Origin of the sequence: Arthrobacter silvisoli (genome assembly GCF_003369445.1) — a bacterium.
Classification (GTDB): Bacteria; Actinomycetota; Actinomycetes; order Actinomycetales; family Micrococcaceae; genus Arthrobacter; species Arthrobacter silvisoli.
In genome coordinates this window covers 57,672-114,322 of the sequence record NZ_QRCU01000076.1, presented here as the reverse complement: position 1 = coordinate 114,322, position 56,651 = coordinate 57,672, and the positions used below count along the sequence as shown (strand labels likewise).

General features: G+C 67.2%; 51 protein-coding genes (2 of these 51 cut by a window edge). 22 read left to right on the top strand and 29 right to left on the bottom strand.

Annotated elements, in window-relative coordinates; genetic code table 11:
• Positions 1-33: the 3' end of an FUSC family protein gene (locus DWV11_RS17455; protein ID WP_245953753.1), read on the top strand. The gene continues 1,014 nt to the left of window position 1, outside the view; 33 of the gene's 1,047 nt are visible here — the last part of the coding sequence; its start codon lies off the left edge, out of view; it ends in the stop codon at positions 31-33.
• Here DWV11_RS17455 and DWV11_RS17450 read toward each other — a convergent pair.
• The 6 genes from DWV11_RS17450 to DWV11_RS17425 all read right to left on the bottom strand — a co-directional run bounded on the left by DWV11_RS17450 (position 5) and on the right by DWV11_RS17425 (position 7,688).
• Complete coding sequence (locus DWV11_RS17450) at positions 5-826, bottom strand: SDR family NAD(P)-dependent oxidoreductase (RefSeq protein ID WP_115790188.1); 822 nt, start codon at positions 824-826, stop codon at positions 5-7. The genes DWV11_RS17455 and DWV11_RS17450 overlap by 29 nt on opposite strands.
• Positions 823-2,343 (bottom strand): APC family permease, encoded by a 1,521-nt coding sequence (locus tag DWV11_RS17445; RefSeq protein ID WP_115790187.1) that lies wholly within the window; start codon positions 2,341-2,343, stop codon positions 823-825. Before DWV11_RS17445 ends, DWV11_RS17450 begins: the two co-directional genes overlap by 4 nt.
• A 28-nt stretch (positions 2,344-2,371) precedes the next feature.
• Positions 2,372-4,081 (bottom strand): amidohydrolase, encoded by a 1,710-nt coding sequence (locus DWV11_RS17440; RefSeq protein WP_115790186.1) that lies wholly within the window; start codon positions 4,079-4,081, stop codon positions 2,372-2,374.
• Positions 4,078-5,505 (bottom strand): purine-cytosine permease family protein, encoded by a 1,428-nt coding sequence (locus DWV11_RS17435; protein WP_115790185.1) that lies wholly within the window; start codon positions 5,503-5,505, stop codon positions 4,078-4,080. The genes DWV11_RS17440 and DWV11_RS17435 overlap by 4 nt, the downstream gene beginning before the upstream one ends.
• Before the next feature lie 172 nt (positions 5,506-5,677).
• Positions 5,678-7,162, bottom strand: a complete 1,485-nt coding sequence (locus tag DWV11_RS17430) for an aldehyde dehydrogenase family protein (RefSeq protein ID WP_115790184.1) — start codon at positions 7,160-7,162, stop codon at positions 5,678-5,680.
• A 34-nt stretch (positions 7,163-7,196) separates the two neighbouring features.
• A complete protein-coding gene (locus DWV11_RS17425) occupies positions 7,197-7,688 on the bottom strand; it encodes a hypothetical protein (RefSeq protein ID WP_245953751.1) in 492 nt (163 codons plus the stop codon).
• A gap of 120 nt (positions 7,689-7,808) precedes the next feature.
• Between DWV11_RS17425 and DWV11_RS17420 the strand changes: the two genes are divergently transcribed.
• The 3 genes from DWV11_RS17420 to DWV11_RS17410 all read left to right on the top strand — a co-directional run bounded on the left by DWV11_RS17420 (position 7,809) and on the right by DWV11_RS17410 (position 11,305).
• Positions 7,809-9,797 (top strand): primary-amine oxidase, encoded by a 1,989-nt coding sequence (locus DWV11_RS17420; protein WP_115790183.1) that lies wholly within the window; start codon positions 7,809-7,811, stop codon positions 9,795-9,797.
• A gap of 88 nt (positions 9,798-9,885) precedes the next feature.
• Positions 9,886-10,500 (top strand): TetR/AcrR family transcriptional regulator, encoded by a 615-nt coding sequence (locus DWV11_RS17415; RefSeq protein ID WP_115790182.1) that lies wholly within the window; start codon positions 9,886-9,888, stop codon positions 10,498-10,500.
• A 49-nt stretch (positions 10,501-10,549) separates the two neighbouring features.
• Entirely contained in the window at positions 10,550-11,305 is a 756-nt protein-coding gene (locus DWV11_RS17410) for a VOC family protein (RefSeq protein ID WP_115790181.1), read from the top strand.
• 13 nt (positions 11,306-11,318) lie between these two features.
• Here DWV11_RS17410 and DWV11_RS17405 read toward each other — a convergent pair whose 3' ends face one another.
• Positions 11,319-12,233, bottom strand: a complete 915-nt coding sequence (locus DWV11_RS17405; RefSeq protein ID WP_115790180.1) for a LysR substrate-binding domain-containing protein — start codon at positions 12,231-12,233, stop codon at positions 11,319-11,321.
• A 131-nt stretch (positions 12,234-12,364) separates the two neighbouring features.
• On the opposite strand from DWV11_RS17405, the gene DWV11_RS17400 reads away from it, so the two are divergent.
• From DWV11_RS17400 to DWV11_RS17385, 4 genes are all read left to right on the top strand, one after another.
• Positions 12,365-12,811 carry a RidA family protein gene (locus tag DWV11_RS17400; protein ID WP_115790179.1) on the top strand — a complete coding sequence of 149 codons (447 nt, stop codon included), beginning with the start codon at positions 12,365-12,367 and terminating at the stop codon, positions 12,809-12,811.
• Positions 12,808-13,479, top strand: coding sequence for a DUF1028 domain-containing protein (locus tag DWV11_RS17395; RefSeq protein WP_115790178.1), 672 nt, complete (start codon positions 12,808-12,810; stop codon positions 13,477-13,479). The genes DWV11_RS17400 and DWV11_RS17395 overlap by 4 nt, the downstream gene beginning before the upstream one ends.
• Positions 13,469-14,620 (top strand): M20 family metallopeptidase, encoded by a 1,152-nt coding sequence (locus DWV11_RS17390; RefSeq protein ID WP_115790177.1) that lies wholly within the window; start codon positions 13,469-13,471, stop codon positions 14,618-14,620. Before DWV11_RS17395 ends, DWV11_RS17390 begins: the two co-directional genes overlap by 11 nt.
• Positions 14,621-14,691: 71 nt before the next feature.
• Complete coding sequence (locus DWV11_RS17385; protein WP_115790176.1) at positions 14,692-16,110, top strand: aspartate ammonia-lyase; 1,419 nt, start codon at positions 14,692-14,694, stop codon at positions 16,108-16,110.
• 21 nt (positions 16,111-16,131) lie between these two features.
• Here the strand turns inward: DWV11_RS17385 and DWV11_RS17380 are convergent, their stop codons facing one another.
• On the bottom strand, positions 16,132-17,070 hold the full coding sequence (locus tag DWV11_RS17380) for a LysR family transcriptional regulator (protein WP_115790175.1): 939 nt from the start codon (positions 17,068-17,070) through the stop codon (positions 16,132-16,134).
• Positions 17,071-17,308: 238 nt separating this feature from the next.
• Between DWV11_RS17380 and DWV11_RS17375 the strand changes: the two genes are divergently transcribed.
• Entirely contained in the window at positions 17,309-18,427 is a 1,119-nt protein-coding gene (locus tag DWV11_RS17375; RefSeq protein WP_115790174.1) for a PrpF domain-containing protein, read from the top strand.
• A 46-nt stretch (positions 18,428-18,473) separates the two neighbouring features.
• Positions 18,474-19,913: an SLC13 family permease gene (locus DWV11_RS17370; RefSeq protein WP_115790173.1), complete on the top strand. Its 1,440-nt coding sequence runs from the start codon at positions 18,474-18,476 to the stop codon at positions 19,911-19,913.
• 150 nt (positions 19,914-20,063) lie between these two features.
• Here the strand turns inward: DWV11_RS17370 and DWV11_RS17365 are convergent, their stop codons facing one another.
• Positions 20,064-21,377, bottom strand: coding sequence for a flavin-containing monooxygenase (locus DWV11_RS17365; RefSeq protein WP_115790172.1), 1,314 nt, complete (start codon positions 21,375-21,377; stop codon positions 20,064-20,066).
• Between the two features lie 216 nt (positions 21,378-21,593).
• Between DWV11_RS17365 and DWV11_RS17360 the strand changes: the two genes are divergently transcribed.
• Positions 21,594-22,103, top strand: a complete 510-nt coding sequence (locus DWV11_RS17360) for a tetratricopeptide repeat protein (protein ID WP_115790171.1) — start codon at positions 21,594-21,596, stop codon at positions 22,101-22,103.
• Between the two features lie 7 nt (positions 22,104-22,110).
• Here the strand turns inward: DWV11_RS17360 and DWV11_RS17355 are convergent, their stop codons facing one another.
• The 5 genes from DWV11_RS17355 to DWV11_RS17335 all read right to left on the bottom strand — a co-directional run bounded on the left by DWV11_RS17355 (position 22,111) and on the right by DWV11_RS17335 (position 27,870).
• A complete protein-coding gene (locus DWV11_RS17355) occupies positions 22,111-22,386 on the bottom strand; it encodes a hypothetical protein (RefSeq protein ID WP_115790170.1) in 276 nt (91 codons plus the stop codon).
• 111 nt (positions 22,387-22,497) lie between these two features.
• A complete protein-coding gene (locus DWV11_RS17350) occupies positions 22,498-24,360 on the bottom strand; it encodes an IucA/IucC family protein (protein WP_115790169.1) in 1,863 nt (620 codons plus the stop codon).
• Complete coding sequence (locus DWV11_RS17345; RefSeq protein ID WP_115790168.1) at positions 24,357-24,968, bottom strand: GNAT family N-acetyltransferase; 612 nt, start codon at positions 24,966-24,968, stop codon at positions 24,357-24,359. Before DWV11_RS17345 ends, DWV11_RS17350 begins: the two co-directional genes overlap by 4 nt.
• Positions 24,965-26,353: a lysine N(6)-hydroxylase/L-ornithine N(5)-oxygenase family protein gene (locus DWV11_RS17340; RefSeq protein WP_115790167.1), complete on the bottom strand. Its 1,389-nt coding sequence runs from the start codon at positions 26,351-26,353 to the stop codon at positions 24,965-24,967. Before DWV11_RS17340 ends, DWV11_RS17345 begins: the two co-directional genes overlap by 4 nt.
• Positions 26,350-27,870: a pyridoxal phosphate-dependent decarboxylase family protein gene (locus DWV11_RS17335; RefSeq protein WP_210725786.1), complete on the bottom strand. Its 1,521-nt coding sequence runs from the start codon at positions 27,868-27,870 to the stop codon at positions 26,350-26,352. Before DWV11_RS17335 ends, DWV11_RS17340 begins: the two co-directional genes overlap by 4 nt.
• Before the next feature lie 575 nt (positions 27,871-28,445).
• On the opposite strand from DWV11_RS17335, the gene DWV11_RS17330 reads away from it, so the two are divergent.
• Positions 28,446-28,796, top strand: a complete 351-nt coding sequence (locus DWV11_RS17330) for a hypothetical protein (RefSeq protein ID WP_115790166.1) — start codon at positions 28,446-28,448, stop codon at positions 28,794-28,796.
• 6 nt (positions 28,797-28,802) lie between these two features.
• Here DWV11_RS17330 and DWV11_RS17325 read toward each other — a convergent pair whose 3' ends face one another.
• Positions 28,803-29,159: a GNAT family N-acetyltransferase gene (locus tag DWV11_RS17325; protein WP_115790165.1), complete on the bottom strand. Its 357-nt coding sequence runs from the start codon at positions 29,157-29,159 to the stop codon at positions 28,803-28,805.
• Complete coding sequence (locus DWV11_RS17320) at positions 29,156-30,520, bottom strand: acyltransferase family protein (protein ID WP_115790164.1); 1,365 nt, start codon at positions 30,518-30,520, stop codon at positions 29,156-29,158. The genes DWV11_RS17325 and DWV11_RS17320 overlap by 4 nt, the downstream gene beginning before the upstream one ends.
• A gap of 715 nt (positions 30,521-31,235) precedes the next feature.
• Between DWV11_RS17320 and DWV11_RS17310 the strand changes: the two genes are divergently transcribed.
• Together DWV11_RS17310 and DWV11_RS17305 are read left to right on the top strand one after the other, a co-directional pair.
• Complete coding sequence (locus tag DWV11_RS17310; RefSeq protein WP_115790162.1) at positions 31,236-31,745, top strand: DUF2247 family protein; 510 nt, start codon at positions 31,236-31,238, stop codon at positions 31,743-31,745.
• Between the two features lie 150 nt (positions 31,746-31,895).
• Positions 31,896-32,771: a leucine-rich repeat domain-containing protein gene (locus DWV11_RS17305; RefSeq protein ID WP_115790161.1), complete on the top strand. Its 876-nt coding sequence runs from the start codon at positions 31,896-31,898 to the stop codon at positions 32,769-32,771.
• A 152-nt stretch (positions 32,772-32,923) separates the two neighbouring features.
• On the opposite strand, the gene DWV11_RS17300 is transcribed toward DWV11_RS17305, so the two are convergent.
• Positions 32,924-33,934 carry an NAD(P)-dependent alcohol dehydrogenase gene (locus tag DWV11_RS17300; protein ID WP_245953749.1) on the bottom strand — a complete coding sequence of 337 codons (1,011 nt, stop codon included), beginning with the start codon at positions 33,932-33,934 and terminating at the stop codon, positions 32,924-32,926.
• Positions 33,935-34,028: 94 nt separating this feature from the next.
• On the opposite strand from DWV11_RS17300, the gene DWV11_RS17295 reads away from it, so the two are divergent.
• Positions 34,029-34,691, top strand: a complete 663-nt coding sequence (locus DWV11_RS17295; RefSeq protein ID WP_115790159.1) for a TetR/AcrR family transcriptional regulator — start codon at positions 34,029-34,031, stop codon at positions 34,689-34,691.
• 45 nt (positions 34,692-34,736) lie between these two features.
• On the opposite strand, the gene DWV11_RS17290 is transcribed toward DWV11_RS17295, so the two are convergent.
• The 3 genes from DWV11_RS17290 to DWV11_RS17280 all read right to left on the bottom strand — a co-directional run bounded on the left by DWV11_RS17290 (position 34,737) and on the right by DWV11_RS17280 (position 37,805).
• Positions 34,737-35,129 (bottom strand): DUF1304 domain-containing protein, encoded by a 393-nt coding sequence (locus tag DWV11_RS17290; RefSeq protein WP_115790158.1) that lies wholly within the window; start codon positions 35,127-35,129, stop codon positions 34,737-34,739.
• A 97-nt stretch (positions 35,130-35,226) separates the two neighbouring features.
• Complete coding sequence (locus tag DWV11_RS17285) at positions 35,227-36,393, bottom strand: amidohydrolase (RefSeq protein WP_210725784.1); 1,167 nt, start codon at positions 36,391-36,393, stop codon at positions 35,227-35,229.
• On the bottom strand, positions 36,390-37,805 hold the full coding sequence (locus DWV11_RS17280) for an MFS transporter (RefSeq protein ID WP_115790157.1): 1,416 nt from the start codon (positions 37,803-37,805) through the stop codon (positions 36,390-36,392). The genes DWV11_RS17285 and DWV11_RS17280 overlap by 4 nt, the downstream gene beginning before the upstream one ends.
• Before the next feature lie 122 nt (positions 37,806-37,927).
• Here DWV11_RS17280 and DWV11_RS17275 point away from each other — a divergent pair, with 122 nt between their 5' ends.
• Together DWV11_RS17275 and DWV11_RS17270 are read left to right on the top strand one after the other, a co-directional pair.
• Positions 37,928-38,932, top strand: a complete 1,005-nt coding sequence (locus tag DWV11_RS17275) for an Lrp/AsnC family transcriptional regulator (protein ID WP_115790156.1) — start codon at positions 37,928-37,930, stop codon at positions 38,930-38,932.
• A gap of 130 nt (positions 38,933-39,062) precedes the next feature.
• Positions 39,063-41,939, top strand: a complete 2,877-nt coding sequence (locus tag DWV11_RS17270; RefSeq protein WP_115790155.1) for an aminotransferase class I/II-fold pyridoxal phosphate-dependent enzyme — start codon at positions 39,063-39,065, stop codon at positions 41,937-41,939.
• Positions 41,940-41,942: 3 nt separating this feature from the next.
• On the opposite strand, the gene DWV11_RS17265 is transcribed toward DWV11_RS17270, so the two are convergent.
• The 4 genes from DWV11_RS17265 to DWV11_RS17250 all read right to left on the bottom strand — a co-directional run bounded on the left by DWV11_RS17265 (position 41,943) and on the right by DWV11_RS17250 (position 46,872).
• Positions 41,943-42,839, bottom strand: coding sequence for a class II fructose-bisphosphate aldolase (locus DWV11_RS17265; protein WP_115790154.1), 897 nt, complete (start codon positions 42,837-42,839; stop codon positions 41,943-41,945).
• The gene (locus DWV11_RS17260; RefSeq protein WP_115790153.1) at positions 42,839-44,344 is read right to left on the bottom strand and encodes a GntP family transporter; all 1,506 of its coding nucleotides are present in this window, start codon (positions 44,342-44,344) and stop codon (positions 42,839-42,841) included. Before DWV11_RS17260 ends, DWV11_RS17265 begins: the two co-directional genes overlap by 1 nt.
• A gap of 121 nt (positions 44,345-44,465) precedes the next feature.
• Positions 44,466-45,365, bottom strand: a complete 900-nt coding sequence (locus DWV11_RS17255) for an NAD(P)-dependent oxidoreductase (RefSeq protein ID WP_115790224.1) — start codon at positions 45,363-45,365, stop codon at positions 44,466-44,468.
• 19 nt (positions 45,366-45,384) lie between these two features.
• Positions 45,385-46,872 carry a four-carbon acid sugar kinase family protein gene (locus DWV11_RS17250; protein ID WP_115790152.1) on the bottom strand — a complete coding sequence of 496 codons (1,488 nt, stop codon included), beginning with the start codon at positions 46,870-46,872 and terminating at the stop codon, positions 45,385-45,387.
• Positions 46,873-47,521: 649 nt separating this feature from the next.
• Between DWV11_RS17250 and DWV11_RS17245 the strand changes: the two genes are divergently transcribed.
• From DWV11_RS17245 to DWV11_RS17235, 3 genes are all read left to right on the top strand, one after another.
• A complete protein-coding gene (locus DWV11_RS17245; RefSeq protein ID WP_115790151.1) occupies positions 47,522-50,323 on the top strand; it encodes an alpha-amylase family glycosyl hydrolase in 2,802 nt (933 codons plus the stop codon).
• Between the two features lie 188 nt (positions 50,324-50,511).
• Positions 50,512-51,213, top strand: coding sequence for a FadR/GntR family transcriptional regulator (locus DWV11_RS17240; protein WP_115790150.1), 702 nt, complete (start codon positions 50,512-50,514; stop codon positions 51,211-51,213).
• A gap of 198 nt (positions 51,214-51,411) precedes the next feature.
• Positions 51,412-51,621 (top strand): dodecin, encoded by a 210-nt coding sequence (locus DWV11_RS17235; RefSeq protein ID WP_115790149.1) that lies wholly within the window; start codon positions 51,412-51,414, stop codon positions 51,619-51,621.
• Between the two features lie 155 nt (positions 51,622-51,776).
• On the opposite strand, the gene pdxR is transcribed toward DWV11_RS17235, so the two are convergent.
• On the bottom strand, positions 51,777-53,189 hold the full coding sequence (pdxR, locus tag DWV11_RS17230; RefSeq protein ID WP_115790148.1) for a MocR-like pyridoxine biosynthesis transcription factor PdxR: 1,413 nt from the start codon (positions 53,187-53,189) through the stop codon (positions 51,777-51,779).
• 137 nt (positions 53,190-53,326) lie between these two features.
• Here pdxR and DWV11_RS17225 point away from each other — a divergent pair, with 137 nt between their 5' ends.
• Entirely contained in the window at positions 53,327-54,235 is a 909-nt protein-coding gene (locus tag DWV11_RS17225) for a dihydrodipicolinate synthase family protein (RefSeq protein WP_115790147.1), read from the top strand.
• A gap of 8 nt (positions 54,236-54,243) precedes the next feature.
• Positions 54,244-55,476 carry an MFS transporter gene (locus tag DWV11_RS17220; RefSeq protein WP_210725783.1) on the top strand — a complete coding sequence of 411 codons (1,233 nt, stop codon included), beginning with the start codon at positions 54,244-54,246 and terminating at the stop codon, positions 55,474-55,476.
• 16 nt (positions 55,477-55,492) lie between these two features.
• On the opposite strand, the gene DWV11_RS17215 is transcribed toward DWV11_RS17220, so the two are convergent.
• From DWV11_RS17215 to DWV11_RS17200, 4 genes are all read right to left on the bottom strand, one after another.
• On the bottom strand, positions 55,493-55,729 hold the full coding sequence (locus tag DWV11_RS17215) for a hypothetical protein (protein ID WP_115790146.1): 237 nt from the start codon (positions 55,727-55,729) through the stop codon (positions 55,493-55,495).
• Entirely contained in the window at positions 55,726-55,923 is a 198-nt protein-coding gene (locus DWV11_RS17210) for a hypothetical protein (protein WP_115790145.1), read from the bottom strand. The genes DWV11_RS17215 and DWV11_RS17210 overlap by 4 nt, the downstream gene beginning before the upstream one ends.
• A 138-nt stretch (positions 55,924-56,061) precedes the next feature.
• On the bottom strand, positions 56,062-56,355 hold the full coding sequence (locus DWV11_RS17205; RefSeq protein ID WP_115790144.1) for a putative quinol monooxygenase: 294 nt from the start codon (positions 56,353-56,355) through the stop codon (positions 56,062-56,064).
• 41 nt (positions 56,356-56,396) lie between these two features.
• Positions 56,397-56,651, bottom strand: partial view of a LacI family DNA-binding transcriptional regulator gene (locus DWV11_RS17200; protein ID WP_115790143.1) — the end only. The gene runs 744 nt beyond the window's last position; 255 of the gene's 999 nt are visible here — the last part of the coding sequence; the start codon falls outside the window, past its right edge; it ends in the stop codon at positions 56,397-56,399.

Genomic DNA, 56,651 nt, shown 5'->3' with positions numbered 1-56,651 from the left:
GTGCTTATCCGTTCGAGGAAGCGCCGTCTGTAGAGGCGCTTTCCGGCGAAGCCGGCAGCGGCCTCTTCGGCGGGCCTGCCGTAAGCCGTGCAGGCAGGACGCGGGCGACGGCGGTCACCACCTTGTAGCGCTTCGTGGGAATCGAGATGGCCTTGCCGGCCTCGTTGTCCGCCAGTGCCTCGCTGACCACCCGCTCTGCCTTCAGCCACATCCAGCGCGGCGCCACGGACTTGTCCATGCCCATCCGGTCGTGGAATTCGGTGTGGACGAATCCGGGGCAGAGGGCCGTCACCTTGACCCCACGGGCGGCGTAGGCGAGGTTCGCCCAGCGGCTGAAACTCACCTGCCAGGCCTTGGCTGCCGAGTAGCTGCCCCGGTTGGCGAACGCCGCCACGCTGGCCACGTTGATGATCCGGCCCGAGCCGCGCTGCAGCATCCCCTGCAGCGCAGCGTGGCAGAGCTCCATGGGGGTCTGGACGTGGAGGCGCAGGTGGCGCTTTTCGTCGTCGGCGCTGTTCTTCTCAAAGGAGTGCAACAGGCCGATCCCGGCGCTGTTGACCAGCACGTCCACCGGCCGCGCGGCGTCCAGCAGGCGTTCGACGACGGCGGCCACCCCGGCGTCGTCGGCCAGGTCCGCGGGAAGCACCTCCGCCGTGATGCTGTAATCCCGTTCCAGGACCTCCGCCTCGGCCCGGAGCCGGCCGGCGTCGCGCGCCACGAGCACGAGGTGGTGGCCCTCCTCGGCGAGCTGCCGGGCGAACTCAGCGCCCAGCCCGGCGGTGGCCCCGGTGACGAGTGCGGTGAGGGCATTCGCAATGGCGGTCATACGCCAAGCGTAGTCCTGCCTTCGGCAGGAGCGACGGCGGCTTGCCCTGCGGCGTCGCGGACCTTCCTGCCGCGGATGTAGCCCACGATTCCCAGGGCGAGGATGCTGCCGAGCGTGCCCAGGGCGAAGGCTTCGAAGGTCAGCTGGGAGACGCCCCAGACCCCTTCGAAGTCGTAGCCCAGTCCGAAGAGGACCTCCAAGGTTCCCGGGAAGACCGCCACCCACGAGCCGACAAGGATCCAGGCGAAGCAGATGACGCCCAGGATCCGGAACCCGGTGTCGGAAACAGGAACCTTGAAGGGCCGCACGGCGTCCGGGTACTTCCTCCGCAGCCTGACGGCGGCCGGAATGGCCAGGAGGTAGCTGAGCAGGAAGGTGGAAATGGCGATGGTCAGCACCACACCGAACAACGCGCTGCTGGTCCCGCTGAGCTGCATGGCGGCGAGCATGAACAGGGTGGCCACGAGGCCGGAAAGGGTGTTGACGCGGATCGGGGTGCCCAGCTTGGGGTGGAAGCGGCCGAAGAAGCCGCCGAAGAAGGAACCGTCCGCGGCGGCCATGGCCTGCATGCGGTCGCTGATGATCATCCACGCCGCGCCCTGCGAGACCAGGACGAAGCAGAAGACGATGGCCGAGACAGCGAGCATGGCCTCCGCCGCGGGGCCGAACACGGTGTAGACCGTGGCCACGGCGCCGAACAGCCCGCCGATGCCGGTGATCTGGTCCAACGGCACCACCAGCAGGATGGCGAGGATCGGCAGGAGGTAGCTCGCCGCGGCGATCATTGAGGAGCGTGCCACGGAGATCGGAACGTCCTTGGCCGGGTTCTTCATTTCGCCGGCGGCGCTGTTGCCGGATTCGAAACCGAGGAAGGAGAACAGCAGCAACGGGGTGACGCCAAGGAAACCGGCGAGGGTGGGCGAGAAGAAGCCAAGGTCCAGGCCGTTGAAGCCGTGCTGCAGTCCGTAGACCAGGGTGACGATGATGAAGAAGGTCAGGAACACCACCTTCAGGATTGCGCCGAGGGAGGGCAGCCATTTGCCGTGCTTCAGGCTGATGATGGCCGAGCTCACGGTGATCCAGATGAACGCCAGCTTGAAGAGGTAGTCCCCCACACTGCCGGCCTCCACGTGGCCCACGTACTCGGACCAGGTTTCCACCGCCACGAACGACATGGCGCCGCCCACCCACACCGGCTGGGTGACCCAGGTGAAAAGGGAGGTGATGGCGGCGACCACGCGGCCGTAAGCCATTTTGGTCCAGACGTACACGCCGCCTTCTTCGGTGAATGCGCCGCCGGTCTCCGCGAAGATCAGCCCGTACGGGACCATGAAGGTGATGGCCAGGATGAGGGTCCAGGTGAAGGTTTCGCCGCCGAAGCCCGAGACCTGGCCCAGGACTTCCACGGAGATGACCGCCGCGACCACCAGCAACAGGATGTCGAAGCGGCCCAGGGATTTCTGCAGATGCTTGCTTTGCTCTTGGGCAAGGCTGGTTGAGGAGATTGGCTGATCCATGATCGGTCCTTTGCTCTGCTTAAGTTTGCTACTGCGCGGGGTTAGTGGACAGCGCAGGGTGGGTGGACAGTGCGGCATGGGTGGACAGTGCGGCATCGTTCGCGCGGCTGTAGACGGCGGTGCCGCCGGCGAGCGTGAGTTCGACGCCGATCCCGCCCAGGGCGGCGGCCTCGGCGGCGTAGGGATCGGCGTCGAGCACCACCAAGTCGGCCGCCATGCCCTCACGGATGGCTCCGCGTTCGGTCTCGAGCCTGTTGGCGCGCGCCGCGCCGGTGGTCTGGGCGGCGAGCGCTGCAGCCAGGGTGATGGCCTCCCCCGGCAGGAGTGGCTCGTTCTGCGACCGCGCGTCCCGGGCGTGCGGGTCTGCCGGCGGCGCCGTGCGGTTCACCGCGGTGTGGATGCCCCACAGCGGGTCCGGGCTGGAGACCGGCCAATCGCTGCCGATGGCCAGTTCGACGCCGGCGCGGCGCAGGGTCTCGAAGGCGAAATGGACCTGCTGGTGTGCCTCGTCCAGGTAAGGCAGCTTGGTCTCCACAAGCACGGGGTCCCGCCGGGCCCAGAGCGGCTGGATGTTCGCGATGGCGCCGCTCGCCGCGAAGCGGGCAACGTCGGAGGGGTCCACGAGGTCCAGGTGGGCGATCTGGTGCCGCGGATCCCACCCCGGACGGCCGGGCAGGTCGAGGGCGGTGACGCAGTCCCGCACGGCCTGGTCCCCCACGGCGTGCAGGTGCAGGTCGAATCCTTCTGCATCCACCGCCCGGGCGATGCGCACCAATTCGTCCGGCTGGATCAGGCTCATGCCCAGCTCATGCGGGTGTCCCTTGTAAGGCCGGGTCATGGCCGCCGTGAGGTTTTCGCAGACGCCGTCCACCATGATCTTCACGGCGGTGGCCCGGAAGCGTCCCCGCGCGGCCTCCCGGCGGGTCTTGAACATTTCGATCTGTTCGAGGCCGCGGTCCCGCTCCCACCAGAGGGCACCGGTCACGGTGGCGGTCAGGAGCCCGTCCGCCTCCAGTGCCAGGTAGTGCCTGTACGAGTCGGGCATTCCCAGGGCCTGCCCGACGGCGGCATCCTGCCAGGCGGTCACGCCCAGTGAGTGCAGATAGGACTGCGCGGTAAGCAGTGCGCGGCGGATGTGCTGTTCGTCCGGTTCCGGGATGAGGGCGGAGACGAGGCCTGCGGCGTGCTCGATGAGCATGCCGGTGGCCGCGCCGGTCCCGTCCCGGGCGATGATGCCGCCGTCCGGGTTGGGGGTACCGTCCGTGATTCCGGCCAGTTCCAGTGCCCTCGAATTCACCCAGGCACCGTGTCCGTCATGGCTGATGAGGAACACCGGCCTGTCCGGGACGAGCTCGTCCAGCACCGTGCGGTGCGGGAAGCCGCCGTCGAACACGTCGCCGTACCAGCCCGCGCCCTGGATCCATCCATCACGCGGATGCGTGCGGGCGAAGTCCGCGATCAGGGAGCGGTACTCCGCCAACGAATGGACGCCGGAGAGATCGCAGCCGAGCATCTGCATCCCGCCGGCCAGCGGGTGGACGTGGGCGTCCTGGAAGCCCGGGAGCAACGCCTTGCCCGCAAGGTCGAGGTATTCGGTCGCCGGCCCGCGCCACGCGGCGGCGTCCTCGCCGAGGGCGACGATCCTGCCGCCGGCCACGGCGACGGCGTCGGTCAGGGGACGACTCGGGTCCATGGTGTGGACGGGGCCGCCGTGGAAAATCCAGTCTGCATGGGTCATGGTGCCACTTTCGCGTGGGTGGTGATGGAGCCGGGGTTGAGCCGCACCAGGGCGGGGGCGGTGCGGGCGATCGCGATGTAGGCGAGGGCGCTCACGGAGAGTCCCACCAGCCAGGCGATGTCGATCCCGCCCATGGCCTCGGCCACGGCTCCGGTGTAGAAGGGTGTTGCCATGAACGGGACCTGGGCGAGGACGCCGATGGCGAAGACGATCAGGGATCCTGCGTTCCACCGCCCGTAACGGCCGCCGTCGGGGGCGTAGAACTCATCCACCGCGTATGAGCCGTGCCGGATTACGTAGTAGTCCACCAGGTTGACGGCGGACCACGGGATCAGGACGTAGAGCAGCACGCTGAGGAAGCTGAAGTAGGACGAGGCGAAGCTCGTGGCTGCGGCGAGCGCCAGGCCTACGCCCAGCACGTGGAGCACCAGGGACGTGACCAGACGGGCCCTGGCTCCCGGGCGCCACCCGCTGAAGAAAGTCTCCACGAACGTCAAGGCACACAGCGCGCTGCAGTAGGCGTTCACGGAGTTTCCGGCGGCGGCCACGAACGCGAAGCCCACCAGCACGACGGCGCCGAGCACCGGGCCGAGGATGCCGTTGAGCCCGGTCATGGTGTCAGCACCCGCTACTGCGATCCCGACCCCGGAACCGAGGATCATCAGCAGGGCGCTGGAGAGGACGCAGCCCAAGTACGTACCCCAGAAAGCGCCCGTGGTGCCTGTTTTGGCGGGCATGTAGCGGGAATAGTCCGACACATAGGGCGCGTACGTCAGCTGCCAGACGATGCCGATCGCCAGCATGGCCAGGAAGCCCGTCCAGGTGAATTCGCCGTGGTTCATCTGTGCCCAGAAGTCGCCGCCGGCGAAAAGTGCGACGAAGGAAACCAGCACGAGGGCCCCGACCATGTACGCCCCCAGTTCCGTGACCTTGCGGACCAGGTTGTAGCCGAAGGCCGCAATGACGAAGCTCAGCACGGCGCAGCCGATGATCATGCCGGTACCGTTGGCTTCGGGCAGCAGAGCCGTGATGGAGTCCGAGGACACGATGAGGTTCGAGGAGAAATACCCGACGAACATCAGGATCGCCACCAGGACAATGAGGCTTGCACCGCGGGAGCCGAACTGGCCGCGGGCCTGGAGCATCTGCGGCACTCCCAGCTGCGGTCCCTGGGCGGCGTGCAGGGCCATCCCGATGCCGCCCAAGGCGTGGCCCAACAGGATGGCGAGCAGCGCGCCCGCCATGGGGAGGCCCAACAGCGTGGTGGCGGTCGCGCCGGTCACCACGGTCAGGGGCGTCATGTTCATGCCGAACCAGATGGTGAAGAGTTCCCGGGAACGGCCGTGCCGCGCTTCCTCGGGGATGGGGGCAATGGATTCCTGTTCGATGTCGAAAAGCCGTGAACGGAGGAGCATCGTTTTCATGGAAGGCAGTCCTTAGGAAAAAGGGGGAGGATGCTTTGCAGATTGCCGGCCGGCCCCTCCCCTGGGTTCCCCGCGGGGCCGGCCTCGTCTGCTGTCAGACCAGCGTAGAAGCGTGAGCTGCATCACGTAAACAAGGTAAAGTCGATGCGGATCATCGCTAATTCCGATGTACTCAGCCGAATTGGATCCACGTCGTCTTGGGCGCCGTGTAGTTGTCGAAGGCGTGCAGGGACAGGTCGCGCCCGAAGCCGGACTGCTTGAAGCCACCAAACGGCGTGGTGTTGCCCAGGGCGTCCACGGTGTTCACCGAGACCGTGCCGGCGAGCAGCTCCCCCGCCACCCGGTGCGCGCGCGAGAGGCTCGAGGTCCATACGGAGGCGGCCAGGCCGTAGTCGGTGGCATTGGCCAGCCGCACCGCCTCTTCTTCCGTGTCGAAGGCCTGCAGCACGGCCACCGGCCCGAAGATCTCTTCCCGGTGGACGTCGTGGTCCGCCGGCAGCCCGCCCAGCAGGGTGGGCTCCAGGTACGCGTCGGAACCGCGGATCTCCCGGCGCTCGCCGCCGAAAAGCACCTCACCCTCGGTGCGCCCGCGCACGATCCAGCGTTCGACGTCGTCGGCGTGCATGCTGCTGATCAACGCACCGTTGCCGTCCAGTCCCGCGAGCGGGTCCGCCGGCGCGTAGCCGGCCGCGGCCGCGGTGAGCAGGGCCGCGAACTCGTCGCGGACCTCCCGCTGGACCAGGATCCGGGAGTTCGCCGAGCACACCTGCCCCTGGTTGTAATACGCCCCGAAGGCAGCCTTGGCGGCAGCGGCGGCGAGATCTTCGGTGTCCGCGAAGATGATGTTGGAGCTCTTGCCGCCGGCTTCGAGGCTCAGCCGCTTGAGGTTGCTGCGCCCGGACGCTTCGAGCAGGGTCCGGGAGACGGCGGTGGAACCTGTGAATGCGAGTGCGGCGACGTCCATGTGATGCGCCAGCGCGGCGCCCACCTCGCGGCCGGAACCGGTGACGACGTTCAGCACGCCGTCCGGGAGACCGGCCTCGGCGGCCAGCTCGGCCAGCCGCAGCACACTCAGGGAGGTCTGCTCGGCAGGCTTGAGGACGAGGGTGTTGCCGGCCGCCAGCGCGGGGGCGAGTTTCCAGACGGCGATTTCCAGCGGGAAATTCCACGGCACGATGGCAGCGACCACGCCCAGCGGTTCGCGCGTGACGAGCGCCGTGGCTCCCGGGGGCACCGCCGGCATGTCCCCGGCCTGCTTGTCGGCGGCTTCCGCGTACCAGCGCAGGGTGGAAATGGCTCCCGGGACGTCCACCGTTGTGGTCTGCAGGATCGGCTTGCCGCTGTCCAGGGTTTCCAGCAGCGCGAGCTCGTTGGCGTGTCGTTCCATGAGCGCGGCGAGTTCCAGCAGCACGCCCTTCCGGGCTTCGGCCCCTACCCGCGACCAGGCCGGGAAGGAGTGCCGTGCGGCGGCAACAGCACGGTCGACGTCGGCGGCGGTGCACGCGGTGAGCTCAGCCAGGACCCGGCCGTCTACCGGGCTGACCGTGGTGCGCGGCGGCTGTCCGCCGGTGACGCGGCGCCCGTCCACGAAGGCGCGGCCGTCGATCGCGAGGGAGTCCGCCCGGTCCTGCCAGTCGAGGGAAAGCGTGGTGTTCATGGTTGCTCCTTGGTTGTCAGGGTTGCTTCTGCGTTCAGGGTTGCTTCTTGGAGTGTCGTTCGGGACGGCGGTGCAGGCGGAGCGCCACGGAGGCGCCCATCAGGCAGGCCAGTTCGACGCCGATGAGGACAAGCATGGATCCCGCATGGCCCGGCAGTGCGGCTCCAGCCGCGCCGTGGTGGCCACCCGCGCCGGGTGAAAGCAGCAGGACCAGGTGGATGAGGATCATCGCGGCGCTCATGGCGAGCAGATGTTTGGCAACCCGCCCGGCGCAGACCGGCCGGGCGGCCATCGGCGAAGCACAGGCGAGGCAGGCCGCACCCATCGCCGCCATCAGCCAGGCCATGGCTCCGGCGGGCGCGGACAGCGCGGCCGCCACGTGCGCTGCGCTCCCGGCACCCACGGATACCCCCACGATGCCCGCCGGAATCCGGGCGCGGATCCCCTCACTCCTCCAGCCGCGCAGGCGGGCGCGGATCCGGGCGGGCCCGGTGCGCGCTGCGGGAGGTACTGCAGTGTGGTTCATGGATTTCCTGCCTGCCCGGCGCCGATCAGTCGGGGGACTTTACGCCGGGGCTGTGAGGTGGCTAACATCAAAGCGTTGGTTGAACAGTTGTACCATCAAAACCAGACTTCAGGAAGTGCCATGACCCTTCAGACGACCCCCCTGCTCGCGGTGGCCCAGCCCGCTGTGGCCCAGCACCCGTTGGAGCAGCTCTCGGCCCGGGAAATCCATGAGGCCCGCCGGATCCTGGCGGACGCCGGCCTGGTGGCCGACACCACCCGCTTTGCGTACCTCGGCCTGGTGGAGCCGCCGAAATCCGCCCTGTACGCAGACGTGGACGCCCGGTTCCCGGACACAGCCGCCCCGGACCGCACGGTCCGGGCAATGCTCTGGGACGCCGCATTGTCCCGCTCACTCGATGTCCGGCTGTCCCTGGCCGCCGGAGAAGTCCTGGAACAGCGTGAGCTGGATCCCGCCGTCGACGGCCAACTGCCCGTGCTGATCGAAGAATTCGGCATCATCGAAGACATCCTCGCCGCGGACCCGCAATGGAAGGCCGCCCTGGCGGACCGCGGCCTGACCCCGGAACAGGTACGCGTCGCGCCGCTCTCGGCGGGCGTCTTCGAGTACGACAACGAGGAGGGCAAACGCCTGCTCCGCGGCCTGGGCTTCCGGCAGGACCACCCGGGAGACCATGCCTGGGCGCACCCGATCGACGGCCTCGTGGCGTTCGTCGACGTGGAGAACCGCCGCGTGGACCGCCTGATCGACGACGGCCCCGTGCCGGTCCCGGAGGTCAGCGGAAACTACACCGAGCCTGCCATCCGCGGCGAACTCCGCACCGACCTGAAGCCGATCGAGATCACCCAACCCGAGGGCCCGAGCTTCACCTTGGACGGCAACCACCTTTCCTGGGCGGGCTGGGACCTTCGGGTCGGCTTCGACGCCCGGGAAGGCCTGGTGCTGCACCAGCTCCACCACACGCACGCCGGCCGCCGCCGCCCGCTGGTGCACCGCGCGTCGATCTCCGAAATGGTGGTCCCGTACGGCGACCCGTCCCCCTACCGGAGCTGGCAGAACTACTTCGACTCTGGCGAATACCTGGTGGGCCGGGACGCGAACCAGCTCAAGCTCGGCTGCGACTGCCTGGGCGAGATCACCTACCTGTCCCCCGTGGTGGCCGACGACTTCGGCAACCCGCGCACCATCGAGAACGGCATCTGCATCCACGAAGAGGACGCCGGCATCCTGTGGAAGCACACGGACGAATGGGCCGGCTCCAACGAGGTGCGCCGCAATCGCCGCCTGGTGGTGTCCTTCTTCACCACGGTGGGCAACTACGACTACGGCTTCTACTGGTACCTCTACCTGGACGGCACCATCGAATTCGAGGCCAAGGCCACCGGCATCGTGTTCACCGCGGCCCTGCCGGACAACGCGTACGCCTACGCCTCGGAGATCGCCCCCGGCCTGGGCGCGCCGTACCACCAGCACCTTTTCAGCGCCCGCCTGGACATGATGCTCGACGGCGACACGAACCGGGTGGAGGAACTTGACCTCGTGCGCCTCCCGAAGGGACCCGGGAACCCGCACGGCAACGCCTTCACCCAGAAGCGGACCCTGCTGGCCCGCGAATCCGAGGCCGTGCGCGACGCCGACGGCAGCAAGGGCCGCACCTGGCACATCAGCAATCCGGAGTCGCTGAACCAGCTCGGGCACCCCGTGGGCTACACCCTCTACCCCGAAGGGCAGCCCACACTGGCCATGGCCGATGATTCCTCGATCGCCTCCCGTGCAGCGTTTGCCCGGCACCATCTCTGGGTCACCCGGCATGCCGGGGACGAGCTCTACGCAGCGGGCGACTTCGTCAACCAGCACCCGGGCGGCGCCGGCCTGCCGGCCTACGTGGCGCAGGACCGCGACATCGACGGCCAGGACCTGGTGGTGTGGCACTCCTTCGGCCTGACCCACTTCCCCCGCCCGGAGGACTGGCCCATCATGCCAGTGGACACCACTGGCTTCACACTGAAGCCGCACGGCTTCTTCGACGCGAACCCCACGCTCAACGTGCCGCCGTCGTCCGTTGGACACTGCGCCACCACAACGGACGCCCCGAAGCACTGCCACTGATAAGGTGACGACGGCCGGGCACCTCCCGGCCGCCGTCGCCCGTCCACGTCCCGGAATCGTAGGGCTCCGGAGTCCCGAAAGGAGCAGCATGCCCCGCTTGGTCGACCACCAGGAACGCCGCCGCTCGATCATCGAGACCACGTGGCGGCTGATTGCCGGGCAGGGCATCGAAAACGCCAGCATGCGCGACATCGCCCGGGAATGCGGATACGCCGCGCCCGGCGTGCTGGCCCACTATTTCCCCAACAAGGACGCGCTGCTCCTGGCGTCCTATGAACTGATCTGCGAACGCACCAACGAGCGGATCGCCGCGGGCACTGCCGGCCGCCGCGGCCTCGCCGCCTTGCGGAGCATGTGCCTGGAGATCATCCCGGCGGACCCGCTGACGGTCGTCGAAGCACGCGTTGCCGTGTCTTTCTGGCAGCGGGCCCAGACGGAGGACGCCCTGCGCGCCGTCGGCCGGGAGGCGCTGCTGCACTGGCGCGGCCTGGTGATGGACTTCCTCGCGCAGGCCGAGCACGACGGCGAATGCGCGCCTTTGGCCGATCCGGACGCGGTTGCCGATGAGCTGCTGAACATCATGATGGGCCTGCACGTGACCTCGATGCTGGACCCGGACACCGTCACGGGCTCCCGGCAGCGGCACCTCATGGAGCGTGCGCTGGCACGGCTTTCCCTGCAGACGGAGCGGGAGTCAGACTAGGCGCGCGCCTCCTGTACCGGCCAATGCGCGGGTTGTAGGCTCGGGCACTATGGCTCTGCGACTTGTTCAGGTGAATTTCAAGGCCCGGGATGACGAGGCTCTTGGCCGCTTCTGGGCCGACGCGCTTGGCTGGGGTGTTTCCAGCGAAGGACCCGGGGTGACCAACGTTGAACCCCTGGGCTTCAACTGGCCGGACCCCACCGCCGTCTGCATCGATGTGGTGGCCGTGCCGGATCCCGAAACGGTGAAGTACCGCGCCCACCTCGATCTCGCCACCACCTCCGCGGCCCACAAGGACGAGTTGGTGGCGCGCCTCCTGGAACTCGGCGCCACGCACGCCGACATCGGCCAGGGCGACGTCCCGTGGACGGTCCTCGCCGATCCCGAAGGCAATGTGTTCTGCGTCCTGGAGCCCCGGGAGATCTACCGGGACACCGGGCCGATCGCCACGGTGGTGGTGAACTGTTCCGACCCGCGGGCCATGGCCCGGTTCTGGAGCGAGGCCACGGACTGGACGCTGCACGAGGTGGACGACGATCACGCGCGGCTGCGTTCGGCCAGCGGCGTGGGGCCGTACCTGGAGCTGCTCCGTACCGACGGCCCGGAGACCGTGTGGAACCGCGTCCATCTCGACGTGAAGCCCTACGCAGGCGACGATCTGGACGCCGAGGTGGAGCGGCTGCGGAACCTGGGAGCCAGCAACGCCGATGTCGGCCAGGGTGACGACGTGTCCTGGCGGGTCCTCGCCGACGTCGAGGGCAATGAGTTCTGCATCCTCGCCCCGGACAGGGCGGAGTCCGTCTGAGCAGTCCGGGGACCTAAGAGCGAGCCGCCTTCGCCGCGGCGATCTGGTGCCGCACCGCCTGCGCCACCGCACGCACCCGCGCCGTGGGGCGCTGCGTCCGCAGGTAGGCGAGCACGGTCTTCAGCTCCGGCACGTCGTCCTGGATTTCCACTGTGGCCAGTTTTCCGCCGTCGTAGGTCAAGCCGTGCTGCGGGCGCTGGTGCAGGATCGAATAGCCCAGCCCCCGCGCCACGAAGGTGCGGACCGTTTCGTAGCTCGCCGAGCGGAACCTGATGTCCGGCTCGCGGCCGCCCAGTCTGGCGATGGACAGCATGAGGTCGCGGCTGTGCGGCAGGTCCAGGAGCACGAAGGGCTCGTTCTTCAGCGCCGAGAGCTTCACGCTGCCTGCTCCGGCGAGCTTGTGGTCCGGCGGCACCGCCAGGTAGGGCCGGGCGGTGTCGACCACGGAGGTGGCGATCGCCTCGGGGAGGTCCAGGTCATAGCAGAGGGCGAGGTCGGCCTGTCCGCTGAGCAGCGCGGCCACGCACCCCGAGGTGTCGGATTCGATGACGTCCACTTCGAGGGCCGGGTGGTCTTCACGCAGCTTGCTCAGGATGCCCGGGAGCAGGAACGGCGCCAGGGTGCTGAAGCAAGCCAGGCGGACGCGCCCGGCAACGCTTTGCGTTTCGCCGCGGGCATGGTCGAGGCTTTCCTCGACGTGGGCCAGGATGGACTGCGCATCGCGCAGGAACAGCTCGCCCGCGGGGGTGAGGACCAGTCCCTTGGACCGCTGCCGGATGAAGAACTGAGTGCCTACGTGGCGTTCCAGCTGCGCGATCGCAGCCGAGACGGCGGACTGGGCGACGTTCAGCCGGACCGAAGCCCCGGTCATCGACAGCTGGGCGGCAGCCTCGACGAAGTACCGCAGTTGGGTGAGCGTGACATCCATTCCACGAGCATAGCCGCTTCATCTAATTTTTCGATACAACCGTTCTAAAAGGACTGTTGGACAGATTCCGAGGGCGGGCGGGAAGCTGATTCACAAGCATCCACCAGCGAGACGAAGAGGCAGCGGCCAAAGTGAAGCACCAGCGCATCCGCACGTTCAACACGAAGGACACCTACCCGGAACAGAACCTCGACAACGACCTTTGCCAGGCCGTGGTGGCCAACGGCGTGGTCTACCTCCGGGGCCAGATCGGACAAGACCTGGAAACGCGGGAGTCCGTGGGCATCGGCGACGTCGAGGCCCAGGCGGAAAAGGCCATGGCCAACATCGACATGCTGCTCAAGGAAGCCGGCAGCAGCCTCGAGGACATCGTCAAGGTGACCGTCTACATCATCGATCCGCGCTACCGCGAACCCGTGTACCGCACCATGGGCCGCTGGCTGAAGGGCGTGTTCCCGGTGTCCACCGGTATCGTCGTCTCGGCGCTGGCCCGGCCCGAGTGGCTCGTGGAGATCGACGCCACCGCCGTGCTGTCCACCACCTCGGCGGAGGCCGTTTCCACGGAGGGCGCAGCGTGACCTTCAGCATCGCCGCCACCGACGGCAACGGCCGCTTCGGCCTCGCGGTTTCCTCCTCCTCCCCCGCAGTCGCGGCCCGCTGCGCACACCTGCGCGACGGCGTCGGGGCGGTCAGCTCGCAGAACATCACCGATCCGCGGCTCGGCACGGCCCTGCTGGACCGCCTGCAGGCGGGATACTCCGCGCAAGAGGCGGTGGACGCCGTCGTCCACGAATCCCCGGCGGCCGGTTACCGGCAGTTGGTGGTCCTCGACGCGCGCGGCGGTTCCGCGGTGTTCAGCGGCGAGCACTCGCTCGGCGTGATCGGCGAGGGCCGGGGCGCCCACAGCGTGGCGGCGGGCAACATGCTCGCCGGACCCGGCGTCGTCCAAGCCCTCTGCGATGAGTTCGAGGCCACCTCCGGCGAGCTCGAAGTGCGGCTGATGGCCGCCCTGCGGGCTGCCGAGGCGGCCGGCGGCGAGGCGGGGCCCGTGCGCTCGGCCGGCATGTCGGTGGTTTCCGGCCACGGTTGGCGGGACACGGACCTGCGGGTCGACTGGCACGAGGATCCGATCGGGGAGCTCGCCCGGCTGCTGGAGGTCTGGCTTCCGCAGCGCAACGACTACGTGGTGCGCGGCCTGGACCCCGCGGCTTCCGTGGGCTACGGGGTGCCGGGCGATGAGCGCTGAGGCGTTGACTGCCCACACGAGCACCCGCACGCGGGTGCTCGAATCGGTCGCGGTGCAGCACCCGGCGCTGATCGGGCTTTCGGAGACGCTGCACGCCAACCCCGAACTCGGCTGGCAGGAGCACAAAGCCGCCGGCTGGACGGCCGCCTACCTGGCCAACCACGGCTTCGCCGTCGAAGAAGGCTACCTGGGCTTCCCGACGGCGATGCGTGCCGTCGTCGGGAACGGCTCCCGGCGGGTGGGGCTGATGGCCGAGTACGACGCCCTTCCCGGCCTGGGACACGCCTGCGGCCACAACATCATCACCGCGATTTCCTGCGGGGCCGCCGTCGCCCTGGCCGGGTTCGCCGCCGAGCGGGACCTGACCGTGGAGCTTTACGGCACCCCGGCGGAGGAAGGCGGCGGCGGGAAGATCGAACTGCTGAAGAAGGGCGCCTTCCGTGGCCTGGACCTGGCCATGATGGCCCACCCCAGCCCGGTGGATTCCGCCGAGGCCCGGCCCTACGCCGTAGCCCACAACCATGTGGAATACCGCGGCAAGTCGGCCCACGCCGCTGCCTATCCGGAGCACGGCATCAACGCCAACGATGCCTTCGTGGTGGCCCAGGTTGCCCTGGGCCTGCTCCGGCAGCAACTGCCGTCCGGGACCCGCGTCCACGGCATCCAGACCCGCGGCGGCGAGGCACCCAACGCCATCCCCGAAAAGACCGAGGGCCGCTGGTACGTCCGTGCCGAATCCCTTGCCGAGCTGGGAGAACTGGAGCAGCGGGTGCACCGCTGCTTCGAAGCCGGGGCCGTGGCGTCCGGCTGCGAACTCTCGGTCACCCCGGAGTCCGAGCCCTACTCGGAATTCCGCACGGAGCAGCGGGCACTGGAGCTGTACATCCGGCACGCCGAATCCTTGGGCAGGAACTTCAATGCTCCACCCGAACAGGCCACCATGAACCGGGCATCCACCGACATGGGCAATGTGTCCCAGGTGGTCCCGGCCATCCACCCATACATCGGGCTGGGCTGCTTCCCCGCGGCCAACCACCAGCCCGAGTTCGCCGTCCACTGCGTCGGCGACGCCGCCAACCAAGCCATTCACGACGGCGCCGCCGCCCTTGCGCTGACGGCGTTGGACTTCCTGGCGGGCTAGCCAGGCGGACCCGCCGGGTGGACGGACCCACCCATCACGCCGGGCTTCCCGGCCATTCCCAGGACAGGACCATGACAGATCGAACTTCTTCCCGGGAACCCGGAACCCGTCTGGAGCGCGACAGCCTCGGGGACCGCACGGTCCCCGAGGGTGCATATTGGGGCATCAGCACCCTGCGGGCCGTCGAAAACTTCCCCGTCAGCGGGCGGACCGTTGGCACCATGCGGTGCCTCGTGTGGGGTCTGGGCGCGGTGAAATACGCGGCGGCACGCGCCAATGAAGGCCTCGGCCTCCTCGAGCCAGGCAAGTCCGCGGCCATCCAACAGGCATCCTTGGAGGTGATGGACGGGATCCTGGACGGCCAGTTCGTGGTGGACGCCATCCAGGGCGGCGCTGGAACCAGCACCAACATGAACGCCAACGAGGTCATCGCCAACCGGGCGCTGGAACTGATGGGCCGTGCCAAGGGCGACTACGCCGCGCTGCATCCGATTGACGACGTGAACCGCAGCCAGTCCACCAACGACGTCTACCCGACGGCCATCAAGATCGCCCTGCAACGGGAAATCAGCGGTCTCTGCGCCGAACACGCCCGGCTGATCGAGGCCTTCGCGGCGAAGGCCACGGAGTTCTCCGGAATCCTCAAGGTGGGGCGCACCCAGCTGCAGGACGCTGTGCCGATGTCGCTTGGCCAGGAGTTCGGCGCGTTCGCACAAACCTTGCGTGAAGACGGGAACCGGCTTGAGGAACTGCTCCCCCACCTGCGCGAATCAAACCTCGGTGCCACGGCCATCGGCACCGGCATCACGGCCCCGCCGGGCTACCGGGACGCCGTCATCGCCGAACTCAACTCACTCCCGGGCCTCCGGTTGGTGTCCTCGGCCGACCTGGTCGAGGCCACCGGCGATACCGGCGTCTTCATGCTCGTCTCCGGCGTCTTGAAGCGGGCGGCCGTGAAGCTCTCCAAGATCTGCAACGACCTCCGGCTGCTTTCGTCCGGACCGCAGGCCGGCTTCGCGGAGATCTTCCTGCCCGCGGTGCAGGCGGGATCGTCCATCATGCCCGGCAAGGTGAACCCGGTGATCCCCGAGATGGTCAACCAGGTGGCCTTCCGTGTGGTCGGTGCCGACGCCACCGTGACCATGGCTGTCGAGGCCGGCCAGCTGCAGCTCAACGCCTTCGAACCCGTCATGGTGGATGCGCTGCTGGAATCGATCGCCTGGCTCACTGTCGCGTGCAGGCAACTCCGCACCCGTTGCATTGACGGCATCAGGGCGAACACCCGGATCCTGGAACAGCGCATGCTCTCCTCGGTCAGCGTGGTCACGGGCCTGGCGCCCCTGCTTGGCTACGGCGCCGCGGCGGAACTGGCCAAAGAGGCCCTCGCTACGGAGCGGAGCATCGCGGAGCTCGTGATCGAGCGCGGCCTGCTGGATGCGCGGAAAACCGAGGACGCCCTGTCGGCGAGGTCGCTGGCGGGGTTGGAGTAGCGGGACTGCGTCCCTTGCCTTCTACAAATAGTCTTCGGCGCGTTCCCGGGCGATCTCCAACAAGGTGGACTGGAAGGCAACCTCCGCCGGGGCGTAGACCTTATCCTGGCGTTGGGCAAGCAACACCCGCCGCAGGGGTGCATCGGGGCCAAGGCTGATGACGCGCACATCGGGGTGCTGGAGGGCAACAGCAGTCTTGGGCACCATGGCTACGCCCATGCCGACACTGACCATGGCTTGGGCCTCCTGGTAGTCGTTGGCCAGGAAGCCGATGGTCGGTTCAAAGCCCGCCGCATGGGCGGAGCGTTGCAGGACTTCCACCACGGGGTGGGCTTCGGCGCGGACGATCCATGATTCCTTGCGGAGTTCCTCCATCCGGATCTCCTCCCGGTCCGCGAGGGGGTGGTTGCGGGATACGAGGAGCACTGTGCTTTCGTGAAAAACCTCCGTCACGCGGATGGTGTCATCGTGGAAGCGATTCCACGGATAGTCCCACAGCAAGCACAGGCCGGTGAGTCCGGACTGGAGATCATTGACGAGTTCATCGAAGCGCGCACTCCGCAAGGACAGGCCAATGGCCGGGTACCGCTTCTTGAAAGCCCTGATCACCAAAGGGAGGAACGAACCGGCAAGGGTCGGAAAGGTACCCACGGCCAGCGAGCCGCGCTTCAGTCCCGCGATTTGCTCAAGGTCGGCCTGGGCAGCCTTCATTTGCCCGACGATCTTGCGTGCGTGGCCGGCCAGCACCTGACCTGCCTCCGTGGGCACGACGCCGCGGGAGCGCCGGTTCAGCAGCGGTTGCCCGACCTCCTGCTCAAGCTTCCTGAGTTGTTGGGAAACCGCAGAGGGTGTGTACAACATCAAATCGGCAGCAGCCGTGATGGACCCTTGCTCCACGACCTCAACCAGCAGCGCCAGGCGCCGGATGTCGAAAAGACTTGCATATTCTTCGTTTAGCAAATCTTTACCTTTCAGTAGGAATGGTTAATTCTATGCATTCCTCCGATGAATCGCGCCTTCACGGGCGACGATCATCAAGCCATCCGCTGCTTCGTCGTTCCATCCTGCCCTTCCAAGACAGTGAATGAAGCAATGCTACATCCCCTTCCACAGATCAAACATTGTCTTCATTTGTGATTTGGCTCAATCTCGAATCATCCCCTCAATGCCTGGGGCTTCGGAGAGCAAGGAAGAGATCATGAAGATCGAAGCGGAATGGATGCGCGGTGGCACCAGCAAGTGCTGGGTGTTCGAATCGGCGCATCTGGAAGAGACCCAAACGAGCCCGGATGCCTTGCTCCCGCGGCTCTTTGGCAGTCCCGACCACCGGCAGATCGACGGCGTTGGCGGGGCAACGTCAACAACCAGCAAGGCCATGATCCTCAACCGGGCGCCGGGCGGGGATATCGACGTGGAGTTCACCTTCGCGCAGGTGGGTATCGAAGAGGCAACGGTGGACTGGGGCAGCAACTGCGGGAACTGCTCAGCAGTGGTCGGCCTCTACGCCATCGAAAAAGGGTGGGTGGCACCTGAAGGCGATGTCACCCGGATCGTCACCCGCAACACGAATACCGGCCAAGTCATCATCCAACGTGTGGCCACCCCCTCGGGAGCACTGCCGCTCGTCCCCCAAGCGCACATGCCTGGTGTGCCGTTCCCGGGCTACGAGGTGGGGCTTGGGTTCCAGGATCCCGCGGGCAAGACCACAGGCAGGCTCCTGCCGAGCGGGGCTGCCACCGACACCATAACCGCCGCCGGGACCCGCTGGACTGTCTCCATGGTGGACGCCGGTGCGCCTGTGGTGATCCTCAGCGCTGAGGAGCTGGGCCTTGACCCGGAACGCTACGACAGCTGGTTCGGCGGCGTCGAACTCCAACTGCAGACGCTCGAGCGCATTCGACGTGAAGCAGCCGTTCGCATGGGACTCGCGGCAACCACCAGCGATGCGGCCCGCGCCGTCCCCAAGGTCGCGATAGTTGCTCCCCCCGCGCAGTCCGACCAGGAAAGCGACGCCAACGTCATGATGCTCTCCATGGGCAAGCCCCACCCGGCCTTGGCCATCACCGGAAGCATCGCGCTGACGCTCGCCGCCCGGACCCCGGGCACCGTCATGAACGACGTCACGGGCGGCAGAGTTCAACCCACCCTGCGCTTGCGGACGCCAGCCGGGGTGATCGCGACCTGGAGTGAGGAACGGGATGGATCCCAGTTCGTCGGCGTGGACCGAACAGCCCGCACCATCGCTTCCACCACAATCCACCTTCCCGAGGCCATCGACAGCACAGTCGACGTCACCTTCGCCGGCGCTACCAACTGAGCCGGGCCACCAACTGAGCAACGCTACTCAACGAAGAGAGAGCATCATGACTAAGACAGCAGAAAAGACTGCACCAAGCAACACCCTCGACGACCGTTCCCGGCGGCCCAAGCGCCGCCGTCGTATCCTGCTGGTGACGGCAGCCGCCATCACTGTCCTGGGCTTGCTGGCCCTCCTGTTCGGTGGTGTCCTGGGCAACCCAACGGCTGCCTCGGAATCGGAGCCGACCATGACCGCCGCGCAGATCGTCCCGCTCGTCATCCTTGTTGTGATGTTCGTGGTTGCCACGAAGTGGCCTTTGAACATCGGCGTCATGGGACTTGTTGCCTCTTTCGGCGTGGGCTACTTCGTCCTCGGAATGAGCGACAAGCAGATCCTCGAGGAGTTCCCGGCGAGTATCGTCCTGACGATCATCGGCGTCACCTACTTCTTCAGCATGGCCCAGCGGAACGGCTCGATCGACATCATTGTGCAAAGCTGCGTGCGGCTGGTCAGGGGAAAGACCATGCTGCTGCCATGGGTGTTCTTCCTCATGGCAGCGGCGCTGACCGCACTTGGCACCTTCAGCCCGGCGGCCGTGGCCCTGCTGGCGCCGGCAGCCCTCGGACTTGCCTACGAGTCGCGCATCCACCCCGTCCTCATGGGGGCGTTCGTTATCAACGGCGCCCACGCCGGCGGCTTCTCGCCGCTCTCCGTGGCCGGCGTGCTGGTCCACGACATCGCCCACAAGAATGGATTCCCCATCGACCAGGGCGCACTGTTCCTGGCCAGCTTCGCCCTCAATTTCATCTTGTCGGCGCTGACCATCGTGGTGTTCGCCCTCGTGGGCAAGCTGCGCGACAAGCACGCCAACGAATACGGCGGCCTGGACACACCACGCATCGGACGTCCCAACGGACAGCAAATCCTCACTCTGGCGTTGATCTTCGCGATCCTGGTGTGCACGCTCGGTTTCCACATGCCCATCGGCTTCGTTGCGCTGTCCGCGGGCCTGATCCTGGCCTTCGTCAACATCAAGGAACACAAGACCTTCATCGGCGGCATCTCCTGGTCCACGGTGCTGCTTGTGGCAGGCATGATCACCTACGTCTCCCTGCTCCAGCACGTCGGCGTCATCGACACCCTCGCCGAGCAGGCACTCGCACTGGGCGCCCCGCTCCTGATCGCCCTCGTCCTCTGCTACGTCATCGGGGTCGGGTCCGCCTTCGCGTCATCCACCGCCCTGCTGACCGCGTTCATACCCCTGGCCGGTCCGCTGCTGGCGACCAGTTCGCTGAGCGCCTCGGGGACTGTCGCCGCCTTGTCCGTCGCCGCCACCGTGGTGGACGTTTCGCCGTTCTCGACGGACGGAGCGCTCGTGGTGGCCAATGCACGCGACGCTGACCGGCAGCGGGTCTACCGCCAGCTCATGGCGTACGCAGGCGGCGTTGTCCTCATCGCCCCCGCGCTGGCCTGGGGCCTGCTCGTGCCGACCGGCATCATGTAGCCGGCACAGACCGCCGGACCAGTGTCCGGCCAGCGCACGGGAACCTGCCCTCCGGCGCAACAGGAGACCCGAAGGACGGGCGCAGGAACACCCCGTACGCACCAAAGGCAGGGCGGCCATTCAGCTGCCCTGCCTTTGCCCTGTCCGCGCCTAGCCAGCCACCCCGGCCGGTACCGCAGCCTGCACCGCGGCCGGGGCACTCCCCACCAGTGCATGCTGCTCGTTATGGGCCAGGTAGCTGCGCTGGATGGAAATCTGCTCGGCAACGTACTTGGCGTCGTGCCACACGCCCCAGATGAAGCTCGAACCGCGGCGGGACTGCCAGGGCAGCCCGAGGAAGTAGACCCCGGGCTCGGAGGAAACGCCGCGCTGCTGCCGCGGCTTGCCCTTTTCGTCGAACGCGTCCACTTGGAGCCAGCTGTAATCCTGGACGAAGCCGGTGGCCCAGATGATGGAGCGGATGCCGGCTCCGGCCAGGTCGAGTTCGAGGATGGGATCGGTGAGGCTGTCCGGGTCGGGCCGCACCATGCGGGCCTCTGGCTCCTCGGGAAGATCGAGGCCGTTCCGCTCGACATACGCGTCGGCTTCATCGAGCAGCCCAAGGTAGTGGGCGTCGCCGTTGGCGATGTTGACGCGGAGGTCCCCTGCGAACCGCACGGTGCCGTCCTCGAATGATTCAGTCCGGCCAACAAGCTTGATCCCGCCATCGGCGAGTTCGCGGAAGTCGACGGTGCGGCCGCCGTCTGCCCCGCTCACTGCGATGGTGACGTGCTCGGCTCCCTGCGGCGGAGTGGAGGCATCCCACATTCCGAGCACCCCGAGCCACCAGCAGAAGTCGCGTCCGCGGTAGCTGCGCGGGGGACGGTCGTGCGGGCCCACCGAAAGGTACACCTGCCGGCCGGAACGTTGGATCTCCGCGGCGATCTGCACGCCGGAGGAACCAGCCCCCACAACCAGGACGCCGCCGTCGGGCAGTTGGTCCGGATTGCGGTACGAACTGGAATGCATCTGCACGAGCCCCGCCTTTTCGGGTACGACGGCGGGGATCACCGCTTTCTGGAACGGTCCGGTTGCGGCCACGACATAGCGGGCGTCGAGGTCCCCGTCGCTGGTCTGGATGTGGAAGCCGGGAGCCCCGGCCTTCCTGCGGACCGACACCACCTCGACGCCGCAGCGCACCGGCGCGTCGATCTTCGCTGCGTAGGCCTCGAAGTAGTCGGCCACCTGTTCCTTCGAGGCGAAGTCACCGGGCTCAAGGCCGCTGAACTCCAGCCCGGGAAAGCGGTCATGCCAGGCCGGTCCGTTCGCGACCAGGGAATCCCAGCGCATCGTGCGCCACCGCTCGGCGATGCGGTCCCGTTCCAGGACCAGGTGCGTGATTCCGCGCTCACTCAAATGCTCGCTCATCGCGATCCCGGCCTGACCTGCGCCGACAACGAGGACTTCAACCTCTTGGCTAGCCATGTCAATACTCCTATGTAACTTGACGCGCACGACATCAAAGATCGCGCCCTGTGTGACGGTTTACCCATCATCACGCGCCCATCTGCATCTGCATAGCGAATAAATCAGGCCAAGAAGATCTAAATATTTGATGCGGCTTGCCGGCCTCCAGAAAGAGTCGCACAAGTACGCCAGATCCCATCCGCCACTCCCGCTACTCCCGCTACTCTTGTGCGTATGCAGAAAGGTGAGTGGGAGCAACGCGTTGCAGCCCTGTGGGCCTCGTTGGACGAGCGCGGGCGCGACGACTTCCATACCGCGATGAAGAAGCTCTGCGCGGAACTGCCCCAGGGCGCGGCCGAAGCCGACTTCGAGCTCGCCTCGGCCTACGACTCCACGGGCTATCCGGAGCGCGCCGTTCCGCTGTACGGCAAGGCGCTGGAAACGGGGCTGGAAGGCGAGCGCCGGCGTCGGGCGGTCATCCAACTGGCGAGCTCACTGCGGAACCTGGGCCGCCCGGACATCAGCGTGACGATGCTGACGGACGAACGCGGCCGCGGCAGGGACCAGCTTTCCGATGCCGTGGACGCCGTGCTGGCCCTCGCCCTCGCCGACACCGGGCGGGAGCGCGAAGCCCTCTCGCTCGCCCTCACTGCGCTGGCGCCCCACCTTCCGCGGTACCAGCGCTCCATGAAAAACTACGCCCGCGCCCTGCTGGAGAAACCGGAGGGCACGGACGAGGGGTAGCGCCGGGTCATTTTCCCGGGCGCCGCGGAGCGTGGCGGACCGTCTTCGGAGGATGATGGATGACGCCGCGCATCAAGACGACGGCCAGCGCCGTGATCCATGCCGGTGGCATGAGGAACACGAGTACCCCACCCGCACCGCTGGCGAATCCGCCGGCGTTGACATAGCCCGTCAGCCCGATCCACCAGCAGAGCAGCGCCACGAAAGCGCAGGTTCCCGCAAGTGACCCCCGCAGCTGATCGCGCCCGATCAGGACCCAATGGTCATCATTCCGCCCGGCCATGCCAACCACCTCGCCATCGGCCCGCAAGTTCCAAGGCCTGATGACTTCAGTGCAGCACAGTTCAGGGCGATTTACGAGGGGTGGCGCCCGGCCGGGGCGCCACCCCTCCGCTCAGGCGAACCTGGCGAGTGGGTTCTTCAGCCGGCCGGCCATCTGGAGACCGCCCGAGGGATCGCTGAGGTCCAGCATGTGCTGGTTGTTGCGCAATTGCAGGCGGTTGAGGCAGGACAGCTCGAAGTCCGGGGCGAAGAGATCGTGCATGGCGAACTGATCCGCCAGTTCCGGGTGCCGCTTCTGGTAGGAACGCACGACGCCGGCCGTCACCTTCCAGAACTCCTCCTCGGCGAGCGTTCCGTCCTCCGCGAGGATTGCGGCCAGGAATCGGAAGATGCAGTCGAAGACGTCGGTGAAGACGGCGAGCACCATCTCCTCGGCCGGGATGTCGGCCTTGATGCGGGACACTTCTTCCGGCAGCTCAAGCCGCTCCCCCATCACCACGATTTCCTCGGCGATGTCCTTCATGATGGCCCGGACCGGCACACCGTTTTCCAGCACCAGGATGACGTTTTCGCCGTGGGGCATGAAGGCCAGTTCGTATTCGAAGAGGCAGTGGATCAGCGGAACCAGGTAGGCCTCGAGGTAGCGGCGGAGCCACTCGGCGGGCTCCAGCCCGGAACGCTTGATGAGCTCTGAGACCATCGAAGTGCCGTCGGGGTCCACATGCAGCAGCGACGCCATGGTGGCCAATTGCTGCCCTGTGCCTTGCCCGCCGTCCAGCAGCGGAAGCGGACTTTCCCTCCACAGGGCCGAGAGCATCTTCCGGTACGGCGAGCCCTTGGCCGAGGCAGCCTCGTAGTAGTGGTTGTTGTAGCCGATCGCGGCGGACTCACGGATCATGGCCAGGCCGCGCTCCTGCAATTCGGTGTCCCGGGAAATCAGCCCGTGCAGCCAGTCGTTGATGGCCGGGGTGGCCTTCATGTACTGCGGGGACAGCCCCCGCATGAAGCCCATGTTCAGCACGGACATCGCCGTCTTGACGTAGCACTTATTTGGCGCGGACGTGTTAAAAAACGTCCGGATCGACTGCTGGGCCTGGTAGGTGTCCTCGCCGGTGCCCAGGTGGACGATATGCCGCTGGGCGATCTCCGCCGCGAACGTCACGGTGAGCTTGTTCTCCCACTGCCAGGGGTGCACCGGCATGAGCAGGTAGTCCTGCGGGTCCAGGCCCCGCGCGGAGAGCTCCGCGTCGAAGCAGGCCAGCGCGTCCGCGCCGAGCTCGGCCTCGAAGTGGGCGCGGTAGCCCAGGCCTGCGCTGGAGGTGAACACTGCCTTGCTGCGGTGCACGGCGATCCACTGCAGCTGTACGTCCGCACCGCTTTCCGGGGCGAACGCGTGGTAGTCGGTGATCCCGAAGCCCAGGCGGCCGTTGTTGGCCACGAAACACGGGTGCCCTTCGCTCATGGTGCGTTCGATCGCCTGGAAATCGGCCGCGACGTCCGCCCCGCCGGTAATGCCGGCCGCGAGTGCGGCCGAGCGGAGCGGGTTGCCCTGCTTGTAGGCGTGACCGGCCAGGGTGCTGCTGATTTCCTCGAGGTAGACCGACAACTGCTCCTCTCGGATCGCCAGGGTGTCGCGGAATTCGGCGATGAAGTCCAGGGCATCGAGCGGGAGTTCAGTGGGTCCCTTCTCCCCCGGCCCAGCCCGGACGATCGATTCCGCGGGGATGCTCCAGTGGTCCAGTTCAAGCACCCTCGCCTGGAAACGGTACTCCACCGACGCGTCGTCGCTCACCACGCGGTACAGCCCGACGCCGGCGCCCGCGTCCTCCAGCAGTTCCGGCGCCAGGATGCGCTCGTGGGAGAACTCCGCGATGGCCTTGCGGACCAGGTGGCGGTTGGCGGCCGCCCAGCGCTCGGGTGTCAGGTGCTCCACCGGGCCGGCGGATCGGGTGCTTGCTTCGGGAATGGCGGTCATCGGTTCTCTCCTGCGGGGACGTAGGCGGGTTCAGTTGCGGCTGGTTCGGGGGTCAGGGTGGCGAGGAAACCGGTGCGCGTGCAGAAGCTGAGGAGGGCTTCCTTGTGGGTTTCGGCAGGGCTCCCTTCCGGTGCAGGCAGGGCGGGAAGAATCACCACCCGCTCGGGGCGGAAGCCCACGCGCTCGTTCAGCACGTGGATCTTGTGGTTCCTGGCATCCGGCTCCACGACCACCCGTTCCGTCTGTGGGTCCTCGAACAACTGCGACATCACGGACTGCATGACGGTGGTGGTGAACCCGGGCTGCGGCTCGCCAAACGGCGGGGCGACGAGCAGGTGCATGCCGATGTCGCCGGGCTGCACCTCGTAGACGTCCGCCAGTGGCGATTCGCCCGGCTGGTACCGCTCCATCAGGAAGGCGGGGACGCCGCCGTCGAGCCCCAGGAACGCTTGGTGGTGACCGCTCGCGGCAATTCGCGAGTACTCCTCCACAACGTCCTGGACTGTGGAGGACACCATGCCCCAGAAGCGCGCGTACGGCCGGCTCACCCAGCTGTGGAGGAGGGGTGCGTCAGTGAGCGGGTCGACAGGGCGGAAGGTGAAGCTCATGCCTTCACCGCCACGGCTGCATCTGAGGCCACGGGCGCGTCGGCCGCAACAGGTGCGCCGAACTGCTGGAAGGCGATGCTGCGCTCGATCGGGTAGACCTCGCGGCCGGTGATTTCGCGCAGGATCCAGGAGTTGCGGTAGGCGGCCATGCCGAGGTCCGGCGTGACGAAGCCATGGGTGTGCAACTCCGCGTTCTGGACGAAGATTTCGCCGGGTCCGACGCCGGTGCTGTAGTTGCGGGAGACGTCAAAGCGACCGCGGCAGTCGCGGCGGATGCGGTCCGCTATCCCAGCCAGGAAGCCGGGCTCCTGGTACTTGTAGCCGGTGGCGAAGATGACGGCTTCGGATTCCAGGGTGAAGTCGCGGCCGTGCTCTTCATGGCGAAGTTCCAGGGTGTGGGTGCCTTTGGCGGCGTCCCAGGCGGCGGCGTTGAGCGAGGAGTGCGTGAAGAGCTGCGTGTCCACGATGCCGGAGAGGCTCTTGGTGTAGAGCAGATCGTAGATGTCGTCGATCAACTCCGAGTTGATGCCCTTGTACAGGTTCTTCTGGCTGTCAATCAGTGAATCGCGTTGCTCCGCCGGGAGGGAATGGAAGTAGTCCACGTACTCCGGGGAGGTCATTTCCAGGGTCAGCTTGGTGTACTCCAGCGGGAAGAAGCGCCCCGAGCGGGTCACCCAGTTGAGCTGGTAGCCGTGGACGTCGATTTCGCCGAGCAGCTCGTAGTAGAGCTCCGCAGCGCTCTGCCCGCTGCCCACGATGGTGATGCTGTGCTTGGCCTGCAGTTCACTCTTCCTCGACAGGTAGTCGGCGTTGTGGAGGACGAGTCCGCCGGCATTCTCGCCGGAGACTATCCCGGCACAGGCCGCCGGGATGTAGGGGCTGGTGCCGGTGCCAAGCACCAGCCGCCGCGCCTTGAGCACCTCCACGCCGTCCGGGCCCTGCACGGAAAGGGTGTACACGCCGTCGCCATACGCCACGTCCAGCACATCCGTGCTAAAACGCACGGAGTCCAGTTGGCCCGCCACCCACTGGCAGTACTGGTTGAACTCGGCGCGCAGCGGGTAGAAGTTTTCCCGGATGTAGAAGCGGTACAGCCGGCCGGTCTGCTTGAGGAAGTTCAGGAAGGAGTACTTGGACGTCGGGTCGGCCAGAGTAACCAGGTCCGCCATGAACGGGACCTGCAGGTGCGCCGGTTCCAGCATCATGCCGGGGTGCCAGTCGAAAGACTCTCGGCGTTCCAGGAAGACGGCATCCAGGCCGTCGATGGGCTCGCTCAGCGCGGCCAGGCCCAGGTTGAAGGGCCCGAGGCCGATCCCCGCGAGGTCATGGATGCGGCCGGATTCCGGGGTCTCTTTGGGCGCGGCGGCTTTGGAAGTAGTGCTCATGCTGCGTTTTCCTTGCTGTTGGTGCCGGCGAGCAGGCCGGCGCCGGTGCGGCGCAGCAGCTCGATGATTTCGCGGATGTCGTTCCGGCTCGCCTCGGCGTTGAGCAGGGTGAACTTCAGGTAGTGGTGGCCGTCCACTTTGGTGCCGGCCACCACCGCCTCGCCGGAGGCGAACACGGCGGCGCGGATGGCGGGGTTGAGGCGGTCGGCTGCCGCCTCAACCAGGCGGGAACCGCCCACAACGGGCCGGTAGCGGAAGACGAGGGTGCTCAGTTGCGGCTCGGCGGCGAGCTCGAAGTCGGGGTCCTCGGCCAGCAGCGCACCAACGCGCCCGGCGAGGTCGATGGCTTCGTCGAAGAGGGCGCCGATGGCTTCGGCCCCCATGGTGCGCAGGGTCAGCCACAGCTTGAGGGCATCGAAGCGGCGGGTGGTCTGGATGCTCTTGTCCACCTGGTTGGGGACCTGGGCCTTGGCGGCGCTCTCCGGGTTGAGGTAGTCCGCGTAGTAGGTGACGTGGCGCAACATGGCGCCGTTGCGCACCAGGACCGCGCTGGAGCTCACGGGCTGGAAGTAGGTCTTGTGATAGTCCACGGTGACGGAGTCGGCCAGGTGGGTGCCGTCGATCAGGTGGCGGTAACGGTTCGAGACGAGCAGGCCTCCGCCGTACGCGGCGTCGACGTGCAACCAGGAATCATAGGCGCGGGCCAGGGCGGCGAGCTCCGCGAGCGGGTCCACAGCGCCGAAGTCCGTGGTCCCGGCGGTGGCCACGACCGCCATCGGCACCAGGCCGGCGTCGTGCGTTTCGGCAAGGGCGGCGGCCAGCGCGGCAGGGTCCATGCGGTGGTCAGCAGCAGTGGGGACGGCGATGACGGCGTCGAAACCGAGGCCCAGCATGGAAGCCGACTTCTGGATGCTGAAATGGCTGTCCCGCGAGGTGAAGATGCGCAGCCGGTCCAGCAGCTGCGGGAGGCGGGCGCCGCTGCCGGCGGCACCGGCAGCGCGGAGCTTGGCGACGGCGTGGTTGCGGGCCATCAGGAGCGCCTGGAAATTGGACTGGCTGCCGCCGGAGGTGAACACGCCGTCCGCGTCCGGGCCGAAGCCAATGCGTTCGGCGGTCCACCCGATGAGGCGGCGCTCGATCATTGTGGCGCCGGCGCTCTGGTCCCAGGTGTCCATGGAGGAATTGACGGCTGAGAGCACGGCCTCGCCCACCAGTGCCGGGATCACTACGGGGCAGTTCAGGTGCGCGGCGTAGCGGGAGTCATGGAAGTAGATGGCGTCCTTGAGGTAAAGCTCGTCGAGTTCCTCGAGGGCGGCGGCGGTGTCGCGGAGGGGCCGGCTGAGCTCCACTGCGTCCACTTTTGCCTTAAGCCCCGCATGCCCGACGCCGGTGAACGGCCGGGTGGTCCGTTGGACCTTGGTGGCCACGGCGTTGACGCCCTGCAGCACCTGCGCGACATAACTGGGCGAGTTCCGCGCGTTGAAAAGCTGGTTGCTTGCCGCGAGCGCAAGCTCCACGCTGGTCCCGAAGTCCGCTTCCGGCGCGATCCCGCCTTCGGTACTGGGATCGGTTTCACCAGCTCCGATGTCATTGCGTCCTTCGTTGGGCTCCGTTTCACCGGGCCCGGTTTCACCGCGCTCGGTTTCGCTGCGCTCGGTTTCACCGCGCCGGACTTCCATGCTGGGCGACGTCACGTCGGCCTCCTTCCACTGGGATCAAACAAATGCCCAGCAACACTCCACGCGCTGTTAGGCAAGGCAAGCCTTACTTAGGCTTGCCTTTTCGTCAAACTTTTGTGCCCTAATTCACGGGGTGTGACGGGGTGGGAAACGTTGACTGGATCCGTCGGGCAGCAGTGCTGTAGCTTGCCGCCTTTCCGCTGCGGGACGTAGGCGCGGCGCGTGCTCACGGGGTTGCAGAGCGGGGTCCGCGGCATCGCTCGAAGGGACAAGCCCTCCGGCCTCGGATATGCGCCGGCATATTAGGCCGGCTCCGGAATGATCCCGCAGAACCCGACAAGGCTGCGGTGTAGAGTCCTCAGCAAACGCGCCCAGCGGGGGCTGGGCGCGGCACGGCATCTTAGGGGGAAACGATGCAGGACGGACCCAACCCGAGCACAAGCATCCGGGAGATCGACGAGCACGGAAACGCGCTTCCGCATGACCCGGCGGACGCGCCGGAGGACACCAGGAAATTACGTGTGAACCCGTTCATCGTGGCCCTCTGGGTCCTCGACGCGGCCATCATCTCGCTCGTGAGCTGGGCCATCACCGAGAGTTTCAAGCCCACGTTCTTTGGTGGCACCGCACCGGAGTCCGGCACGGTGCCTGTGTTCTTCGTCCTTATGAACTCCGTGCCGCAGATTCTGCTGATCTCATCGCTGACCACCGTGGCGCTGCTCTTCTGGCACGCGTGGCAATGGCAGAAGCGCCGCTTGAACTAACTGCCCCTACTCGTTGCCGGGCTCTCCGACGGGCGGCTCGGCCGGCCAGTCGATGTCGAGCTCGTAGCCCTCGTGCTGGCGGAGGAAGGCGGCAATGTAGGGGCAATGCGGGATGATCCGCTTTCCGGAGGCCACCACGTCGTCCAGGGCGAAGCGGGCGAGGACCTTCGCCAGGCCGCGGCCCTTGAACTTTTCCTTGGTTTCCGTGTGCATGAAATCGATATGGCCGGGCCGGTCCATGAACTGCGAGATCACTGCAAGTTCGCCGTTCACCAGGAGCTCGTAACGGTGGAATCTGTCGTTCCGGACGGTGGTGACGTCACCGTGGAACGACTCTGCCAAGGAATCCGTGAACTCGGTCATGACTCGACATTGGCACGTAATCCGGCCTCTGGCAATGGCAACCGGCGGGCTTGGCCTGCCCTCGTGGAAGGCTCGGCGGGCGGGGCTTGCGACGGCTCCACCACGCGTCCCAGCAGTAGCACCGCGAGCATGAAGCAGGCTGCCCCGCCGCCCAGCAAGGCGAGGGTGAGCCCGTTCAGCGCGGCGTCCAGTATGGGGATGAAGACCACGACGCCGGCCGTCACCACGGCGGCAGGCGCGCGGCCCCGCGCGTGGACGGCCGCCGTCGGGCGTTCCTCAAGCCTTCCGCACAGCAGCAGGACAGGCAGCAACAGCACGACGACGGCGAGCAGCACCAGCGGGCGCGCCCACCACCATTCGGCGGTGCCGGCTGCCGGCTTGGGGAAGGAGGTGAGCAGCAGCAGGCCGGACATCGCCACGAGGAGCGGCAGGTGCCAAAGGTAGATGGTCATGGAGCGGCGGCCGGCCACGGAAACCACCCAGAGCACCCAGCGGGCGCGGGCCACCCAGGCGACAGCCGGGCGGATCAGCTGCAGGGTGGCCGCCTGCGAAAGGCCCAGCAGCAGCATGCACAGGTTCGGCGGGTTCAGGTTCACGATCATGTTTCCCGAGTACACCCCGGCACCGGTGATCAGCCCGAGGAGAAGGTTGCTGCCCGCGATCAGGCCCACCAGCCATCCGCTGCTGCGCCCGGCGAGGAAACCGTCGGCGATGAAGAAGCCGAACTGCTGCACCGCGCACCAGACGAACACCATGTTGAGGGACGCCACGAGGGGGAAGGCACCGCGCAGGCAGTCGACGGCGATCACCGCGGCCACCAGGGCCGAGAGCGTCAGCCACGGCGCACGCCCGTGCAGCCTGGCCAGCAGTGGGACGCTCAGTTGCGCGGCAAGGTAGGCAGCGAGGAACCACAGGGGCATTCCGGCTCCCGTGGCCATGAGCTGGACGACCTGCGGGTGGACCCCAAGGAGTTGCGCGGCGAACAGGCCCACGAACATGGTGGCAAGCAATGCGGTGGCGGGCCGGATGAGTCGCAAGAGGCGCAGCTGGGCGTAGTCGACGCCGGTTCCGCCGCGATCCCGGAGCCGCCGCCAGGATTCCAGACCGGTGATCCCGCCCAGCACGAAGAACAGCGGCATGACCTGCAGGGCCCAGAGCACTGGCTCGAACCAGCGCTGCTCCATGAGGGTGTTTTCCGTGGTCACGGTGCCGTCGGCCTGCAGCACCGGGCTGACCATCATGCAATGCGACAGGACCACCAGGGTGAGGCAAAAGAAACGGGCGATATCGATGACCGGGTCGCGCCGCACTCCGGTGGCGGCCTGCCCGGCAACTGCCTTGTCATGGCCCAAGAATCCCATCGCGCCCCCTGCGGCTGATGTTCCCTGCTGGCTCCATTGTCCGCCGAGTTGGCGGATTAGGGCAGGGGGCTTGGAAGGCTGGGGGCGCCGGCGCGGCGAATCGGGACTCCGTTTCTGCCCGCTGCGGAGACGGCCTAGGAAATGGCCGGCATGGACCGCTGACGCGGCGCCCCGAAGAGTCGGCGCCGACGCAATCCCTTCCTTGTTCCTTCGAGGTCGGTTAGTCTGACCGCCACAGTCAGTTCTGATGACCGGTTCGCGTGTTTCCTAGGACGTGGTGGAGGCCTCATGGTATCTGGCCGGGCATCACGGTCGTGTAGGAGGCTCGCTCCGTGAACGAGCCGCTGATAAATCACCCCGATCGTCGCTTTCGGGTCTGGGCCTACACAGCAGGAATGGGCCGGCTCACTCCCCGGGCGGAAACAGGACCCCTACTGTGCGACATCAAATTCTTCGAAATCGAGTGCGCTGGGCGGCGGGGTTACGTGGTCCCCGGCGTAATTGCTAAGGATGAAGACGAGGGCGAGTACTACGAACTGAGTGAGTACTGGCGCCGGGACTGGGGTTTATGAAGCGCACCCATCCATCCCATCGCGGAGCGTTTCCTCGCGCTGCCGCAGGGATTGTCACGTGGGACAACCACCCGCGGACCCACTTGGTCCATCGGGGCTTCATTCCTGCGTGGAAACGTGAGCGGCTAGTCGAGTGAAGAGCGATGGCCATCATCTTTGAACTTGATTCTGCCTTCATACTCTCGGAGCAGATACCCATGACAGCGGGCGACCTTCGATATGGCCTGGACCGTTTCTTCATTAAGGAGCGGACCGTCATTGAAATAGCGGTGGCCGAAATCAGCAGGGGAAGTTCCGACTCCTTGCTCTACGAGCTCGCCGTCCTGCTCCAAGTAGAAGTTGATCGCATCCCCGAGATCTTCAAAGGACTCGATTTCCCCGGGCGATTCGATGACCCTCGTGATTCAGCCCGGAAATGGCTCTACCTGCAGTTGAAGGCAGCCTACCTTCAGCGCGCACAATTGAAGGACCCCCTGGGGGCGGTGGAAGAAATATACGCTGACTTCGATTATCCGCCGGAGATCGCCCGGCTGGTGAGGTACATGCCGGTCTCTCGACCAAGTGAAGCGGTCGGGGTGGGCGGCCTGTTGCAGAACTGGGCGCGTTTCCTCGATGAAGAACACCGTGCATTGGGTTACTCGCTTCCAGAATAGAGACTCCGGTAGGGACCTGACTTCCTCCGGACTTTGTGGCGCAGATGCCAAGACGATTTCTTCGAGTAGCTGTTTGATGACCGAAAGCTCTCCCGGAAGAACTGAAGCCGGGCGGCACGGACCCTGGGTCCACTCAAAGAGAGGATTGAGATGACTTTCACGCTTGAGCAGACACCTGAGGGCGTCGACCTGGTGGTGACGGGCGATTGGTCGCGGAAAGCCGAAGCCTATTTGATAAAAGGGCGCGCCACGGGGCTGGTCCTCAACTATGCACGCGGCTTTCGCGAAAAGGATCTGTCCTTCGTGAAAGAATTGCCGGTCCGGCGACTGGATTTGCTCGCCAGAACGATTACAGATCTCTCGCCGATCTATTCGGTCGCGGACCATCTCGAGTCATTGCATGTTCAGTCGGACCCTCGCGCCACGATCGAGCTTGAGCAGTTGCCGCGTCTGCGGGCCTTGTCGGCGTCCTGGGAGCAGGTCCAAGGCTCGATCCGGTTTGCGCCGCAGTTGGAGCGGCTGTTCCTGCTTTCGTACTCCGAACCGGACTTCACGCCGTTGGCCATGCTCTCTTCGCTAGCGAGCCTGGTCTTCAAGGACTATCCCCGGGTCCGCTCTCTGGATGGTGTCGAGGAGATGCCTTGGCTGGCAGAGCTGGGTGTCTACGTGGCGAAGAATCTGGAGGACATCAGTGCGCTTCAGCGTTCTCCCTCACCGGTCCTTGATACCCTGCAGCTGTCATCCTGCCGGAAGATCGCCGAGATCGGAGCCGTGGCTTCCTGTCCATCACTTCGGTTCTTCGAGTTCAGCGACTGCGGGGAAATTCCAACGGCCGCGCCCCTGGCAGGCCTCGACCGGCTGGAACTCCTATACCTGTATGGCACGACGAAGATCGCCGACGGCGACCTTGGTCCCATTGCCAGGCTTCCTCGGCTGGTGGACTTCAGGATCCAGAACCGGCGGGGCTACTCGCCGCCGGTGAAAGAGATCCAGGACGCGATTGCCCGAAGGGTTGGAGGTCGATAACTTTTCAGTGGGACCAGGCGCTCCCGGACACTTCGCGCCTTGCTTGGGACCCAATCTCACTTCCCATCTGCGAGCGGATGCCCACGACGGACCTGGGACCCTGCTGCAGGAAGTTGGCTCCGACAAGGTCCTGCATAGCGCTAGCGTCCGCATCAAACGGACAGCGTCACCTTGCCGGCCACGTGGCCGTCTTCCAGGTATCGGAGGGCGTCCTTCGCCTCAGCCAGCGTGAAGCTTCTGTCGAGGGCTGGCGTTATCTCGCCGGCTTCGATGAGCCGAGAAACGTCCTGAAGGTCGGCACTACGGACCAGGCCGAAGAACATGGTCAGCCGCTGGCCGATGAAGGGCGACAGCGCAATGGCGCCCAACTGGCGGTGCAGTCCCCCTCCCAGCTTCCCGCCTCCCTCACCGCCGGTAATGACTGCCGTTCCCGTAGCTGTAAGGGCACGACGCAGGCGCGGGATCCGGGGGTTGCCCGCGATGTCCAGGATGAGGTCGAAGGGGCCGGCCTCTACGAAGTCTTCACAGGTGTAATCGATGACCTGGTCGGCGCCAAGGTCGCGGACAAACCCGACCTTTCCGGTACTGCAGGCACCGGTGACGTGCGCGCCGTAGGCTTTGGCCAGTTGGACGGCGTAGCTTCCAACGCCGCCGGATGCGCCGGTCACCAGCACTTTCTGTCCCGGCTGGATCTTTCCGGTGCGGAGGCCTTGGAGAGCGGTGACGGCGGAGACCGGCACGGCCGCGGCCTGCTCGAATGAAAGATTCTGGGGCTTTGCGGCCAGTTTGGCCTCCGGCGCAACGGCGTATTCGGCGTAAGAACCCCGGCCGCTGCCGTAGACCGCGTCGCCGACGGCGAACTTCGTGGCCTCGGGGCCCACGGCCTCCACGATACCGGCGAGATCCATGCCCAGTACCTGGTCTTTCGGCTTCCGGAGGCCAAATGCGAGACGCCCGAGGTATGGAAGGCCAGTCATTATGTGCCAGACCCCGCGGTCCACGCCGGCTGCCCGGACCCGGACCAGCACATCCTTGCCTTTGACGACCGGACGGGCCACCCGCTTCAAGCGCAGCACCTCCGGCCCGCCGTAGCTTTCCCGGGCAATAGCCCGCATGTCCGTCGTTTCGGTGCCCTGACGATGAGAGCGCTCTTGGGTTTTCACGGCATCCCTCCTGTGAGCCAACAACTTTCGTACGCTGTACGAAGGAGGCTACAGTACAGTGTACGAAAGTGGAAGGGCAAAGAGGAGCATGCAAATGACAGGCGAAGGCGCCGCAGGCCGGCCTGAGCTCAGCCGCGGGAAGGTTCTGCAGAAAGCTCTCGAGCTAGCCGACGCCGAGGGCATCACTGGCCTGTCGATACGGTCGCTCGCCCAGAGCATCGGCACCAAGCCGATGTCCCTCTACTACTACGTGGCCAACAAGGACGAAATCCTGGACGGCCTCGTGGACCTCGTCTTTGCTGAGATCAGCACCCCGCAGGCTGGCGGCGAGTGGAAGGAACAGATGCGCCGCCGCGCCCACTCGGCCCGGGAAGTGTTGCGGCGCCACCCCTGGGCGATCGGACTGCTGGAATCCCGCAAAGCTCCCGGCCCGGAGACCCTGAAGCACCACGAGGCAACTTTGGCCACACTGCGCGCGGCAGGCTTTACCGTGCAACAGACCGCCCGCGCCTACTCCCTGCTGGACAGCTACATCTATGGGTTCGCCCTTCAAGAGGCCGCGCTCCCAATCGCAGGCGGCGAGCCGATGGCTCAGGTGGCAGCCCCCATCATCGAGCGGTTCGCGAGCGGGGAATACCCGCACCTGGTTGAGATCGCCACCCAAGTTGTCATGCAGCCCGACTACGACTACGGCAACGAATTCGGCTACGGTCTGGAACTGATCCTCAAGGCATTGGAACCGGCGTCAGCTGCCTAGCTGCCGCCTGCAAAGCACAGCCCCCTCGGGAATGGTGTTTCGCCCTTACCCCAGCGCAACCGCCAGCACCCCGAGCACGACGGCGAGCAGCGGCGTCGTGCCCTGCAGCACGGCAGGGCGGAGGTACTTCCGGCCGCTGGCAAGCAGGACCAGCGAGGCCAGCAGCATGGAGCCGCAGGATGCGAAGACCAAGGTCCAGCCGATCTGCGGGCGCCCGAAAAGCACGAAGCCGATTCCGGCGAGCGCGCCCACGGCGAGGAACAGGTTGTAGAAGCCCTGGTTGAAGGCCATGGGCTTGGTGGTTTCGGCGTCGGCCTGGGACGCGACGCCGAAACGCTTCCAGGTTGCCGGCCGGGTCCACGTGACGGACTCCATCGTAAAGATGTACACGTGCAGGAGGCCGGCGAGCAGCGCAAATACCAGGGAAGCAACGGTCATGGACCGATCCTAGCCGCGCCGCCCGCGTCCGCGCCGCGTCACACGCGACCGCGGCCAGGAATCCCGCGCCGCCCGCCAGAACTCAGCAAATGCAGGCTCACCCCACCAGCCGCGCCCGCTCCCGCGGATCCAAGGCGGCAGCCGCGGCTGCCATTGCCAGGCCGAACGCGCCGTCGAGCACTGCCCGGTCCGCCGAAGCGGTGGCCCCGTGCGCCGCGAACTCCGCGGTGTGGTGCGCCGCGCCGCCCACTTCGTAGCCCACCAGCGGGTGGATGCTCGGCAAGAGCAGCGAGACGTTGCCCATGTCGGTGGACGCCACCGGCGCGGGATCGAAGGCGACATCGCGCCCACGGAGCACCATGGCTTCCCGGTACGCCTCGGACAGATAGCGGTCCTGCCGCAGTTCCGCATAGGGATTGCCCGACGGCGTCACGGTCAGCGAGGCGCGGCTGGCCAGCGCCCCGGCGTCGAGGCAGCGGCGGACCCGGTCCTCGATCACGCGCAGCGTGGCGATGTCCGGGGCGCGCATTTCCACGCTGGCGCGGGCCCGCTCGGGAATCACGTTGACCGCGCTCCCTCCCTCGGTGACGATCAGCGAGACGATGGCTCCGGCGGGCAGCTGTTGCCTGGCCAGGGCGAGGGCAGCCTGCGCCACCACCAAGGCGTCCAGGGCGTTGATGCCCTCCTCCGGAGCGGCCGCGGCGTGAGCGGGGCGGCCCTCGTAGAGCACCTCCCACATGCACATCGCAAGGGAGGTCCCGCCCACCACGTCGGAGGCGGCGGCATGGGCCATCATGGCCAGCGACACGTCGCCGAAGAATCCCTCCTCGATCATCTCCACCTTGCCGCCCACACTTTCCTCCGCCGGCGTACCGAGCACTTTGACGGTGATGCCAAGCTCGTCCGCAACGGCGGCCAGCGCCAGGGCGGCGCCCACGGCACTGGCGGCGTTGACGTTGTGCCCGCAGGCGTGGCCGATATCCGGCAGCGCGTCGTACTCGACGCAGAGCCCCACCACGAGGTTCCCGCTGCCGTAGCGCGCGCTGAAGGCCGTGGGGAGCGAGGGCTGGACGGAGTCGAAGGCGAACCCCGCGGTGCCGAGCAGGGCACGGACGCGCTTGGCCGCCCGGTACTCCTCCCCGCTCAGTTCGGGGTCCGCGTGGATCGCGTGGCTCAGGCCCAGGATGTCGGCCTCCCAGCGCTCCAACGCGGATTCCAACTGCTGCTGCACGGCGGGTGGCGCCGCAAGGGCCGCGTTGCTCATGCCTTCACCTTGACCTTCGGGTACCGGGCCGACGCCACCGAGGCCACGAGCGCGGCCACTGCGAGCGCACCCCAGATGGCGAAGAGACCGCCCTCGCTGATCCGCCCGCCGTCGGCGGTGCTTGAGGAAATCAACTTCACGACGGCGGCGCCCACCGCGATCCCGACGGACAGCGCCAGCTCGTTCAGACCGGCCGCCGTCGAGGTTTCCTCCAAGGGGACACCCTCCACCGACAGGGCACGGGTGCCCGCCTGGTACATGCCCAGGCTGAGGTTGAACAGGGCGAAGCCGGCACAGTATCCGGCCAAGGAGCCATGGGCGAGGGCCATGACGGCGAAGCCGCCGGCCAGCAGCACCCCGGCGGACACCAGGGTTGCCCGTTCGCCGAAGCTGCGCAGCACCCGGGCGGTCAGCAACGAGGACACCAGGGACAGCACCGAGCCGATGGCCAGGATGACGGCGATGTTGAAGGAACTGAGGGCGAAACCGTAGCCGGCCTTGTCCGGGTGGGCGTGCAGGAAGATGCCGTTCGTTCCGAAGTAGCTGATCGAGGCGAAACCGAAGAAGAACGTCGCCAGCGAAACCGCGCGGATCCGCGGCTTGGCGAGCATGCGCAGGTCCATGAAGCGGCCGCCCGCTTGCCGGGAGTCGATCCTCACCCAGACGGCGAGCAGGCCAAGCCCGAGCAGTCCGGCCAGGAGGGTGCGAACATCGAGCCAGCCCCATTCCGGCCCCATGGACAGCGCCACCACAAAGCCGATCAGGCCCAGCGAGCACGACATGAGCGGCGCCAGGGCGAGGCCTTCGCGGGTGGGGGTTCCGGCGTCGGGCAGGAGGAAGGAGGCAAGCAGCGCTGCGACGGCGAACGGCACCGCCACCCAGAGGCCGAGGGTCGGCTCGGAGGCGCCGATGATCCCGGCCAGCAAGCCGCCCGCACCGAAGGTGATCATAAGGACACCGATCATTACGCTGACGCCGGTGCGCATGTGGGAGGGGCTGCTGACGCGCAGGATGCCCATCATCAGCGGGATGAAACCCACCACGCAGGTGAGCATGACGACGCCGGCAGTCACCGTCCACAGCGATGGCCAGAACGCCATCATGAAGGCGCCCAGCGCCACAACTACGGCGGAGCAGCGCAGCACCAGCCGGTAGCCGTAGCTGTCGCCGAGGCGGGAGATGATCGGGGTGAGGACGGCGAAGCTGACGTTCGAGATCAGGAAGATGCCATTGATGGTGGGGTCGTCGATGGCGAAGACCGGGCCCAGTGCGGGGAGGATCGGATTCAGGTAGCCCTGGGTGACGCCGCTGAGGGATTCGACCAGGGCCATGGCCAGGATCATGCCGAGGATCGTCCTGCGGGTAAGTGCGGCCGCCGGCGCTGTCGCGGCTGGCACTGTCTTGCTTGCCATATGCTTCCTTTGGGTTCGGGGCGCCCGGAGTGGCGCGAGTCACAACGATATTCAGGCCGTCACGCACCCGCGGATTATTGACGAAAGCCTCCATCACTCGCACAAATTTGAAAGAATCTTCCATGATCTCCGAGCTGGATCTTGAAATCGTCAACGCCCTCCAGATCAACCCACGGGCCGACTGGTCCCGCGTGGCGGACGTCCTCGAACTGTCCGGCCCCACCGTGGCGCGGCGCTGGAGCGCCCTGGCCGGGCAGGGCCTGGCCTGGATCACGCCGTCTCCCGGCCCGCGCTACCTTAGCGCCGGCTGGTCCGCGTTCATCACCTTGTCCTCAGTGCCGGAACAGCACGGCGCCCTGATCGAGCGGCTGTGCGCCGAACCGGCGTTCGGCACAGTGTCCCTGGTGTCCGGGCCGCACGACCTGTTCGTGGACTGCTTTGCCTCCAGCCACGAGGAGCTGATGGCGATCGTCACCGGCTCCTTCGCGGACCTGCCCGGCGTCACCCGGCGCGAAGTGGTGTTCGTGACCCGGCTGTACAGGCAGGCCTCGGACTGGCGTAGCGGCACCCTCGAGCCCGCACGGGCCCGGCTCATGGCCAAGGAGACCACTCCCGCCCCGCCGGCCTACTCCCCCGACAAGCTCGACGCCGACCTCTTGGAAGCCCTGGCCCGGGACGGCCGGGCGGGCTGGGCCGGGCTCGGCGCCGCGTGCGGGGTTTCCGCCCAGACCGCGCGCCGGCGGGTGGAACGCTTCCTCGCCGCCGGCTACATCACCATGCGCTGCGACACCGCGGCCGTGGTGCAGCAGAACCTGCGCGAAGTGAGCCTTGCCCTCAATGTCCCGGCCAGCCAGGTGGACGACGTCGGCCGCTACTTCGCGGCACTGCCCAGTTGCCGCCTCAGCGCCCAGGTTCTGGGCGCCCAGAACCTGGTGGTCACCTTCTGGGTGCGCGACTACCTTGAGATCCAAGCGCACGAACGCGAGCTGGCGGCCCGCGCGCCCGGCAGCACGGTGATCTCCCGGCAGGCGGTGGTGCGCACCTACAAACGCCTGGGCCACATCCTGGACCGGAACGGCCGCAGTACGGGCGTGGTGCCGCTGCCGCTGTGGCGGGAGGGGCCGTAGCGGGGCATTCCGGGGTTCCAGACAAAACCGGGAGTAATGCGGCCCGCGCCACAGGGCATTCGTCGTTTAGTGGGAACAGCCCGGCTGCAACGACGCCGCCGGCACCAGCAGAACGAGACCCAGGATCCCCATGCTTCCCGCAGCGCCCCTCCGCCAGCCCCGAGCCGCAGCCGCCCCGCAGCACGGACCACATCTTTCCGACACAGCACCCGACACAGCACCCGACACAGCACCCGACGCCGGCACCCGCCTCCCGGGCCACCTCACCGGAGCCGAAACCTCGGCTGCCGGGACTCCCGGCAGCGAGGTGCCCAGCAGCGCCTGGCGGCTCAGGGTGGACGCGTGGGAATACCTGGGTTACGCAGTCAAGCAGGCGGCCGCCGTCGGGCACGGACGCGGAACGGACAGCCCCGGCAACGGGCGGCTGTCCGCCGAAGCTGCACGGCTGCTGCCCACGTTGGAGGCCTTGGAAATGTACTGGGCCGCGCCGGGCCAGGGCTACGTGGCGGAGCTGCGGCATAGCCTGGAACAGGGCGATTACGCCGGGGCACTGGCACTGATCGAGCCGGTCACGCGGCGGCTGTCCCGGCACGGGCAGGTGTCCCCGGAAACGGCGCCGGACCCGGAGCGCGAAGCCGAGCAAGCCGAAGGCCACGCCGAAACCCGGCGGCGCTTCGAGGTGCTGGTCATCGACGACATGTCCGAGGCCGAGCGTGAGGCCATGCGGGCCGATCTGTTGGCCCAGCGCCGCCCGGCCGACGAGTTCGTCTACGAGCCGGTGTTCGTGCCCAGCTTCGAGGACGCCCTGGTGGCCGTGCTCCTCAACCCGGACCTCCAGGCCTGCGTGCTGCGGCCCGGTTTCGTGGCCCGCAGCCGGCAGCGGCTGAGCCGGGACCTGCGCACTTTCCTGGAGGGCTTCATCGGCAGCGAGGTGCCCGCCCGGCCGATGGACCGGATCCTGATGCTCGCGGAAAAGCTCGGTGGGCTGCGCCCTGAGCTGGACCTTTACCTGGTGGCCGGGGTGTCCATCGAGGAACTGGCGGGCTCCCTGACCCGCCGTTTCCGCCGCCTGTTCCGCCGCCAGGACAGCCTGGAACTGCACTTGTCCCTGCTGGGCGGTGCGGCAGCTCGCTACGAGGCGCCGTTCTTCCACGCCGTGCAGCAGTACAGCCGCAAGCCCGCCGGGGTGTTCCACGCCTTGCCGGTTTCGCGCGGCGGCTCGGTGGTCAACTCGAAATGGATCGACGACCTGGGCGAGTTCTACGGACTGAACCTGCTGCTGGCCGAAACCTCGGCGACCTCCGGCGGGCTGGACTCCCTCCTGGACCCGCACGGCTCCCTGAAGAAGGCGCAGTCCTTGGCAGCCAGGGCCTACGGGGCGCAGAGGTCGCTGTTCGTCACCAACGGAACCTCCACGGCCAACAAGATTGTGCACCAGTCGATCGTGGCGCCCGGGGACGTGGTGCTGGTGGACCGCAACTGCCACAAGTCCCACCACTACGCCCTCATGCTGGCTGGCGCACAGGTTGCCTACCTGGACGCCTACCCGCTGGACGAGTTCTCCTTCTACGGCGCGGTGCCGCTGGAGAGCATCAAGCGCATGCTCCTGGACTACCGCCGGGCGGGGCGGCTGCACGAGGTCAAGATGCTGGCCCTGACCAACTGCACCTTTGACGGGATCGTCTACGACGTGGAACGCGTCATGGAGGAATGCCTGGCCATCAAGCCGGACCTGGTGTTCCTCTGGGACGAAGCCTGGTTTGCGTTCGCCGGTTTCCACCACATCTACCGGCGCCGCACGGCCATGGCAGCGGCGCAGAAACTCGAAAAGCAGTTCCGGGATCCCGCGTACGCGCGGAAGTACGCCGAACAGCAGCGGCGGCTTGGCGCCGCAGGCGGTACCGGGGTGAACAGCGCCGCCGTCGGGGGTCTTGAAAACGTCAGCGACGAGCAGCTGCTGCAGACCCGGCTCATCCCGGACCCGGCGACGGCGCGGCTGCGGGTCTATGCGACGCAGTCCACGCACAAGACGCTCACCTCGCTGCGGCAGGGTTCGATGATCCACATCCACGACCAGGACTTTGGGCAGCTGAACGCTGAGAGCTTCCACGAGGCGTACATGACGCACACCTCCACCTCGCCGAACTACCAGATCCTGGCTTCCCTGGACATGGGGCGCCGGCAGGTGGAGTTCGAAGGCTACGAGCTGGTGCAGCGGCAGGCGGACCTGGCGGTGAGCATCGCCCAGGCCGTGGCACGGCACCCCCTGCTGAAGAAATATTTCCGGGTCCTTGGCACGCGGGACCTCATCCCGGCGAAGTACCGCGAAACGCAGCGGCAGATGCCGCTGCGCGACGGGCTTGCGGCGATGGCGGAGTCGTGGCGGCGCGACGAGTTCGTGGTGGACCCCAGCCGGCTGACCCTGCACATCGGGCTCTCGGGCGTGGACGGCGACACCTTCAAGCACGAATACCTGATGGACAAGTACGGCATCCAGGTCAACAAGACCTCGCGGAACAGCGTGCTGTTCATGACCAACATCGGCACCTCCCGCAGTTCGGTGGCGTACCTGGTGGAGGTGCTGGTGAAGCTCGCGGAATCGTTCGAGGACGAGCAGGCGGCCATGAGCGGCCTGGGCCGGCGGGCTCACGAAGCCCGCGTGGCGGCACTGACCAGCTCGCCGCCACCACTCCCCGACTTCAGCCGCTTCGCGGAACGTTTCAGGGTGGATTCGCTGACGCCCGACGGCAACATGCGGGACGCCTACTTCGCGACGTACAAGCCGGGGGCCACGGAATACCTCGACGCCGGCGAGCTCGCCCGCCGGGTGGCGGCGGGCGAGGAACTTGTGTCGGCATCGTTCGTCACGCCGTATCCGCCCGGGTTCCCGGTGCTGGTGCCGGGCCAGGTGATCACGGCCGAAACCCTGGCCTTCATGTCGGCGCTCGACACCCGGGAGATCCACGGCTTCAACGCGGAGCTGGGTTTCCGGGTGCTGACGGGCTAGGTACTACTCCCCCAGCGTCCGCAGCGTGGCCGCGGCGAACTCCCTGGCCGTAGCGCTCCAGCGGCCCAGCAGGCCCTGGAGGTTCTCGCCGTCAGCCCGGTGCGCGGCGGTTTCAGCCTCGAGGGCGGCCAGGATGGCGGTGCGCAGTTCGGTGTTGAAGTTGACCTTGCCGACGCCCAGGGTGCGTGCCTTCAGCAGCTCATCGGCGGGGATGCCCGAGGCGCCGTGCAGCACCAGCGGCACGTTCGCGACCGCGGAGATCCGTTCCAGCACATCCCAGCGGATCTGCGGGGCGCCCTTGTACTTGCCGTGCACGTTGCCGATGGCCACGGCCAGCAGCTGCGCGCCGGAGCGCTCCGCGAAGTCGCGCACCTGGGCGGGATCGGTGAGACCTGCGGCCTGAACGTCCGAGTCGAGCGCGAAGGCCTTGTCCTCGTCGCCGGCCAGCCCGCCGAGTTCCGCTTCGAGCACGACGGCGGGTCCGCCGTCGGCGTCCATGGCATCTGAGTGGGCGGGTCCGCCGTCGGCGTCCAAAGCGGCACGCACCTCGCGCACCAGCGCGATGTTCTCCTCGAAGCCGAGCGAGGAACCGTCCGCGAGCACACAGTCGGCGCCGGAGCGGACGGACTCGACGATGACCGCGAGGTCCGAGGCGTGGTCGAGCTGGACGCACACCGGAACCGAAGCGCCGTCGGCCAGTCCGCGGAGGGCGGCGATGAGACGCTGGCCCGCACGCGTGGCCGCGGTCTTGGGTGCGACGTTGAGGATCACCGGCAGGCCGGTTTCCTCGGCGGCCTCCACGACGGCGGTGGCGGTAGTGAAGTCGTAACAGGTAAACGCCGGAACGGCCGCCCCGCGCTGCAGGGCGGCCGTTACCAGTTCGTCGAGTCTGGCTCGCATCAGTGGGCCAGGCCTCCCACCAGGATCCAGAGGAGGAAGGTCAGGGCGAAGCCGGCCAGGCCGAGGATGGTGGTGAGGACGGTCCAGGTCTTGAGGCCGTCCGCCACGGTGATGCCGTAGTAGCGGACCACCACCCAGAAGCCTGCGTCGGTGACGTGGCTCAGGCCGAGGGCGCCGAATCCGATCGCGATGACGATGAGGGCGATCTGAACGGGGGTGTAGCCGCCGCCCTGCACTGCCGCGGTGAGCAGGCCGGTGGTGGTCACGATGGCCACCGTGGCCGAACCCTGGGCGGCGCGCAGGGCCAGGGAGATGATGAAGCCGAGCAGGATGATCGGCAGGCCCATGCCGGACAGGGTCGAGGAAAGGGCAGCGCCGATGCCGCTGACCTTCAGGACTTCCCCGAACACGCCGCCGGCGGCGACGATCATGAGGATCGAGCCGATCGGGGGCAGGGACTGTTCGAAGATTTCGCCGGTCTCGGACAGCGACCAGCCGCGGCGCACGGCCAGCAGGAAGAAGGCCAGGATGACGGCGACGAGCAATGCGAACGCCGGGGTGCCGATGAACGCGAACACGCCGTAGAGCTCATGGGTCTTCGGCAGGACCAGCGTGCCGACGGTGCCGACCATGATCTGCACGATGGGGGTGGCGATCAGCGCCATGATGAGGCCGGCGGACGGCGGGGCCATGACGGCGGAGTTGATCGAGGTGGCGCCGGGGCCGGACGTGGTGGCGTGCTGGCGCTTGTGGCCTTCGTGGACAGTATCCGGATTGCCGTATTCAGCGAGCTGGGCCTTGACGGACGGCAGGAGCTCCATTTCGCGGCGGTTCATCAGAGCGCCAACGAAGTAGGAGAGGAAGCCAAGCGGCACGCAGATAGCCAGGGACAGCATGGTGATGAGTCCGACGTCGGCCCCCAGGACGCCCGCGCCGGCCACGATGCCCGGGTGCGGCGGGACGGCCACGTGGATGGCGAGCATGATGCCGGCCATGGGCAGGCCGAACTTGATCGGGTGCAGGTTCAGGAGCTTGGAGAAGGCGTAGACGATCGGGACCAGCACGATCACGCCCACCTCGAAGAACACCGGGATGGCGACCAGGAAGCCGACGGTGGTCAGGGCGATGCCCACGCGGGTGCGGCCGAAGCGCCCCACGAAGTGGTCCGCGAGGGACTGCACGCCGCCGGAAACTTCGATCATGCGCCCGAGGATGGCACCGAGGGAGATGAGCAGCGCCACCTTGCCCATGGTGGTGCCGACGCCGCTGGTGACGACGGTGAAGATGTCCTTGAGCGGGATCTGGGCCGCGAGGGCGACGCCGATGCTCACGGTGAGCAGGGCGACGAAGGCCTGGACTTTGAAGCGGATGATCATGACCAGCAGCGCGGCGACGCCGAGGGCGGCGATGGTCAGCAGCAGCGGGGTGCCAAGCTCCACGGCCGGCTTGATGACGGGAGGGGCATCTGCGGCCCGCACCGCCAAGGAAGTGATGAGGGGATTCATCGGGGATTGTCTCCTTTGACGTGCTAGTTAAAGGCTAGCGGGGTTGCTTGACGGCGGAGGGGGACCGCCGTCAAGCGGCTTTGGGGATGTACTGCTTGGGGGCTTGTTACTTGGTGGCGTGTTACTTGGTGCGCCGGGTGGGCGCGACGACCTTGATGACTGCGGAGTCGTCGGCGGCGGCGAGGCCCTGGGCCTGGCCGAGCAGGTAGAGCTGTTCTGCGGCGGCGGCCACGGGTGCGGCCAGTCCGGCGGCGCGGGTGGCCTTGCCCACGATGCCCATGTCCTTGACGAAGATGTCCAGGCGGGACAGCACCTCGGCGCCGTCTTCGCTGTAGGCCTCGAGGATGCGCGGGCCGCGGTTGGAGAGCATGAAGGAACCTGCGGCGCCTGCTTCGAGGGCGGCCAGGGTCTTCTCCTGGTCCAGGCCGAGGGCGTCGGCAAGGGCCAGGGCTTCGGCGGCGGCCGCGATGTGCACACCGCACAGCAGCTGGTTGACGGTCTTGAGGGCCTGGCCGTCGCCGGGCTTGTCGCCCACGATGCTGAGCGTGGACGCCAGCAGCTCCAGTGCGGGGCGGGCCTTTTCGAGGGCGCCCGGGGCGGCGCCGACCACGATCAGCAGATCGCCTTCGCCGGCGCGCTTGGGTCCGCCGGACAGCGGCGCGTCAACGAGGTCGACGCCGTACGCCGCCAGCCGCTCGACCGTTGCCGGGATTGCTTCGGTGCCCACGGTGCTGCCGAGGATGACGACGGCGCCCGGCTTGAGCACGGAGGCCACGCCGTTCCCGCCGAAGAGGACGTCGTTGAGCTGTTCGCCGTTGCGGACGGCCAGCAGCAGGGCATCGGCATCCTGGGAAGCTTCGCGGGCCGAGGCGAAGGTCTTGATGCCGGCGTCGCGGGCCAGGTCCAGCCGCGGTTCGGCGATGTCGAAACCGTGGACGGTCAGCTGGGAGGCCAGGCGGGTGGCCATGGGCAGGCCCATGGCGCCCAGGCCCAGGACGGTGACGGTGTAGTTGCTGGTCATGGTGTTCTCCATTGAATTCTTAGAAGGAAGTGCTGAGCTTGCGGGTGACCTGGGCGAGGGAGTCGTCGTTGCCCACGTTGCCGGCAAAGACGATGTACGGGATGCCCTTGGCGGGGCCGTCCACCGGCTCCCAGAGGGAGACGATGCCCGGGAGCATCGGCCCGCGGACGATCGCGTGGCGGATTTCCAGGCCGTGCGCGGCGACGTCGGAGGAGGTGATGCCGCCCTTGGCGATGACGAAGCGCGGCGGGAAGGTCTTCAGCGTGCGGTTCACCACGCTCACGACGGCGGCGGAGACGGTGCGGGCGATCCGCAGGCTCGCGGCGGCGTCGTCGCTCTTGATCAGCAGCCGGCTGGTGTGGACGATCACGTCGCCTTCGTGCAGGGCATCGACGACGGCGGACACGACGGTGCCGAGGTAATCGTCAGCTTCGCTTTCGTCTGCGAGCAGCTTCTCGACGTCGATCTCGACGATGCGGGCGGAGCTGTGCTCGGCGGTGAGGACGTTGAGCTGGCGGGTGGTGAGTCCCACGTGCGAGCCGACCACGATCAGGCCGCCGGCGGTGGAGGGGGTGTTGCCCTCATAGGCTTCCTCGCCGCTGAGGGCGGCACGGATTTCCTGGCCGATGCGGCCGCGGACGAACGGCGGGCCCACGCGGTAGAGGAGCTTCTTTCCGCGGTGTTCGGCTTCCTCGAGGCCGAGGGCGAGCAGGCGGAAGTCGTTTTCGGTGACGATGTCGGCCACGATCGGTGTGGAGTCGGTGGCGGATTCGATGGCGTCGGCGATGGCCTTGGCGGAGATCGCGGGGGCGCCTGCAGCGGCACCCGCGCGGATGGTGTTCAGGTCCAGCACGATCACGTCCCCGGCGGCCAAGCGGCCTCCGGACTTTTCCTCCACGTACTTCGCCATCTCGGAGTTGGCGAAGCCGAAGGTGGCGTCCTTGGCGAATTCGGTCTCGGAGACCGGGGTGAGGGTGCCGGCATCGCCGCGCATGTAGTGCACGCCGCCGATGGTGACCCGGCCGGCGTCGGGGAAGGCCGGAACGATCACCACGCCGTCGGTGGCAACACCGTCAACCTCGGCGACCGTGGCCGCGATGACGTCCGTTTCCAGCGGGTAGTGGCCGCGGAGGGTGGAGTCGGAGCGGCTGACGAAGCCCACGCGGACGCCGGCGGCCGGGGCTGCGGCGAGGGCGTTGCGGACGATTTCCTCATTGCGGGCGGCGGCCTCGGCGGGGTCCAGGCTGCGGGTGTTGGTGAGGACGTAGACAGCGGGTTCCAGGCCGTTTCCGACCACGTGGGTGAAGGCCCAGCCGAAGTCGGCGACGTCCCAGCGGGTCAGCACGGGCAGTTTCGCCACGGATTGGGTTCCGGTGGGGTCGTCGTCCAGGACCACGAGGATACGCGGCGAGGCGGCAGCGGACGCGGCGACGGCGTCGGCCACGAGCTGGGCGGGAACCTGGACTTCGGCCGGGAAGGCGGCCAGGACGTCGGCTTCAAGGGCCACGGGCACTCCATTGTGTGGGAAGGCTGTTTTGTTCAGGAATGTAAGATGTCAGACATCTTGCATTTGCACCAGTGTGACACGGCCGGCCACCACGGCGCAAGTGACCTGCGTCGCTACGATGGCCGGATGGCTGACACCTTGACCCGGGCCGGCTCCTGCACGGCCGACGCCGGCGGCAACGGCGAGGGAATCACAGCGCCTGGCCATATCCCAAGGAACCCCGGCCGGCTCTTCGCCGACCGCGGGCTTGTTCCCAGTCGCGGCCGGGGCTCCAACGTCGAGCCTGCAGCTTTCCGCGGCAACATTCCGAAAAAAGGCCACGCCGCGCCGCATGTTTCCACAAGGCAGCCAGGCGCCGATCGAAAGATGCCGCGGAATCCACCACGCCCTGGCCCAATCTCAATGGGCTGCCCGACATTCTGCCGGATCACCCGGCACCACGACCTGAGGAAACCGTGAAGGCCCTGCGCTTTCCAGCCAACGCGGGGGTGATCCAGCAGAGTGTGCATGCTGGAAGCGTTTCCAGAGTTTCGCCAGATCGATCACCAAAACTCGCAAACGGTCCCGGAAAATCGTGGATAAACGTCCAGCAAACGCTTACAGTTGTGACTTGCCACACAGCACCCCGTCTCGTGAAAGGCTCAATCACTTGTCATTCCCCAGAACCTCCAAGCGCACAGCTGCGCGCCGGACCGGCCACCGTCGGCCGCTCGGCCGGGCCGCCGCCGTCGTCCTGGCCGCAGCACTGGCCTGTTCCACTACCGCACCGGCAGGCGCCGCAGAAACCGCCCGGAAACCCTCGCCCGACGCCGGGCACTCGGTCCGCGGCGGCATCAGCGAGCAGAATTTCTACTTCGTCATGGCCGACCGTTTCAACAACGGCAGCACCGCCAACGACACCGGCGGCCTCGGCCCGGACCCCTTGGTTTCCGGCTTCGAACCCACCCGCAAGGGCTACTACAACGGCGGGGACCTCAAGGGCATGCAGGACCGCCTGGACTACATCAAGGGCCTGGGCACCAACGCCCTCTGGCTCACCCCGAGCTTCAAGAACAAAGCAGTCCAGGGCGGCGGGCAACTGGACAACAGCTCGGCCGGTTACCACGGTTACTGGGTCACGGACTTTACCCAGATCGACCCGCACCTGGGCACGAACGCCGAGCTGAAGTCGCTGATCGACGCCGCTCACTCACGCGGCATGAAGGTCTACTTCGACATCATCGCCAACCACACCGCGGACGTCATCCAGTACCGGGAGACCTCCTCCGCGCCCTACATCTCCAAGGCCACCGAACCCTACCGCACCGCAAGCGGCGAGGTCTTCGACGACCATGCATACGCCGGCACCCAGGACTTCCCGACCCTCGACGCGGCCACATCCTTCCCCTATACGCCGTTCGTTCCCGACGCGGAGAAGGACGTCAAGGTCCCGGCCTGGCTCAACGACCCCACGCTCTACCACAACCGCGGCAACACGAACTTCGCCGGTGAGGACTCCACCTACGGGGACTTCTTCGGCCTGGACGATCTCTTCACGGAGCAGCCGCGCGTGGTCAACGGCATGGTGGACATCTACACGGGCTGGATCCGGGACTTCGGGATCGACGGCTTCCGGATCGACACCATGAAGCACGTCAACGACGAGTTCTGGCAGCAGTTCGGCCCGCGGGTCCTCAGCTACGCGAAGGCCCAGGGCAAGGACGAGTTCTTCATGTTCGGCGAGGTCTTCGACACCTCCAAGAGCCTCACCTCGAAGTACACCACCCGGAACCAAATGCAGGCCGTGCTGGACTTCGGTTTCCAGGGCGCGGCCCGCAGCTTCGCCTCGCAAAGCAGCAAGGCATCCGGCCTGCAGGACTTCTTCGGCGGGGACGACTGGTACACCGACGCCGACTCCAACGTCTACCAGCTGCCCACCTTCCTGGGTAACCACGACATGGGCCGGATCGGCATGTTCATCTCCCAGGACAACGCCGGTGCCACCGACACCGAGTTGGTCAAGCGGGACAGCCTGGCCCACGAACTGATGTACTTCTCGCGCGGCAACCCCGTGGTCTACTACGGCGACGAACAGGGCTTCACGGGAGCCGGCGGGGACCAGGACTCCCGCCAGCCGATGTTCGCCAGCCAGGTCCAGGAATACCTCGACGACGACCTGCTGGGCACCTCGGCCACGCACGCCACCGCCAACTTCACCACCGGTCACCCCCTATACCGCAAGATCAAGGAACTCGCCGCCCTCACCAAGGAGCACCCCGCCCTGCGCGACGGCGCCCAGCAGCACCGCTATGCCGCGGACGGTCCCGGCATCTACGCTTTCTCCCGCACCGGAGCCACGGAACAGCGCGAGTACCTGGTGGCGCTGAACAACAGTGAAACCACACAGACCGCCGCCGTGCCCACCTACCGGGCCAACGCCGGATTCAAGCGGATCTACGGCGACGCGGCAAAGGAACTCACGACGGCGGCGGACACCACCCTGGCCATCACCGTGCCGCCGCTCTCGGCTGTGGTGTACCGCGCCGTCGACAAGCTCCCCGCCTCCCTGGCGGCGCCCGCCGTCGCGCTTGGCAAGCCCGCCACCGCCGCCGCGGACAGCAGCCGCATGAAGGTCAGTGCCGCCGTCGACAGCGCGTCGTTCAACGAAGTCAGCTTCGAAGCCCGCGTTCCGGGCGGCGACTGGCAGCGGATCGGCGTCGATGACAACGCCCCGTACCAGGTCTTCCACGACGTGTCCGCCCTGGCATCGGGCACCAGCGTCGAATACCGGGCCGTCGTGCTGGACAACGCCGGCCACACTGCCACCAGCGATATCCGCAGTGGGACCGTCGGCGAACCCACCCAGCCGGATTCGGTCACGGTGGCCGGCAGCCTCAACAGCGAACTGGGCTGCTCCGCGGACTGGCAGCCCGGCTGCGCCCAGGCCGGCATGAACTACGACCCCACGCACCGGCTGTGGCTGCTGCGCGTCCCGGAACTGCCGGCCGGCCACTACGAGTTCAAGGCGGCACTCAACGGCAGCTGGGACGAGAACTACGGAGCAGGCGGGGAGGCCAACGGAGCCAACATCGCCCTGGACCACCCGGGCGGCGCTGTCACGTTCATCTACGACCACAGCACCAACGTCATCCGTGCCGCCTACGCCGGACAGCAGCCTGGAGCTGTGTCCGTGCCAGGCAGCCTGGACTCGGAACTGGGCTGCGCCGGGGACTGGATGCCGGATTGCGCCCAGGCCCAGCTCGCCTACGATCCGGCCGAAGGCCTCTGGAAGCTCCCCGTAGCCGACCTCCCGGCGGGCAGTTACGAATTCAAGGCCGCCATCAACAATTCCTGGGCTGAGAACTACGGGCTGGGCGGTGCGGCCAACGGCAGCAATATCCTGCTCAACCACCCCGGCGGCCCGGTGACCTTCCGCTACGACCCGGCCAGCCACCTCATCATGGCCGGCTGAAGCCCTCCACCCCTATAGACTCGTAAAACCCTGGCCCGCGTTGCGTCGATTGTGCGCAACGCGGGCCAGTGTTTCACCGGGTGACAGGCGGGGCGCTGCAACGCGGCGTAAAATGTCAGACATCTATGGTGTTGCCCTCGCGGCGACACCGGCAAGCCGGCCCAGCCGGCGCAAGGGAACGGAGCACCATGGCACGCAAGTCGCTGGTCGGCGTCGTCGCTGATGAGTTGCTGGACCGCATCGTGGCGGGCGAATTTCCGCCCGGAACGGTGGTCCCCGGGGAACTCGAGCTCAGCGCGAAACACGAAGTCAGCCGGATGACCGTCCGCGAAGCCATGAAGACCCTCCAGGCGCAGCAGATCCTCAGCGTGGAACGCGGCCGCGGAACCTTCGTGAACCCGCTCAGCCGCTGGGCCTCCCTCGAGGCTGTGCTGCGCGCCGCCTCCGAAGGGGAGAACGACGCCGCCGCGGCCGTCCAGCTCATCGAACTGCGGCGCATGCTCGAAACCGGAGCCTGCGAACTGGCAGCGTCCAGGATCTCGGCAGCGGAAGTGGATAAGCTCCGCGGCCACGTCGACGCCATGCAGGCAGCCCACGAGAGCAACGACGTCTCCGCGTTCGTGGAGGCGGACCTGGCCTTCCATGACGTGATCCTGCACGCCTCCGGCAACGTGTTCGTCGCCGTGCTCTTCGAGCCCCTGCACCGCGTCCTGGAAACCCGCCGAACCCAGACCTCCAAGGTTCCCGAGATCCAGGAACACGCGATCGGGCACCACCGCAACATCCTCGACGCGCTGGCCGCCGGCAGCCCGGACAAGGCGCGCCAGGCCATGGACGCCCACATGCAGCAGACCCTGGACGACCTGAAGAACTACGTACTGGAGGCCTAAGGGCCCTCGCCCCCGTTGCGGGGCCCGCTCTGCGTCCAATGGATCCTCCAAAGGACGCAGAGCGGGCCCCGCATTTTGTCTGGAATCGCCGGTGAGTGTCTAGCCGCGAGCTCCGGCCTGGGTTAGCCTGCTCTCACCGCCTGCTTGCCGGGCCATGCCCGCCCGCAGGCATCAAGGACGATCGCGAGGAGCACAAAAATGGCTGACCACACTTACAGCATTTCCGAGATTGTTGGGACTTCTTCCGAAGGCATCGACGCCGCCATCAAGAACGGCATCGCCACCGCAAAACAGACCCTCAGGCACCTCGACTGGTTCGAAGTGAAGGAAATCCGCGGCCACCTCAGCGAGGGCGACGTGGCCGACTGGCAGGTCACCATCAAGCTAGGCTTCCGGCTGGAACGCTGACTCCACGCGCACCGGCCGCACCCGGGAAAGGGGCAGCACCCGGGATACCGGAAAGTACTTTGCGGGGAGGACCGGCGCATCTTGGGCGCCCGGTCCTCCCCGTTCTTGTTGCCGGGGTAGCACGGCGGGGCCGGCGTGCCACCGTCTCATCTGGATCAGGCGATGGCTCCATTCGCCTTCCGATCGATAATGGCGGTGATAATGTCCAGCGCGCGGGCCAATTGCAGGTCCGAGGGCGCACCGTAGCCGATAACCAGCCCGTTCTCCGGGGCGGCTTCGGCAAAATACCCCTCCAAGGCCACCACGCACACGTCGTGCTTCAGCGCTTCTTCGACGACGGCGCGGGCGTCCACGCTCCCGTCGAGGCGGACGATGGCGTGGAGTCCGCCGTCGAGGGCTGCCAGCTTCAGGTCGTCCCGCGCTCCCAGGCGGTCGATCATCAGCGCCCGCCGGTGGGCATACTGGCGCCGGGCCCGGGCAATGTGCCGTGCCAGCCCGCCGCCGTCGACGTAGTTGGCCAGCGCGGACTGCAAGATACCTGACACCGGGGTATCCAACTCTTCCCTGGCCCTTTTGATCCGCTCCCCCGCGGCTCCCCGGACTACGAGGTAGCCGCAGCGCAGCCACGGACTCAGGGTTTTCGAGAAGGAACCGATCAGGACCACTTCGGCGTTGGACGGCAGGGAGGCAAGCGCCGGCAAGGGCATCCTCGTATGGCGGAATTCGCTGTCGTAGTCGTCCTCGAGAACGGTCACGTGGTTCCGCTCGGCCCACTCGAGCAGGGCGAGGCGTTCCTGGACGGGCATCCGGCCACCCAGCGGATATTGGTGGCTGGGGGTTAGCAGGATGGCATCCGGGCGGGACCGCAGGGCGTTGAGCCGGCGCACTTTGGTCCCGTCTTCTCCCACCGGAATGGCCTCAACGAGAGCACCCGCGGCTTTAAGGACCCGGCGGGCGGTCGGGTACCCGGGGTCTTCAACAAAGACCCTGGGAGCGCCGGCAGTGCTTCGCAGTGCCGTTACGATCAGCTGGAGTGCGTCGCTGGTTCCGGCGGTGATGACAATGTCCGCCGCATCCACGGTGAGTCCGCGGGACGCGCCGAGGTGGCGGGCCAAGGCGGCACGCAGGGCGGGCATTCCCGACGCCGGCGGGGGCTGGATCTGGACCGGCTCAGCTATGGCTTTCCGCCAGGCTGCCCGCCATTCGCGGTCCCGGAACGGCTCGCCCGAGGGCCTGCCGGGAGTCAGGTCAATCATGGCTTTCGGCGGCGACGCGGGCTTGGGAGCGGCCTTCGGCGCCGGCGTTCCATAGCCGTCGAGCCGCACTGCCACGCGGGTACCGGCCGATCCGCGGCTTTCCAGATACCCCTCGCCGGAGATCTGCTCGTAGGCCCGCACCACGACTCCGCGGGAGACGCCCAGCTCGTCGGCAAGACGCCGCGAAGCGGGCAGGGTGTGTTCAGGCCGAAGGGTTCCTTCGAGGATCGCCTCCCGAAGCCGGCCGGCGAGCTGCGCGGCCAAGGGAACAGGGCTGGCGCGGTCCAGGACTATCGGAAGTTCAGCCTTCATTTTGGACCTCTCAGTCTCTTTATTCTTGGACCTATGTTAGGACCAAATCGGCTGTGAGCATGAGTACGGGGGTGCTTGCGGAGCCCTCCGCAAGCACCCCGCCCGACCGCCTGACGCCCGCCCGAGGAGCCACCATCATGTTCACCGGCCTCAACGCCTTTCCGCTGACCCCCTTGGCTGAGCAGCGCATCGACGACGCCGCATTCACCGGTTTGGTGGAGCGCCTCGCAACGGCCGGCGTCGACGGGATCACCGCCCTGGGATCGACCGGTTCCTACGCCTATTTCACCCGGGAAGAGCGCGCCCGCGTGGCACGGCTGGCCGTCGAGGCCGCCGGCAACGTACCGGTCGTCATCGGAGTGGGCGCGCTGCGCACCAAGCACGTCCTCGAACTCGTGGAGGACGCCCAGGATGCCGGCGCTTCGGGAGTGCTGCTTGCGCCGGTCTCCTACCAGGCCCTCACCCCTGAGGACGTGTACGGCCTGTTCGAGGACGTGACCCGCGAACTGTCCGTTCCGCTGGCGGTCTACGACAACCCCGGCACCACCCGCTTCACCTTCACCGACGAGCTCTACCAGGCCATCGCCGCGTTTCCGCACGTTGCCTCCATCAAGATCCCCGGGGTTCCCGCCGATCCCCATGCGGCGTCCGCGCGGATCGCCCACCTGCGCAGCATCCTTCCGTCCCACGTCACCATCGGGGTCTCCGGCGACGCGTTCGCTGCGACCGGGCTGAACGCCGGGTGCGACGCCTGGTATTCGGTGATCGGCGGGATCCTGCCCGCCCCGGCCCTGGCCCTGATCCGGGCCGCCCAATCCGGGAATCCCAACGAAGCACGGGAGACCTCCGCGCACCTGCAGCCCCTCTGGGACCTGTTCGGCCGCCACGGCAGCATCCGCGTGACTGCGGCGATCGCCGAACACCTCGGACTCGTTGCGTCGCACAGCCTCCCGCTGCCGATCAGGGGGCTCGACGGCGGCGACCGTGCCGCCGTCGAGCGCGTCTGCGAACTGCTGGACCTGGCCGCAAGCACCAGTCCGCGGTGAAAAGCACAGTGAAAAGCACCATCGCGCCCGTGACGGGCCAGCAACCGCGCTTGCCGGACAGCCCTCGCGAGGCTGCCACTGGCCTGGTCCGGTACGTCGCCGCGGCAACCCTGGCCCGCACCGCCGATGGGGGCGCGGTGGTGGCCATCGTGCTGCTGGCGACCACCAGCGGCGAACCGGGGTGGCTTGCCGGCCTGCTGGGTGCGGCGATCACGGCCCCACACTTGGCCGGCCCATTCATCGCACGGGTACTCGACACCGCGAAGGACGGGCGCACCGTCATTGCCTGGGCCTGCATCTTCCATGGTGCGACGTTGGCCGCCGCCGTCCTCGCCTACCCGCACGTGTGGACGGTCATCACTGTGGCGCTGCTGGTTATCTCGGGGCTGGTCGGCCCCCTGCTCACGGGCGGCATCAGCAGCCGCCTTCCGGCGATTGCCGGACCCGACCGCACGAGCCAGCGCCGCGCGCAGGGCTGGGATGTGGCCACCTACGGCATCGGGGGCACCATCGGCCCCTCGCTCGTGGCTGCGATCTCCGCCTGGTCCAGCCCGACCGTGGCAGCACTGGTACTGGCCGCCGGAACCTTCGGCGCCGCGGGGCTCATACGCCTGCTTCCCCATGCGGCACCTCCGGCCGGCTCGGGCGAGGTTCCCCACCCTGCACAAACCCTCCGGCTGATGCTCACCACCGGACCGCTGCGCCGAACCCTCTATCTGACCGTGATCGTGGCGTTCTCCGTCGCGGCGCTCCCGATCACCGCCGTCGGTGCCGCCGTTCCCCTCGGCGTCGCCCCGGCCGCCGCCGGGATCCTGACGGCGGCCTACGGGCTGGGCGGCCTGGCCGGTTCCGGAGTGCTGATGATCAAACCGCTGCCCGGCGACGCCGACCGCACCATGACCGTTCTGGCGGCTGTCGTCGCTGCCGCGCTGGGCCTCGTTGCGCTCACGGGCTTGTTTTGGGCGGCAATCGGCGCCTACGCCGTTGCAGGGGCGGCAAACTCGCTGTTCTTTGCGGCGACCTTGGCCGCACGCAGCGAATATGCGCCCGCCATGGCACGGGGCCAGGTGTTCATCTGGGTTGGGGCTCTGAAAATCGCCGCGGGCTCTGGCGGCACCGCGTTTGCCGGGGCCACGATCGCAGCGGCGCTGCACGCGCCGCTGATCATCGCCGTCGCCCTCACGCTGGCCTTTTCCGGGGCATCATTCCTCGACCGTATGCGCGAACGCCGGGCGGCCTGATGCCCGGGCCCGAAGGCTAGGCGGCCCAGACTTCGAGGGGGTCGTTGCCGCAGATCAGGCGGCGGCCGCCCTGCTCCAGGACGATCCACAGCATGCGGTGTCCGCCGGCCACTTCGTCGACGATGCCGTTGTCGTAGCCCCAGCCGTCCTCGTGGACCCAGACGGCGTCGCCGCGGGTGAAGGTGGACCAATCAGCGGGCGGGACGAGCCGGGCTTCGGGCGCGGGCTTGCTAGGTGCAACCGCGGGGATCACGCCGAAACCGCCATGGCCGGACGCGGGCGCCACATGGTGGGAGTACCGTTGTGGGCCGGGAAGACGTGGCCTTCGGCGAAGGTCTGCACGGCCTGGGGCTCGGCGTCGGGGCTCCAGGGCCCCGAGGCGGGGACGTGGGAACCGGTAGGGCTGACGGGGGCAACGCGGTTGCCCAGGAGTGCGATGCGCTTCATCGTTGAACCTCATGCTTGGCCGTTGGTGATCGGGACTTCCTCAAGCCTAGAAAGTCGCGCAGCTCACACCAATGGGCATTTGGCCAGAGATAGCCCAATGCGATGTGCAGACAGACAATTGCACGGTCCCGGGGTTGATCAGGCGAACGGTTCGAGCCAAGTCAGCACGGAGCCGTCTTCCTCGATGTGCTCGGTGAGTTCGGCATTGAACACGGCCCCGTAATCGGCGGTGATGTGCTCACGGAAGGCTTCATCGTCGCGATACACCTCGAACACGAAGTACTCCCGCGGATTGGATTCGCGGGTGTACGGCAGGAACAACTGGTTGCCGGGTTCCTGGCGCACGCGTTCCGTCAGCTCGCGCATCATCGCCGCGACCCGTTCCTCGCTGCCGGGCTTGACGGTGAATTCGGCATACAGTGTCTTGGCCATGCGTGGCTCTCCTTGCTTTGGTGATGGGCTTGGGCAGGACTTCAGTACGACGGCAGCAGCTCGCCGGAGCCGCGCACGATCAGTTCGGAGGGGACCACGTAAGTCCGCGGCGCGCCGTCGTCGCCATCTATCCGGGCAAGCAGCCTTTCCGCTGCGAGCTTGCCGATCCGTTCAGGATGCTGGGCAATCACGGTGATTCCGGGATCCATCATGTCGGAAAGGGCAAAGTCATCGAAGCCCACCAACGCCACGCGGCGACTCGCGCCCAGTTCCTTCAATGCGCGCATGACCCCGAA

Bases quoted from the DNA above. Each gene is read 5' to 3' on its own strand.
- DWV11_RS17420 (WP_115790183.1), top strand. From the start codon at position 7,809: ATGACCCTTCAGACGACCCCCCTGCTCGCGGTGGCCCAGCCCGCTGTG.
- DWV11_RS17235 (WP_115790149.1), top strand. From the start codon at position 51,412: ATGGCTGACCACACTTACAGCATTTCCGAGATTGTTGGGACTTCTTCC.
- DWV11_RS17410 (WP_115790181.1), top strand. From the start codon at position 10,550: ATGGCTCTGCGACTTGTTCAGGTGAATTTCAAGGCCCGGGATGACGAG.
- DWV11_RS17440 (WP_115790186.1), bottom strand. From the start codon at position 4,081: ATGACCCATGCAGACTGGATTTTCCACGGCGGCCCCGTCCACACCATG.
- DWV11_RS17355 (WP_115790170.1), bottom strand. From the start codon at position 22,386: ATGGCCGGGCGGAATGATGACCATTGGGTCCTGATCGGGCGCGATCAG.
- DWV11_RS17370 (WP_115790173.1), top strand. From the start codon at position 18,474: ATGACTAAGACAGCAGAAAAGACTGCACCAAGCAACACCCTCGACGAC.
- DWV11_RS17290 (WP_115790158.1), bottom strand. From the start codon at position 35,129: ATGACCGTTGCTTCCCTGGTATTTGCGCTGCTCGCCGGCCTCCTGCAC.
- DWV11_RS17365 (WP_115790172.1), bottom strand. From the start codon at position 21,377: ATGGCTAGCCAAGAGGTTGAAGTCCTCGTTGTCGGCGCAGGTCAGGCC.
- DWV11_RS17345 (WP_115790168.1), bottom strand. From the start codon at position 24,968: ATGAGCTTCACCTTCCGCCCTGTCGACCCGCTCACTGACGCACCCCTC.
- DWV11_RS17255 (WP_115790224.1), bottom strand. From the start codon at position 45,365: ATGACCAGCAACTACACCGTCACCGTCCTGGGCCTGGGCGCCATGGGC.
- DWV11_RS17210 (WP_115790145.1), bottom strand. From the start codon at position 55,923: ATGAAGCGCATCGCACTCCTGGGCAACCGCGTTGCCCCCGTCAGCCCT.
- DWV11_RS17320 (WP_115790164.1), bottom strand. From the start codon at position 30,520: ATGGGATTCTTGGGCCATGACAAGGCAGTTGCCGGGCAGGCCGCCACC.
- DWV11_RS17360 (WP_115790171.1), top strand. From the start codon at position 21,594: ATGCAGAAAGGTGAGTGGGAGCAACGCGTTGCAGCCCTGTGGGCCTCG.
- DWV11_RS17425 (WP_245953751.1), bottom strand. From the start codon at position 7,688: ATGAACCACACTGCAGTACCTCCCGCAGCGCGCACCGGGCCCGCCCGG.
- DWV11_RS17285 (WP_210725784.1), bottom strand. From the start codon at position 36,393: ATGAGCAACGCGGCCCTTGCGGCGCCACCCGCCGTGCAGCAGCAGTTG.
- DWV11_RS17405 (WP_115790180.1), bottom strand. From the start codon at position 12,233: ATGGATGTCACGCTCACCCAACTGCGGTACTTCGTCGAGGCTGCCGCC.
- DWV11_RS17260 (WP_115790153.1), bottom strand. From the start codon at position 44,344: ATGAATCCCCTCATCACTTCCTTGGCGGTGCGGGCCGCAGATGCCCCT.
- DWV11_RS17265 (WP_115790154.1), bottom strand. From the start codon at position 42,839: ATGCGAGCCAGACTCGACGAACTGGTAACGGCCGCCCTGCAGCGCGGG.
- DWV11_RS17430 (WP_115790184.1), bottom strand. From the start codon at position 7,162: ATGAACACCACGCTTTCCCTCGACTGGCAGGACCGGGCGGACTCCCTC.
- DWV11_RS17295 (WP_115790159.1), top strand. From the start codon at position 34,029: ATGACAGGCGAAGGCGCCGCAGGCCGGCCTGAGCTCAGCCGCGGGAAG.
- DWV11_RS17305 (WP_115790161.1), top strand. From the start codon at position 31,896: ATGACTTTCACGCTTGAGCAGACACCTGAGGGCGTCGACCTGGTGGTG.
- pdxR (WP_115790148.1), bottom strand. From the start codon at position 53,189: ATGAAGGCTGAACTTCCGATAGTCCTGGACCGCGCCAGCCCTGTTCCC.
- DWV11_RS17280 (WP_115790157.1), bottom strand. From the start codon at position 37,805: ATGGCAAGCAAGACAGTGCCAGCCGCGACAGCGCCGGCGGCCGCACTT.
- DWV11_RS17340 (WP_115790167.1), bottom strand. From the start codon at position 26,353: ATGAGCACTACTTCCAAAGCCGCCGCGCCCAAAGAGACCCCGGAATCC.
- DWV11_RS17310 (WP_115790162.1), top strand. From the start codon at position 31,236: ATGGCCATCATCTTTGAACTTGATTCTGCCTTCATACTCTCGGAGCAG.
- DWV11_RS17375 (WP_115790174.1), top strand. From the start codon at position 17,309: ATGAAGATCGAAGCGGAATGGATGCGCGGTGGCACCAGCAAGTGCTGG.
- DWV11_RS17385 (WP_115790176.1), top strand. From the start codon at position 14,692: ATGACAGATCGAACTTCTTCCCGGGAACCCGGAACCCGTCTGGAGCGC.
- DWV11_RS17205 (WP_115790144.1), bottom strand. From the start codon at position 56,355: ATGGCCAAGACACTGTATGCCGAATTCACCGTCAAGCCCGGCAGCGAG.
- DWV11_RS17270 (WP_115790155.1), top strand. From the start codon at position 39,063: ATGCTTCCCGCAGCGCCCCTCCGCCAGCCCCGAGCCGCAGCCGCCCCG.
- DWV11_RS17435 (WP_115790185.1), bottom strand. From the start codon at position 5,505: ATGAAAACGATGCTCCTCCGTTCACGGCTTTTCGACATCGAACAGGAA.
- DWV11_RS17450 (WP_115790188.1), bottom strand. From the start codon at position 826: ATGACCGCCATTGCGAATGCCCTCACCGCACTCGTCACCGGGGCCACC.
- DWV11_RS17225 (WP_115790147.1), top strand. From the start codon at position 53,327: ATGTTCACCGGCCTCAACGCCTTTCCGCTGACCCCCTTGGCTGAGCAG.
- DWV11_RS17445 (WP_115790187.1), bottom strand. From the start codon at position 2,343: ATGGATCAGCCAATCTCCTCAACCAGCCTTGCCCAAGAGCAAAGCAAG.
- DWV11_RS17330 (WP_115790166.1), top strand. From the start codon at position 28,446: ATGCAGGACGGACCCAACCCGAGCACAAGCATCCGGGAGATCGACGAG.
- DWV11_RS17325 (WP_115790165.1), bottom strand. From the start codon at position 29,159: ATGACCGAGTTCACGGATTCCTTGGCAGAGTCGTTCCACGGTGACGTC.
- DWV11_RS17350 (WP_115790169.1), bottom strand. From the start codon at position 24,360: ATGACCGCCATTCCCGAAGCAAGCACCCGATCCGCCGGCCCGGTGGAG.
- DWV11_RS17275 (WP_115790156.1), top strand. From the start codon at position 37,928: ATGATCTCCGAGCTGGATCTTGAAATCGTCAACGCCCTCCAGATCAAC.
- DWV11_RS17415 (WP_115790182.1), top strand. From the start codon at position 9,886: ATGCCCCGCTTGGTCGACCACCAGGAACGCCGCCGCTCGATCATCGAG.
- DWV11_RS17390 (WP_115790177.1), top strand. From the start codon at position 13,469: ATGAGCGCTGAGGCGTTGACTGCCCACACGAGCACCCGCACGCGGGTG.
- DWV11_RS17240 (WP_115790150.1), top strand. From the start codon at position 50,512: ATGGCACGCAAGTCGCTGGTCGGCGTCGTCGCTGATGAGTTGCTGGAC.